At 41.3% G+C, this 57671-nt stretch carries 52 protein-coding genes and 1 riboswitch (1 of these 53 running past the window's edge); of the genes, 24 read left to right on the forward strand and 28 right to left on the reverse strand.

What is annotated here, in order from left to right:
• Positions 1–49: 49 nt before the first annotated feature.
• From ICL16_RS38260 to ICL16_RS38280, 5 genes are all read right to left on the reverse strand, one after another.
• Complete coding sequence (locus ICL16_RS38260; protein ID WP_190836804.1) at positions 50–2005, reverse strand: WD40 repeat domain-containing protein; 1956 nt, start codon at positions 2003–2005, stop codon at positions 50–52.
• Positions 1908–3638 (reverse strand): AAA-like domain-containing protein, encoded by a 1731-nt coding sequence (locus ICL16_RS38265; RefSeq protein WP_190836805.1) that lies wholly within the window; start codon positions 3636–3638, stop codon positions 1908–1910. The genes ICL16_RS38260 and ICL16_RS38265 overlap by 98 nt, the downstream gene beginning before the upstream one ends.
• Entirely contained in the window at positions 3635–5086 is a 1452-nt protein-coding gene (locus ICL16_RS38270; protein ID WP_238361133.1) for an AAA-like domain-containing protein, read from the reverse strand. The genes ICL16_RS38265 and ICL16_RS38270 overlap by 4 nt, the downstream gene beginning before the upstream one ends.
• Before the next feature lie 33 nt (positions 5087–5119).
• On the reverse strand, positions 5120–6121 hold the full coding sequence (locus ICL16_RS38275; RefSeq protein WP_337907202.1) for a mechanosensitive ion channel family protein: 1002 nt from the start codon (positions 6119–6121) through the stop codon (positions 5120–5122).
• A gap of 143 nt (positions 6122–6264) precedes the next feature.
• Entirely contained in the window at positions 6265–7440 is a 1176-nt protein-coding gene (locus ICL16_RS38280; protein ID WP_238361134.1) for a mechanosensitive ion channel family protein, read from the reverse strand.
• Between the two features lie 909 nt (positions 7441–8349).
• Between ICL16_RS38280 and ICL16_RS38285 the strand changes: the two genes are divergently transcribed.
• The 4 genes from ICL16_RS38285 (at position 8350) to ICL16_RS38300 (ending at position 17544) form a co-directional block, all read left to right on the forward strand.
• On the forward strand, positions 8350–9660 hold the full coding sequence (locus ICL16_RS38285) for an AAA-like domain-containing protein (protein ID WP_190836807.1): 1311 nt from the start codon (positions 8350–8352) through the stop codon (positions 9658–9660).
• A gap of 119 nt (positions 9661–9779) precedes the next feature.
• Entirely contained in the window at positions 9780–9998 is a 219-nt protein-coding gene (locus ICL16_RS38290) for a FitA-like ribbon-helix-helix domain-containing protein (protein WP_190836808.1), read from the forward strand.
• Between the two features lie 195 nt (positions 9999–10193).
• Complete coding sequence (locus tag ICL16_RS38295; RefSeq protein ID WP_190836809.1) at positions 10194–13826, forward strand: WD40 repeat domain-containing protein; 3633 nt, start codon at positions 10194–10196, stop codon at positions 13824–13826.
• A gap of 91 nt (positions 13827–13917) precedes the next feature.
• Positions 13918–17544 carry an AAA-like domain-containing protein gene (locus ICL16_RS38300; RefSeq protein ID WP_190836810.1) on the forward strand — a complete coding sequence of 1209 codons (3627 nt, stop codon included), beginning with the start codon at positions 13918–13920 and terminating at the stop codon, positions 17542–17544.
• Between the two features lie 16 nt (positions 17545–17560).
• Here the strand turns inward: ICL16_RS38300 and ICL16_RS38305 are convergent, their stop codons facing one another.
• The 3 genes from ICL16_RS38305 to ICL16_RS38315 form a co-directional block, all read right to left on the reverse strand.
• Entirely contained in the window at positions 17561–17998 is a 438-nt protein-coding gene (locus ICL16_RS38305; RefSeq protein WP_190836811.1) for a hypothetical protein, read from the reverse strand.
• A gap of 104 nt (positions 17999–18102) precedes the next feature.
• The gene (locus ICL16_RS38310) at positions 18103–18585 is read right to left on the reverse strand and encodes a TerB family tellurite resistance protein (RefSeq protein WP_190836812.1); all 483 of its coding nucleotides are present in this window, start codon (positions 18583–18585) and stop codon (positions 18103–18105) included.
• 245 nt (positions 18586–18830) lie between these two features.
• A complete protein-coding gene (locus ICL16_RS38315; protein ID WP_190836813.1) occupies positions 18831–19334 on the reverse strand; it encodes a hypothetical protein in 504 nt (167 codons plus the stop codon).
• Between the two features lie 422 nt (positions 19335–19756).
• Between ICL16_RS38315 and ICL16_RS38320 the strand changes: the two genes are divergently transcribed.
• Entirely contained in the window at positions 19757–20239 is a 483-nt protein-coding gene (locus ICL16_RS38320; protein WP_190836814.1) for a TerB family tellurite resistance protein, read from the forward strand.
• 203 nt (positions 20240–20442) lie between these two features.
• The gene (gene trpB / locus ICL16_RS38325; RefSeq protein ID WP_190837154.1) at positions 20443–21672 is read left to right on the forward strand and encodes a tryptophan synthase subunit beta; all 1230 of its coding nucleotides are present in this window, start codon (positions 20443–20445) and stop codon (positions 21670–21672) included.
• A gap of 73 nt (positions 21673–21745) precedes the next feature.
• Here the strand turns inward: trpB and ICL16_RS38330 are convergent, their stop codons facing one another.
• A complete protein-coding gene (locus tag ICL16_RS38330; protein ID WP_190836815.1) occupies positions 21746–22927 on the reverse strand; it encodes a ligand-gated ion channel in 1182 nt (393 codons plus the stop codon).
• Positions 22928–23483: 556 nt separating this feature from the next.
• Between ICL16_RS38330 and ICL16_RS46435 the strand changes: the two genes are divergently transcribed.
• The 7 genes from ICL16_RS46435 (at position 23484) to ICL16_RS38360 (ending at position 30168) form a co-directional block, all read left to right on the forward strand.
• Positions 23484–24737 (forward strand): AMP-binding protein, encoded by a 1254-nt coding sequence (locus ICL16_RS46435; RefSeq protein WP_238361135.1) that lies wholly within the window; start codon positions 23484–23486, stop codon positions 24735–24737.
• Between the two features lie 27 nt (positions 24738–24764).
• Complete coding sequence (locus tag ICL16_RS46440) at positions 24765–26630, forward strand: thioester reductase domain-containing protein (protein ID WP_238361136.1); 1866 nt, start codon at positions 24765–24767, stop codon at positions 26628–26630.
• Positions 26631–26690: 60 nt separating this feature from the next.
• Complete coding sequence (locus tag ICL16_RS38340; RefSeq protein WP_190836816.1) at positions 26691–27395, forward strand: FAD-dependent oxidoreductase; 705 nt, start codon at positions 26691–26693, stop codon at positions 27393–27395.
• A 249-nt stretch (positions 27396–27644) separates the two neighbouring features.
• The gene (locus ICL16_RS38345) at positions 27645–28388 is read left to right on the forward strand and encodes an FAD-dependent oxidoreductase (protein ID WP_190836817.1); all 744 of its coding nucleotides are present in this window, start codon (positions 27645–27647) and stop codon (positions 28386–28388) included.
• Between the two features lie 444 nt (positions 28389–28832).
• Positions 28833–28973, forward strand: a complete 141-nt coding sequence (locus tag ICL16_RS38350; RefSeq protein WP_190836818.1) for a tellurite resistance TerB family protein — start codon at positions 28833–28835, stop codon at positions 28971–28973.
• Positions 28974–29311: 338 nt separating this feature from the next.
• A complete protein-coding gene (locus ICL16_RS38355) occupies positions 29312–29893 on the forward strand; it encodes a hypothetical protein (protein WP_190836819.1) in 582 nt (193 codons plus the stop codon).
• Between the two features lie 2 nt (positions 29894–29895).
• Positions 29896–30168 (forward strand): hypothetical protein, encoded by a 273-nt coding sequence (locus ICL16_RS38360; protein WP_190836820.1) that lies wholly within the window; start codon positions 29896–29898, stop codon positions 30166–30168.
• A 169-nt stretch (positions 30169–30337) separates the two neighbouring features.
• Here ICL16_RS38360 and ICL16_RS38365 read toward each other — a convergent pair whose 3' ends face one another.
• From ICL16_RS38365 to ICL16_RS38375, 3 genes are all read right to left on the reverse strand, one after another.
• Positions 30338–31669 (reverse strand): aromatic ring-hydroxylating dioxygenase subunit alpha, encoded by a 1332-nt coding sequence (locus ICL16_RS38365; RefSeq protein WP_190836821.1) that lies wholly within the window; start codon positions 31667–31669, stop codon positions 30338–30340.
• A 197-nt stretch (positions 31670–31866) separates the two neighbouring features.
• On the reverse strand, positions 31867–32130 hold the full coding sequence (locus ICL16_RS38370) for a tellurite resistance TerB family protein (RefSeq protein WP_190836822.1): 264 nt from the start codon (positions 32128–32130) through the stop codon (positions 31867–31869).
• A complete protein-coding gene (locus tag ICL16_RS38375; RefSeq protein ID WP_190836823.1) occupies positions 32102–32359 on the reverse strand; it encodes a tellurite resistance TerB family protein in 258 nt (85 codons plus the stop codon). Before ICL16_RS38375 ends, ICL16_RS38370 begins: the two co-directional genes overlap by 29 nt.
• Positions 32360–32697: 338 nt before the next feature.
• Between ICL16_RS38375 and ICL16_RS38380 the strand changes: the two genes are divergently transcribed.
• Positions 32698–33009, forward strand: coding sequence for a hypothetical protein (locus ICL16_RS38380; protein WP_190836824.1), 312 nt, complete (start codon positions 32698–32700; stop codon positions 33007–33009).
• Between the two features lie 5 nt (positions 33010–33014).
• The gene (locus ICL16_RS38385) at positions 33015–33473 is read left to right on the forward strand and encodes a PIN domain-containing protein (RefSeq protein ID WP_190836825.1); all 459 of its coding nucleotides are present in this window, start codon (positions 33015–33017) and stop codon (positions 33471–33473) included.
• Between the two features lie 167 nt (positions 33474–33640).
• On the opposite strand, the gene ICL16_RS38390 is transcribed toward ICL16_RS38385, so the two are convergent.
• On the reverse strand, positions 33641–35224 hold the full coding sequence (locus ICL16_RS38390) for a mechanosensitive ion channel family protein (RefSeq protein WP_190836826.1): 1584 nt from the start codon (positions 35222–35224) through the stop codon (positions 33641–33643).
• A 689-nt stretch (positions 35225–35913) separates the two neighbouring features.
• On the opposite strand from ICL16_RS38390, the gene ICL16_RS38395 reads away from it, so the two are divergent.
• Positions 35914–37311, forward strand: coding sequence for an AAA-like domain-containing protein (locus tag ICL16_RS38395; protein ID WP_190836827.1), 1398 nt, complete (start codon positions 35914–35916; stop codon positions 37309–37311).
• Between the two features lie 29 nt (positions 37312–37340).
• On the opposite strand, the gene ICL16_RS38400 is transcribed toward ICL16_RS38395, so the two are convergent.
• Both ICL16_RS38400 and ICL16_RS38405 read right to left on the reverse strand, forming a co-directional pair.
• Positions 37341–37577, reverse strand: coding sequence for a hypothetical protein (locus tag ICL16_RS38400; RefSeq protein ID WP_190836828.1), 237 nt, complete (start codon positions 37575–37577; stop codon positions 37341–37343).
• Positions 37578–37883: 306 nt separating this feature from the next.
• Positions 37884–38834, reverse strand: coding sequence for a DMT family transporter (locus ICL16_RS38405; protein WP_190836829.1), 951 nt, complete (start codon positions 38832–38834; stop codon positions 37884–37886).
• Positions 38835–39273: 439 nt separating this feature from the next.
• Here ICL16_RS38405 and ICL16_RS38410 point away from each other — a divergent pair, with 439 nt between their 5' ends.
• Entirely contained in the window at positions 39274–40326 is a 1053-nt protein-coding gene (locus ICL16_RS38410; RefSeq protein WP_190836830.1) for a sensor histidine kinase, read from the forward strand.
• A 21-nt stretch (positions 40327–40347) separates the two neighbouring features.
• On the opposite strand, the gene ICL16_RS38415 is transcribed toward ICL16_RS38410, so the two are convergent.
• The gene (locus tag ICL16_RS38415; protein ID WP_190836831.1) at positions 40348–40764 is read right to left on the reverse strand and encodes a hypothetical protein; all 417 of its coding nucleotides are present in this window, start codon (positions 40762–40764) and stop codon (positions 40348–40350) included.
• A gap of 470 nt (positions 40765–41234) precedes the next feature.
• Here ICL16_RS38415 and ICL16_RS38420 point away from each other — a divergent pair, with 470 nt between their 5' ends.
• Positions 41235–41468, forward strand: a complete 234-nt coding sequence (locus ICL16_RS38420; RefSeq protein ID WP_238361137.1) for a hypothetical protein — start codon at positions 41235–41237, stop codon at positions 41466–41468.
• A gap of 98 nt (positions 41469–41566) precedes the next feature.
• Here the strand turns inward: ICL16_RS38420 and ICL16_RS38425 are convergent, their stop codons facing one another.
• The 3 genes from ICL16_RS38425 to cobG are packed head-to-tail and all read right to left on the reverse strand — an operon-like array spanning position 41567 to position 44372.
• A complete protein-coding gene (locus ICL16_RS38425) occupies positions 41567–42268 on the reverse strand; it encodes a precorrin-2 C(20)-methyltransferase (protein ID WP_190836833.1) in 702 nt (233 codons plus the stop codon).
• Positions 42265–42891, reverse strand: coding sequence for a precorrin-8X methylmutase (locus ICL16_RS38430; RefSeq protein WP_190836834.1), 627 nt, complete (start codon positions 42889–42891; stop codon positions 42265–42267). Before ICL16_RS38430 ends, ICL16_RS38425 begins: the two co-directional genes overlap by 4 nt.
• On the reverse strand, positions 42888–44372 hold the full coding sequence (gene cobG, locus ICL16_RS38435) for a precorrin-3B synthase (protein WP_238361138.1): 1485 nt from the start codon (positions 44370–44372) through the stop codon (positions 42888–42890). The genes ICL16_RS38430 and cobG overlap by 4 nt, the downstream gene beginning before the upstream one ends.
• Before the next feature lie 50 nt (positions 44373–44422).
• Positions 44423–44562, reverse strand: a riboswitch (cobalamin riboswitch).
• 644 nt (positions 44563–45206) lie between these two features.
• Here cobG and ICL16_RS38440 point away from each other — a divergent pair.
• The 3 genes from ICL16_RS38440 (at position 45207) to cbiE (ending at position 48588) form a co-directional block, all read left to right on the forward strand.
• Entirely contained in the window at positions 45207–45851 is a 645-nt protein-coding gene (locus tag ICL16_RS38440; protein WP_190836835.1) for a DUF4360 domain-containing protein, read from the forward strand.
• Between the two features lie 768 nt (positions 45852–46619).
• Positions 46620–47264, forward strand: a complete 645-nt coding sequence (locus ICL16_RS38450; protein ID WP_238361139.1) for a DUF4360 domain-containing protein — start codon at positions 46620–46622, stop codon at positions 47262–47264.
• 118 nt (positions 47265–47382) lie between these two features.
• Positions 47383–48588: a precorrin-6y C5,15-methyltransferase (decarboxylating) subunit CbiE gene (gene cbiE, locus ICL16_RS38455; RefSeq protein ID WP_190837158.1), complete on the forward strand. Its 1206-nt coding sequence runs from the start codon at positions 47383–47385 to the stop codon at positions 48586–48588.
• A 2-nt stretch (positions 48589–48590) separates the two neighbouring features.
• Here the strand turns inward: cbiE and ICL16_RS38460 are convergent, their stop codons facing one another.
• Entirely contained in the window at positions 48591–49238 is a 648-nt protein-coding gene (locus ICL16_RS38460; RefSeq protein ID WP_190837160.1) for a helix-turn-helix transcriptional regulator, read from the reverse strand.
• 94 nt (positions 49239–49332) lie between these two features.
• On the opposite strand from ICL16_RS38460, the gene ICL16_RS38465 reads away from it, so the two are divergent.
• The gene (locus ICL16_RS38465; RefSeq protein WP_190836838.1) at positions 49333–49761 is read left to right on the forward strand and encodes a DUF6220 domain-containing protein; all 429 of its coding nucleotides are present in this window, start codon (positions 49333–49335) and stop codon (positions 49759–49761) included.
• 148 nt (positions 49762–49909) lie between these two features.
• Entirely contained in the window at positions 49910–50122 is a 213-nt protein-coding gene (locus ICL16_RS38470) for a chlorophyll a/b-binding protein (protein ID WP_190836839.1), read from the forward strand.
• A 40-nt stretch (positions 50123–50162) separates the two neighbouring features.
• Here the strand turns inward: ICL16_RS38470 and ICL16_RS38475 are convergent, their stop codons facing one another.
• The 8 genes from ICL16_RS38475 to ICL16_RS38510 form a co-directional block, all read right to left on the reverse strand.
• Positions 50163–50927 (reverse strand): alpha/beta fold hydrolase, encoded by a 765-nt coding sequence (locus ICL16_RS38475; protein ID WP_190836840.1) that lies wholly within the window; start codon positions 50925–50927, stop codon positions 50163–50165.
• A 316-nt stretch (positions 50928–51243) separates the two neighbouring features.
• The gene (locus ICL16_RS38480) at positions 51244–51996 is read right to left on the reverse strand and encodes a DUF4058 family protein (protein ID WP_190836841.1); all 753 of its coding nucleotides are present in this window, start codon (positions 51994–51996) and stop codon (positions 51244–51246) included.
• A gap of 140 nt (positions 51997–52136) precedes the next feature.
• Complete coding sequence (locus ICL16_RS38485; RefSeq protein WP_190836842.1) at positions 52137–53195, reverse strand: alpha/beta hydrolase; 1059 nt, start codon at positions 53193–53195, stop codon at positions 52137–52139.
• Positions 53196–53315: 120 nt separating this feature from the next.
• Positions 53316–54209 (reverse strand): helix-turn-helix transcriptional regulator, encoded by an 894-nt coding sequence (locus ICL16_RS38490; protein WP_190836843.1) that lies wholly within the window; start codon positions 54207–54209, stop codon positions 53316–53318.
• Between the two features lie 81 nt (positions 54210–54290).
• A complete protein-coding gene (locus ICL16_RS38495) occupies positions 54291–54500 on the reverse strand; it encodes a hypothetical protein (protein WP_190836844.1) in 210 nt (69 codons plus the stop codon).
• A gap of 232 nt (positions 54501–54732) precedes the next feature.
• Positions 54733–55365, reverse strand: a complete 633-nt coding sequence (hxlA, locus tag ICL16_RS38500) for a 3-hexulose-6-phosphate synthase (RefSeq protein ID WP_190836845.1) — start codon at positions 55363–55365, stop codon at positions 54733–54735.
• Between the two features lie 32 nt (positions 55366–55397).
• Positions 55398–56000, reverse strand: coding sequence for a 6-phospho-3-hexuloisomerase (hxlB, locus tag ICL16_RS38505; protein ID WP_190836846.1), 603 nt, complete (start codon positions 55998–56000; stop codon positions 55398–55400).
• A 114-nt stretch (positions 56001–56114) separates the two neighbouring features.
• The gene (locus ICL16_RS38510) at positions 56115–56651 is read right to left on the reverse strand and encodes a hypothetical protein (RefSeq protein ID WP_190836847.1); all 537 of its coding nucleotides are present in this window, start codon (positions 56649–56651) and stop codon (positions 56115–56117) included.
• Between the two features lie 222 nt (positions 56652–56873).
• Here ICL16_RS38510 and ICL16_RS38515 point away from each other — a divergent pair, with 222 nt between their 5' ends.
• Positions 56874–57671: the beginning of a GAF domain-containing sensor histidine kinase gene (locus ICL16_RS38515; RefSeq protein WP_190836848.1), read on the forward strand. It continues 840 nt past the right edge of the window; the window shows 798 of its 1638 coding nt (coding positions 1–798); it begins with the start codon at positions 56874–56876; the stop codon falls past the right edge of the window.

Raw genomic sequence — 57671 nt, forward strand, 5'->3', positions numbered from 1 at the left:
TTTCTTTCATGTTAGATGAGTTTGAACCGATTAAAGCTGTCAACTCATCCTAATTTTCCAAATTTAGAATTGCTGATGCTAAGAAGTCTAGATTGACAATCTGCTGCAAATCCCATATAATTACCTTCTGGTCTTGGGTGGCCATGGCAAAGGTTTTACCATCAGGATTAAAGGCAATGTGCGAAAAAATTCCGGGGTATCCAGTGAGCCTGGTTAGTAGGGTGCCACTACTGCTCCACATATCAATGATCCCGTCACCACGGGCTACAGCAATGATTCGACCATTCGGGCTAAAATCAATCTGAGTAAAGGGAGTATCTCTCTGCAAGGTTTTTAGCAACCTGCCATCCTGCGTCCAGAGATGAGTGGAGTTATCCGAGCTGGCAGAGACGATTTTCTGACACTTCTGGCTTAATTGCACACCCCAAACCCCAGATATTTGCCGCTTGAGAATTTTGTAGGGGAAGGGTAAAAAATTACCAGTGCTACTTCGCTTCCAAAGGATGACAGTACTATCTGCACTGGCTGAGGCAAGGAGATTACCATCAGGGCTAAACGCCACAGCGAGAACCTGGGCAGTATGCCCAGTAAGGGTAGTCAACAAGGTGTCATCTAGCTTCCATAGTTTAATAGTGGTGTCATCACTGCCTGAAGCGAGTAACCCCCCTTCGCCCCCCTTCAAAAGGGGGGTTGGGGGGTTGGGGCTAAACGATATTGCCTTAATTCCAGCATCGTGTCCCTTCAAAGTAGTCAATAAAGTCCCATCTAGCTTCCAGAGTTTAATGGTAGCGTCGTCACTAGCCGAGGCAAGAATTTGTCCAACGTTTTCTTTGGCTTCGGTGCTTTTGTCGGCAGAGGATGCGGTGTGAGTAGCCCTAAAGGCAACCGTATTTACCACAGCAGTGTGTCCCTTAAGCGTCTTGAGCAAAATGCCGTCCCTGCTCCACAGCTGAACATCGTTGTTATCTGAACCTGCTGAGGCTATAGTACTACCATCTGGGCTTAACTCAACTCCCCAAACCCTGGCATCATCCCTGTCAAGGGTTTTCAGTAAAGCGACTTTTGGCTTCCAGAGTTTGACGGCTTTATCTGTGGCAGTGGCGATCGCACAACCATCTGGGCTAAAAGCTACGTCAAAAACTGTAGCACTATGCCCTCTAAGAGTAGTTAACAACTTCCCATCCCGCTGCCAGATTTTCACAGTCTTGTCTGCACTAGCTGAGACAATCAACCCCCCTTCGCCTTCCGGGATTCCGGGGGTTGGGGGGTTTGGGCTAAAAGTGACTTGGTTAACTACAGCTTCATGCCCGCTAAAGGTATGTAGCAATTTACCGTCTAGCTGCCAAAGCTTGACAGTTTTATCCTCACTTCCGGAGGCAAGGGTTTTACCATCGGGGCTAAACGCTACACTAACAACCGCTGCATTATGCCCCTGGAGGGTTCGCTCCAGTTTGATGGTATTTCCCTTGGTATTTCGCCGCCAAAGTTTGATAGTATTGTCAGAACTGGCAGTAGCAATCAACCCCCCTTCGCCCCCCGAATTTCGGGGGGTTGGGGGGTTCGGGCTAAAGGCAACATTCCAAACTTTAGCAGTATGCCCAGTGAGGGTGGTTAACAACGTTCCGTCCTGTTGCCAAATTTTAACTGTGTTGTCGGAACTGGCGGTGGCAATGGTTTTACCATCAGGACTAAACGCCACATCACAAACCTGAGCAGTATGCCCCTTCAGCGTCGTCAGCAATGTGCCGTCTAGCTGCCACAGTTTGGCAGTGTTATCCAAACTGGCTGAGGCAATTAACCCCCCTTCTGGGGGGTTGGGACTAAATGCAACGCTGTCAACTGCCGCACTATGCCCCTTAAGCGTTCTCAGCAATGTACCGTCTTGCCGCCACAGTTTGACGGTGTTATCACTGCTGCCAGTCGCTAGGATCTTTCCATCGGGGCTGAATGCAACTGCCAACCATACCACTATCACCGGATAAGCGGTTATACTCAACAGATCCATAAACTACCCGGCGCAGATTATTTTCAACTTGATTGTTGAGGTTAGTGTCTGCCACACCTAACTTTTGCAATTGCCGCTTGGCTTTGATGCCTGCGATGAGTGCATCTAGTCCGCGATTGTCGGCAAACAGGGCTTGACTGGAAGTAATCATCGCCTTAATCTCGCTCTTGGCTGCTATCCTGGTTTCCAAGAAAGTCCCCACTCCTAAGGCACTGGCAACAATCAAGGCGATACTAACTACGATCAGCAAGAACCTTTGTGTTCTGGCATTTTCTTTCTGTTCTGCCAGTCGTGCTTCAATTTCCTTGGTGCGTGAAGCCTCCAACGCCAGTTGCGCTTCGTGGCGATCGAATTCAACACTGGCTGCTAAAAACTGATAGTCCAGGTTACTCAAGCTTTTACCATTTGACCACAGTTGGGCATCAATCAACGCTTGTCCACGTAATAGCCGCGATTTATCTTGTTTTTTTGAAGCAATCCAGGCATCTAATAATTGGGAGTAAGGGCGCAGGTTTTGTAATTGTCTTTCTACCCATGCGAGATGAAAAACCTCTTGATAAATGCGGTTTTTCACCTGCAAAAAACCCTGCTGTTTCACTACTAAACCTGATAGCAGAAGTTCGATTTGTTCTGGAGAGTCGTCCGATTTAATCTCAACTCCCTGTAAGATTTGCTGATAAATGCCCAGTAATCTACCGACTTGCTGCTCCTTACGTAGAAGGCGATCCCTGACTGTCTTCAAATGCTCAGGCGAATCAAGCGATTCCCAGTGGTTGAGCAGGCGCGATCGCACCAGATTCTCTATCCAAAAGCCTTCTGTACCTGGGGGTGGCGGTAGCTGATAACTTTGCGTTTCTTGGGTTGCTATGGTTACTAACTGACAGAGCTTTTGCGTGAGAAACGGCTGTCCCCCAGTCCACGCCATGATTTCTCGAAAAACAGCTTGGGGGTTACTCACCTTGCCTTCTAATCCCTTGATCAACGGTTGTGCTTCGTGCAGTTGAAATCCCTCTAACTCTATGGCTGTGCCAATGTTAAAGGGTGTCCTTTTTTTATTGCTAATTAAATCGGCAGGTGTTGCTACCCCAAACAGCGCCCATGTGAGGCGATCGTAAGCTGAATTATGCGCTCTCTGGTTGTAGCAGAAGCGAATTAGGGCAAAAAAATCATCAACAGAAAAATTCAGGCTGAGAATGCTATCAATTTCATCTATGAAGATAAAAATCTGCTCGTTGGGGAAATTGACCAGCAACACCTCTTCGATAAACTGACTCAAGCGCTGCAGGAGTGAGATATCCTCATGCTCCTGCCACCAAGCTTTGAAATTCACTTTATCAAACAGCTTGAGTCCATGTAAAAGGCTCACCATTACACCCTTATACCACTGTTGCGGGGTGATATTCTCACCGCCGATTTGAGTCATGTCAACATAGGTACAGATAAATCCTTCAAGTTGCAGCCGATGCTTGATCCGAACTAACAGCGAAGACTTACCCATTTGCCGCGAATTGAAGACGTAACAAAATTCACCTGCTTTGAGGGCGCGATAGAGTTCAGAATCAGCGCGGCGCTCGACGTAGTTTGGATCGTCTGTTCTCAAGCAGCCGCCAACTTTGTAAGCGTGTGGGTTCATCTCTTAAATAAATATTTCTGAAAATATAAACGATACAACTCATGGCTAATAGTTACTCCATCCGAATTAAGTTTCACCAATCCCTGGCTTTCTAATTTATAAAGAAGTAAGGGTTCCAGGGAAATGCCGTTTTCTGCTACGATTACTGCATCAATTGCAGCTACCAATTCGGGGTTTTTTTGCAACGTGGTCAAGTGACGCCGCAAGTATGCGCCATAAATTCCCGCTTCTGTACTCGCCGCTTGCAATAGTTGCGGTAACGTCACCTCTTGAGTGCAAAGGTGATAGAGAGCAATACGCACCAACGCGGGATGTCCCCCAACCATCGCCATCAGTTGCTCGGCTTGATTACCAGTTCGCCAATCAAGTCCATGACGCAATGCCAAATCCTCTACTTGAGCGCGGGTAAACTCTGGTAACTGAAGCGGTAGCCCTACATTACAAGGGGAGTGGTTGATGTCTAGGGGAATATAAATTTCTGTGGAATAAATGACTACTAACCGCAGTTTTTGCCAAGCGAGTTCCTGTTGAGCAGACTCATGCCACGATCGCAGCAGGGGCAAAAATTCTTGGGCTAGTTCAGGATATTCAAAAATTCTGTTGACTTCATTCAACGCCAAAACTAGAGGACGATCGAGATGCTCCAGCAGATATTGGAAGTAGATGCTACAGCTTAACTTGCTGCCAATTTCTTCATCCCAATAGTCATCCAGGTTGAGTTCTAGGTTCAACTCCAAACAGACGCTTTTACAGAACCAGCGCAAGAATTTATCAACGTTGTTTAGAATCGAGGCATCAACTCGGTTCATGTCCAAATTTACAGTTTGATAGCCCAAAGACATCCCGTAAGCTAGAACCCTGTACATGAGCGAGCTTTTTCCCATTTCTTTAGGGGCTTTAATGCGAATGAAGCATCCCGGTTGGGTGATTTCTTGGTAGGCTAGTTCTTCGATGGGGGGGCGAGAAATGTAAAAAATCGAATTGAGTGGTTCTGGACCACTGGGATATTTGTACAATCGGGCTACCAATTGTGATTTGGGAAACCACTCAACCGCAATATCTGGATTGCGATTAGCACTGGCTGTGGTATAGTCTTCTGTTCTCAGTTCGAGATTAAAGGCGCTAAAGCAGAGTTTGAGAGTACGTTGATCTAATCCTACTGTGACAGACCAAAGTCTACTCAAAGTTTTGGTAGAAACTCTCATGCGATCGCTGAGTTCTTCTTGAGAGAAGCGTTGCCCTTTATTTTCCTGTAGTTCTGCCAAATGGATGGCGGCTTGCAATCGCTTAATTCCTAGCGTAGTCAGAACTACACCGCGACTACGTTTTGAACATAGCCGTGTTTCTGTAGTGTCCAGACTGGGGATCTCTGTAGATTGGCAAAATGAGCGCATCATTGAATGGCTTTTTTCATATGCTTGGCTTTGAGAGTATCGTGAAGTTGTCATGGAAACTTTACCCTGTATGTGAAAAAACCAAAATTAAATTGGTACAGGAGATTCTAGATAGAGCGTTGGTTCTTGCATCGTGAATTCTATGCCATGACTCTGAAGCTTTTTCAAAATAGAATCATTAGCTAACTCTAACAACCGCTTGCGGAATTCAAGTGAATTTTCATTTGATCCCAAGATAAAGAAACTTACCCTAGCCCGAACTCCAGGATAATTTTCCCTAGAAAATAAACTAATCTTTGTACTGTTTGGATCTATGCCAAACAAAGAGTTAGTACTTTCTTTAATCACTTTTTCCAGCAATGCCTGCTCTGATTTCTCCAAACTGCGAAGAAAATCAAGATAAAGTAATACCATTACCTTCTTTCCTCGCGTCACATTTTCAATATCTGCATCCGCCATAATTGAGTTGGGGACAACTACCAGAGTACTTTTAGCAGGTGTACGCAGCTTTGTTGAACGTAAACCAATCGCTTCGACACGGGCAAATAGAAGACCTTGAGAACTTAAATGAACGCGAATGTATTCTCCAGGAACATAAGGACGGTCTAAATATATGACAATTGTGCCAAAAATTTGTTCAAGAGTTTTTTGAGATGCAAAAGCAACTGCTATACCACCAATACCTAAACCAGCAACTAAACCAATCAAGTTTACGTTTTGGCTTTGCGCAAATGCTACAGCCACAATAAACCCGATAATAATGTTAGCAATGGTTTCAAAAACAAGCAGTAACTCATCTATTTCCAAACCCAGTTTGCGAATCAATTCAATTCCATATACCCGCAAGAAGTTACGGAATAAACCAGAAATGAATATTGCAAGACTGACAGCTATTGATAAATCGGAGAAAAATTTCAAGAATCGGTAGAAGCCTGTATATTCTTGAATAAAATTCAGACACACTGAAACAAGAATTAATGTGGCGACAATCCCCAGTGTCTTTGACAAAGGATCTACTAAATTTTCATAAATCTTTTGAAACGGTTGGGGTGAAAATCTCCGCACAATTCCCTTAAGAAAGCGGGGCACAGACTTTCCAACTAATAAAGCAACGAAAATGAATAATAAGAAAATGCCGAGTTTAATGCCAATTGAGATGAGTATATTTCGAGTTGATTCGTCAAGATAATACCAAGGTCTTATGTTAAGTAGAGTCTCCATTTTAGATTAAGTTAGATAGTAATAGGTGCATCAACGTCAACAGGTTTTTCTTCAAGATCGAAGGCAACACCAAACTCTTTTAATCGCAGAGTAATATTTTGTTTTGCCATATCTAGTAACTGGCGGCGTATCTCCATTGACATTTCACCAGAACCGAGAATAAAGAAGTTTATTTGCGCCTGAGTAATATTGGCTCTTCCATCTTGGATAATATCTTTAAATGCCACATCTGTATTACGAGAGTCAATACCAAAAATCTCAGTGGTACTTTCTAAAATGACTTGACGAATTAAAGCTTTTTCATCTTCCATTACTTCACGGTAGAAAGTTAAGTAAACTAGAGAAACTACTTTTCTGGCTCCTGTGAAGTTTTCGATACTCATGCCCGTTAGCGAACTATTGGGAACTATAGTGACTGTTCCTTTTCCAGAATTACGAATCTTAGTGGAACGCAAACCAATGGATTCAACTCTACCAAATGTACCATCAGGTAAACCAATATAATCATCAATGACGAAAGGTCGGTCAATATAAAGAACAATTCCACCCAGTATTTGCTGCAAAGTCTCTTGTGCTGCGAAAGCAATAGCTATTCCCCCAATTCCCAAACTTGCTGTCAAACCTACGACATTGATTTGGTGAGTTTGAGCAAAAATGAAGAAAATCACCAGAAAAATTGCTGCTTCGCCTACGAGATTACCGATCACAAGTAACTCACCGTTGACTTTGCGCTTCTGAGCAGTTTCTTGCAAGTAAACTTCGTAAAATTTCTTAAACAGCAAAGAACTTAACCAGCCTACTGCGATCGCCACCGACACTGCCAAACTAAATTCAACGTAGTTAAGCCAACTAGGTTTGGGAATTAGTAATAAAGTCAAGTCAATCAGAACTAAGACAATAGTTAAGCCCAATACGTTTTGATAGGAAGAAACAACTTTGTCATATATTCTTCTTCCCTCAGGAGATAAAAAGCGAGTTGTCATGAATTCACTCATTTTCTTAAATAAGAAAGCTAAAAGAAATAACAAAGCAAAAAAACTAACGCCAACCCCTATAGCACAGGCAATAATTACCGCAGGAAGCAGATTATCTCGAATTGTTTCTGAGAAGAGGGTGATATCCAAAATACAATCAACTCCTTTACATCTATTCTTGTTGCTCAAAGCTTGAGGACGATGAAAGAACATTTCTTAACCATAGATAATTATTTACTTGAACAATGATGATTTGCAAACAGGTTAAGAACCTCATTTTTGCCGTCAGACACCCTTTTGACCAACCCATAAGTAGCAAAAAAGTTACTTTCGTCCCTTGACATAGTTGCCAATTTTGGTAAAACTTGTATAAACTAATACTTTTTCATTGTTTTTTTTCTTTAATAACTTACGGAAACAACTCTTAAACCCTTTCAATTAGATATTTTCAACTGTTTTAACTTTTGTCAAGTACTGAAAATAATAACTTTTCAGCTAAAGTTTTTCGTACCGTGAGCAAAAAGTTGTTTTTATACAATACTATGAAACCACACTCTTGAGAAACCTGGTTTTTCCAAAAACCGGGTTTCTGTGTTATCGGTAACTAAAGAAATAAATTCTTGACTTAAAGCTCAAGATCTGCTAACTGCTGACTGGGTAACTCTTTGAGTCCGTTTTAACGAACTTGAGCTATTAGCCCTTACATAAGTCAAGGCTTACGAATGTGGACGTGCAAGATCTGAGCATTCTCAACATCTAGCGAACGGCTATTTGACAACTATCAAAGCTGCAAATTATATCAGAAGATACGCTTTTTTAAAAGGGCATAAGTGAGAAAAAAGTTACTGATTATCTAGCAAATTTTTGCTAATTTACTAATATTCTTGTCTAAAGAATTACCTGGCAAGAACGGTAGCGATCGCAAATCTCGCTGACAAAGACTCCTAAAAATTAATAGGGAGATTATACTACAAACGTTGTTCATTTTGTCAAGGAATTGAGTTAGTATTTATAATACTTTTTGTTGTTGATATAGAGAGAAAAAAGTAATTTTTACACAACGAGAAGATCAACATTGGTGAGATAATTTTTATACGCTAGTAAAATAAATAAATTGTTAAGATGACTGTTGACGAAGTGATAAACTTACTCAAAGTCAGTCTACCTGAGGGTTTAACGCCGCTTCAAGAGGTGGTGTTGCGTTCTACATGGGAGGGAAAAACTTATGCCGATATGGCAGCAGAAACTAACTATGTTAAGGAATACCTCAGTCGTACTGCTTCGGAGTTATGGTCTAGTTTGAGCGACTTTTGGGGAGAACCAATAGGTAAAAATAACTTTCGACGGGTGTTTGAGTCGCGCCCACTTAACAAGGAACAGCAGCAAACACTCCTTGAATTCCGCCGTCAGAGTACCACCTCTGGAGAATTTCCTGGTGGTCCGGTTTCTCTGGACTCTAAGTTTTACATCGAACGTCCTCCCATCGATGTCCTTGCTTACGAAGAAGTGACCAAACCAGGTAGCATCATCCGCATCAGAGCACCTTGGAAAATGGGTAAAACTTCTTTGATGCTGCGGATATTAGCTCATGCAGAGGCACAGAAATATCGGACTGTGACTATCGACTTTCAGCAGGCAGAAAAAACTGTATTCTCCGATATCGATAAATTTTTTCGTTGGTTTAGCACTAACATCACTAGAAAGTTACAGCTAGAACCAAAACTAGACGTCTATTGGGATGTCGATATGGGCAGTAAAGTTAGCTGTACTATTTATTTTGAAGCTTATATATTAGAGCAAATCAAGAGACCTTTAGTCTTAGGCTTAAACGAAGTTAATCGAGTTTTTGAGTATCCACAAATTGCTGAGGAGTTTTTCTCGCTGTTGCGTTCTTGGTACGAACAAGCAACAACTATAAAAATATGGCAAAAACTGCGTTTAGTCCTCACTTATTCTACAGATGTTTACATTCAACTTCAAATTAATCAATCTCCATTTAATGTGGGATTACCCTTAAAATTACCATTATTTACACCAGATGAAGTCATGACTTTAGCTAGCCGTCATGGACTTGAATGGACGAATGCCCAAAATAAGCAACTTATGGGAATGGTAGGTGGACATCCTTACTTGTTGCAACTCGCTTTCTATTATATGCACAGGCGAGAATTAATACTGAAGCAGCTTTTACAAGAAGCCGCTACCGAATCAGGAATTTATAACGATCACTTACGGAGATTACTAGCTTTCTTGCAAGCAGAACCAGCACTTGAAAATGCTTTCAAACAGGTAATTTCTGCCGAACAACCTCTCAAATTAGTATCTCCACTTGCCTACAAATTAGATAGTCTGGGACTAGTAAATATTAACGGTGATTTTGTTACCCATAGTTGTGAGCTTTACCGTTTGTATTTTAAAAATCAATTGTTGTAAATCTAAATCTTTCTAAGAAAGTGGTACATGCAGAAGTAGAAAACTGCCGCTAATGCCAGCAAAGTGCTAGCATAAAATAATGAGCTGCAAGTAGACTATCACTCTTTTAAGGAGGTAGAATGGCAACAATTACCATTCGCAATATATCTGATGAGTTAGTTGATCGAATTAAACGCTTAGCGGGACAAAAGGGGATTTCAATGGAGCAAGAAGTCCGCGATTTGTTGCAAAAACGCTATGGGCAACGTAATGAAATGCTTGCTCGTATTCGTCAACGGGCGGAGGCTTTACCGATGGAATCAGAAAGTCGAGTGCAGTCTTGGAAATCTGATACTTAGATGCTAACTTATGATCGCAAACTCGCAGCTAAGTTTGGCGATCGCATTGTATTGACGAAATAGGGATAAATGAAAATAACGCTTAGTCCAGTCTACTTCAGCCGACTTTAGCTTTAAACATAGAAATGAATTTATAGGCGGACTATCAAGGGTTTATAGTTTTAGTTAAACCTATCAGAAAGTTTAAATCTCCCCATGATTTCTAGCCAATTTAAAGTCGGTGGTAGCTTACAAAATGATGACCCAACTTATGTTGTGCGTCGTAGTGACTACCAACTATATACTTCCCTGAAAGCAGGGGAATTTTGTTACGTTTTCAATTCTCGACAGATGGGAAAATCTTCCATGCTGGTGCGGGCTAAACACCAACTAGAAAAAGAAGGATACCTCTGTACCCACGTTGACATGACTCGCATTGGCAGCAGACATATTACCCCTTTACAATGGTACAAGGGTGTGGTAGGAGATTTATGGCGAGGGATGGGGTGTGTAGGCAAAATTAATTTAAAAACTTGGTGGCAGGAAAAAGAAGAAATTTCTTTGCCGCAAAAATTGAGTGAGTTTATCGAAGAATTATTATTCAATCAATTTCCTGAGCAAAAACTGTGTATATTCATAGATGAAATCGATAGTATTCTCAGTTTAGAGTTTCCAGTAGATGATTTTTTTGCATTGATTCGCTACTGCTATAACCAGCGTTCTTTAAATCGAGAATATAACCGCATTAGTTTTGCCCTGTTTGGCGTGGCAACTCCAAGCGATTTAATTCGCGACAAAACCAGAACTCCATTTAATATTGGCACAGCTATCGACTTGTATGGCTTTAGCTCAGAAGAAGCATTGCCTTTGGCGCTTGGATTTGTCGGAAAATTTGAGCGTCCCCATAATATTCTTAAAGAAATACTAGCCTGGAGTGGGGGACAGCCATTTTTGACGCAAAAACTCTGTCAATTAGTGGATTGGGCAGTACAGGAAAAACACACGCTGACTATACCACCGGGAACAGAAGAATATTGGGTGGAAAGTATTGTACGTCAGCACGTGATCGAAAATTGGGAGTCGGTTGACGAACCGGAGCATTTAAAGACGATACGCGATCGCCTCCTGTATAATGAAAACCGTGCGGGAAGATTGCTGAGCATCTACCAGCAAATCTTACAGGGTGTGCAAGTTCCCGTCGATGACACAACAGAGCAAATTGAACTATTATTGTCTGGAATAGTTGAGAAGCACAACGGCTATCTGCGCATTAAAAATCCTATTTACCAAAATGTCTTTAATCCCGATTGGGTGCTCAAGCAGTTGGACAATCTGCGCCCCTATTCCCAGTCGTTAAATGCTTGGGTAGCGTCGGGTTATCTTGATGAGTCGCGCCTGCTACGGGGGCAAGCTTTACGAGAAGTCATAGAATGGACTTCAGGTAAAAACTTAGGCGATTTGGATTATCAATTTTTAACCGCAAGTCAGGAACTAGAGCATCGAGAAGTCGAGCAAAAATTAGAAGCTGAGCGGCTCAAAGAAATTGAAGCGCGATTGAAGATTGAACGACTGAGCGCTCGCCGTCAGCGACAATTACTAGTATGGGTAAGTCTGGCACTAGTTGCAGCCATTGTCTTAGGGATTGCAACACTCAGTGCTTACCAACAATCAGCAATCAGTGAGGTACGAGCACTAGTCAGTGCTTCAAATGGTAGCTTCAATTCCAATCAACATTTGGATTCTTTGGTGCAAGCAATTGAGGCGCGACAAAAATTTCAAAAACTCAATCTTCTCGCTCGGGCATCCCAAAGGGCATTAGATTCTCAAACCCGCGTGGTACTTGAACAAGCCGTTTACGGAGCTGATGAAGTTAATCGCCTATCAGGACATGAGGGGGGAGCTTTGGACGTTGATCTGAGCAAGAATGGACAGTGGATTGCTAGCTCTGGTACAGATCGAACCGTCCGGCTTTGGAAACGCGATGGCACTCTGGTTCGCACCTTACATCATGATGCCACTTTGTACAGCGTTAAATTCAGCCCGGATAGCCAACGGATTGTTGCCTCTGGGCTAGATGGCGTAGTACGGCTTTGGGCAACCGATGGTACCCCACTAGCAACGCTCAAAGGACACTCCGCAGCGGTTTGGGGAGTGGCGTTCAGCCCGGATGGACAAACAATTGCGTCTGCCAGTAGCGATCGCACCATCAAGCTCTGGCGCACCGATGGCACGTTAATCAAAACTCTGGAAGGACATAAGGCAGCAGTCTGGAGCGTAGCTTTTAGCCCCGATGGAGAGATTTTAGCATCTTGCAGTTTAGATAACACCATCAAACTCTGGAACCGAGATGGCACAGAGATCCGAACCATACAAAACGGCTCTGCAGCAGTCCGGACTTTGGCATTTAGTCCCGATGGGCAAACCCTAGTTTCTGGCGGTTCAGATAAACTCGTTAAATTGTGGAGTCGCAAAGGAGAATTGCTCCTCACCCTAGAGGGACACACCGGAGAAATTTCTCAGGTAGTATTCAGTAACGATGGACTTTTGATCGCCTCAGCAAGTGCTGATAAAACAGTGAAGCTCTGGCGGCGTGACGGTAGCTTGTTGAGAACCCTTCGCGGACATCGTGTCACAGTTCGATCGGTTGCCATCAGCCCTCAAGGTAGTACGATCGCCTCTGCTAGCGAAGATGGTATCATCAAGCTCTGGAAGATCTCGCCCTTCCAGCAGCCCCTGCACGGACATCGAGATGTCGTTTGGCGGGTGGCTTATGCAAAAGACATGCTGGATAGTCAATCTCTACTTGCCACAGTCGCAGGGCAGGAAATTAAGTTATGGCGATGGGACGGTTCTGCGATAAAAACAATTCCTATTAGTACCAACGAGCTTAACAGTGCTGCCTTCAGCCCCATTTACAGATCGTCTTCAAAGGAGAATCAGCAGATCCTTGCAGTAGCAGGTGCTTCCGGCAAAATTTATCTCCTCAACCTTGCTAATGGCAAAACTGATATTCTTAGTAGTCACAACGGGCCGATTTTTGGACTGGCTTTCAGTCCTGATGGACGGTTTCTCGTATCTGCAGCGGATGATCGCACCATCAAACTCTGGCAGCGTGATGCTTTTGGACAGTTTAAACTTATTCAAGATATCATAGCACATTCTACACGTATTTGGGATATCGCCTTTAGCCCAAACCCCCCAACCCCCCCAACCCAACGCCAGACGCCTACGGAGGGAAACCCTCCTGCAGCGCTGGCTCCCCTTAATAAGGGGGGCGAAGGGGGGTTCATTGCCTCCGCCAGTGTCGATAGTACGGTCAAGCTGTGGACTTGGAAAGATGCCAATCATCAAACTCTGCTGCCTTATAAAACCCTCAAAGGACACAAGAGTGCCGTTTGGGGTGTTGCCATCAGTCCTGATAGTCAACGCATCGTGTCTGCCGGACGAGATGGTCAACTGCTGCTGTGGAACCGAGATGGTAAACTTGTGCAAGTCATTAAGGGGGGAAAGATTGGTTTGACAAGAGTGGCATTCAGCCCCGGTGGAAAACTAATTGCTGCAGGTAGTTTGGACAACACAATCAAGATTTGGTCATTAGACGGCACGCTGCTCACAACCCTGAGTGGACACATCAGTAGCGTGGAATCTGTTGCCTTCAGCCCAGATGGCAAAACCTTGGCATCTGGTAGTGATGATCAAACGGCGATTCTGTGGAATTTAGAGCAAATTCTCGATCTCAACCTACTGAAATACGGTTGTGATTTGGTGCGGGATTATTTGAACACTAATTCTGAAGTCAATTCGGGTGAAACTCCTGGACTACTGCGCGATCGCCAGCTTTGCTCATAGATCCCCGACTTTTTTGAAAAGTCGGGGATCTAGGGATGGAAGATTGCTATATTCTGAATTTAGAATTCTCAATTTTTTAGTACATCTCCCAATGGTTTATAGCCAATTTAAAGTCGGTGGTAGCTTACAAAATGATGACCCAACTTATGTTGTGCGTCGTGCTGACTACCAACTATATACGGCACTCTTAGCAGGGGAATTTTGTTATGTCTTCAATTCACGACAGATGGGTAAATCTTCCATGCTTGTTCGGGCTAAACATCAACTAGAAAAAGAAGGATACCTCTGTACCCACGTTGACATGACTCGCATTGGCAGCAGGCATATTACCCCTTTACAATGGTACAAGGGTGTGGTAGGAGATTTATGGCGGGGTTTGGGATGTGTAGGCAAAATTAATTTAAAAACTTGGTGGCAGGAACGAGAAGAAATTTCCCTGCTGCAAAGATTAAGTGAATTTATCGAATTATTACTAAATCAGTTTCCCGAGCAAAAACTGTGTATATTCATAGATGAAATCGATAGTATTCTCAGTTTGGAATTTCCAGTAGATGATTTTTTTGCATTGATTCGCTACTGCTATAACCAGCGTTCTTTAAATCGAGAATATAACCGCATTAGTTTTGCCCTGTTTGGCGTGGCAACTCCAAGCGATTTAATTCGCGACAAAACCAGAACTCCATTTAATATTGGCACAGCTATCGATTTGTATGGCTTTAGCTCAGAAGAAGCATTGCCTTTGGCGCTTGGATTTGTCTCCAAATTGGAGCGTCCCCACACCATACTCAAAGAAATACTAGCCTGGAGTGGGGGACAACCATTTTTGACGCAAAAACTCTGTCAATTAGTGGATTGGGCAGTACAGGAAAAACATACGCTGACTATACCACCGGGAACAGAGGAATATTGGGTGGAAAGTATTGTGCGTCAGCACGTGATCGAAAATTGGGAATCTCTTGACGAACCAGAGCATCTCAGAACGATTCGCGATCGCCTCCTGCATAATGAAAATCGTGCCGGAAGATTGCTGGGGATATACCAGCAAATCTTACAGGGTGTGCAAGTTCCCGCCGATGATAGTAGAGAACAAATAGAACTTTTGCTATCGGGATTAGTCATCAAACAGCACTCTTTTTTACAAGTCAAAAACCGAATTTACGCAGAAGTCTTTAACATTGAATGGGTGGAGAAACAACTAGGACGACTGCGCCCCTACTCCCAAGCCTTCGATGCTTGGATTGCATCCGCTCAAAGAGATTCATCGCGACTACTACGGGGACAAGCTTTAATTGACGCTTTATCCTGGGCGCAGGGGAAAAGCTTGAGCGATTTGGACTATCGGTTTTTAGCTAATAGCACCGAAGTTGATAGACTTGAAGTCCAACTTACTTTAGAAGCACAACGCTCCAAAGAAGTTGAAGCAAGACTGGTTCAAGAGAAAAAAGCTGCTTCTCGACAAAAACTCTTATTATTGACAGTAAGTTTAGCATTGCTAGTTACAAGCTTATTGGGTGGAGCAACATATTTTCAATACAAGAAAGCAGTATCAAGCGAAAATCAAGCAAGAATCAGCGAAATAAAAGCTTTAGTGTCATCTTCTGAAGGATTGTTTGCTTCCCATCAGAGGTTGGATGCGCTTGTTGAAGCCATTAAGGCGACAAGAAGACTGCAAAAAATCAATTCTTTTGATGCAAATATTAAGGAACAGGTTAAAAATGCACTAGCGCAAGCGGTTTATGGAGCAGACGAATACAACCGCTTATCGGGACATCAGTCTGCTATTCTAGCAGTGGACATCAGTCCTGATAGTTCTGTAATTGCCTCAGCTAGCGCAGACAACACAATTAAACTTTGGCGGCGTGACGGTACTTTATTGAAAACTCTCACTGGTCATAATGCAGCTGTGAGGGCAGTAAATTTTAGCCGTGACGGTAAGAAGCTTGTTTCTGCTTCTGAAGATCGTACACTAAAAATTTGGCAATTAGATGGTGAGCCAGCGCTGTTCGCGAAGCGTCCCGAAGGGAAGGAGGGTTTCCCTCCGCAGGCGACTGGCGAACCCCGAAGGGGCAAGTTACTCAAAACTCTTACTGGTCATAATGCACCGATCTGGTCAGTCAAGTTTAGCCCAGATGGTCAGTTGATTGCTTCTGCTAGTACGGATAAAACTATCAAACTTTGGAGCTTTGACGGTACGTTAATTAAAACTCTGACCGGTCATATAGCAGGAGTATCCGGAGTGGCATTTAGTCCCGATAGTCAGATATTTGTCTCGGTGAGTCAGGATAATATGCTGAAATTTTGGCGACGAGATGGTCAGTTGTTAAAAACTATACTCACACCAAGTGAAAATACCAAAGTCGCCTTTGCCTCTCTTATCGGAACTCCGGGAACGCAACACTACGCGAACAGCCCAAACGGTCAAATTATCGCCACATCAAGTGGAGACAACACTGTCAAACTTTGGAATCGGGACGGGAAGTTGTTAAAAACTTTTCCAGGTCATACAGCAGTTGTCTCGCAAGTCGCGTTTAGTCGAGATGGTCAGATTGTTGCATCTTCCAGTTTGGACAAAACCATTAAACTAAGGCACATTAGCGGCGCAGAATTAGCTACGTTTCGAGGACACAGTGGACCTGTGTGGGCGCTAGCTTGGAGTCCAGATGGTAGCTTTATTGCCTCAGCTGGCACAGACAACGTTATCAAACTCTGGCAAAGTCAGAACCCATTACTTTCAACCATCACTGCTCACCAAAATGGAATATACGGAGTTGATATCAGTTCTGATAGTACCACAATTGCTACAGCAGGAATAGGTCAGGATAACACAGTTAAACTTTGGGATCAAAAAGGCAAATTGCTGGCAACATTTGTGGGACATAAAGCACCAGTAATCTATGTTAATATTAGCCCTGATGGCAAGTTGATTGCTTCTGCTAGTTTGGACAGTACTGTAAAACTTTGGCAGCGAGATGGGACTTTAGTCAGGACTTTAAGTGGTTTTAAAGCAATGGTGACATCAGTCGCTTTCAGTCCTGATGGTAAAATCCTTGCTGCATCAAGTCAAGATGATACAGTAAAGCTTTGGAAACTTGACGGTACGTTGATAAAAACTTTCACTGGCAGTGGCAAAGGCTTGTGGCGAGGAGCTTTTAGTCCAGACGGTACGAGATTTGCTGTTGGTAGTGGAGATGGTTCAGTTAAGATTTGGAAACTTGATGGCACTCTAGAGAGAAGTTTTCCAGCTCATAGTACTACCGTGTGGGTAGTTGCGTTTAGCCCCAATCCCCCAGGGGGGTTGATCGCCTCTGGCAGTGCAGATGGTACAATTAAGCTTTGGAAACTTGACGGTACTTTGTTGAGAACTTTTACAGGTCATCGTGCAGCAGTATGGGGAATTTCCTTTAGCCCAGACGGTAAAACGATCGCTTCGGCAAGTGTAGATAACCAGGTAAAATTGTGGAAGTTAGACGGCACAGAACTGGCAACACTTAGAGGACATACTTCTGCGGTGAGGGGGGTTAAAGTCAGCCACGACGGCACTTTTTTGGCTTCTGTGGCTGAGGACAACAAGTTAATTCTGTGGAATTTACCCCAAATTCTCAACTTAAATTTACTAGCTGAGGGTTGCTCCCGCGTGCGGGATTATTTGAGGACGAATGCGGCAGTGGAAGAAGGCGATCGCAATTTGTGCGCTCGTGTTGATAGAATTGCAAAGTAATAGATTGGTCGCAAAGCTACTCACACTTTTCGTACAACTTTACTATCTCTAATTCCGGTGGTAGTGGAAAGCCAAAACTGTCATGATAATGAGGAAATTTAATTGATAAAAGGCATAAAGGTTGATTGCGATAAAAAGCGGTTAAATGAAACACTCTAATCACACAATCCTCTGTTTCACTTTCCTCTGAACTAGAAAAATCACCAGGAAAAATCTCGTCAAAGTAAATTTCTAACTGTCTTGCCGTTGCCAAAAAATACTTTCCAATGATTTTAGCTGCATGATCGTAAGCTGGGTTAGGAATAGATTTTCTGTAGTGACTTTCGTCAAATCCTGCTTGTAAAAGAAATTCAAAAAAATCATAATATAACTTGTGTTCTTCGCTGCGATTAAAATCTGACCAACCTTTTATTAAACTTTCATATAGTTTTGGATATATCTCGACAACTAGCAATTCTCCTCCTAATATAACTTATACAAGAAGCTCTTATTTGGAAAAATTACGCCTGCTCAGAATCCCGACTTCGTAAAAGTTTTCGGGATTCTTAATTCAGATTATTAATAGGGGCTTTTCTCAGAATATAAAAGTTTAAAGCGCTTTTGCTGTATTGCTGATTCTTCTTTATATTGCTGCTCTAGCTGCTCTACTACTTCTTCTTTTACTCCTAAAATAGAAGCCATGTGCCGAATTTTTGCCTTTTCCTTTTCATGATATTCTCCATCAGCGGCACTAACCCAAATTGCATGGAGAAGTATATCTCTCTGTGCTATGGATACCTGAGGAGAGCGAGCAAGAACTTCTTCTAGTGGTTCATCCGCTGAATATGTTTTTAGCTCTTCAATTACCCAGTCTGCTACTCCCCAAGATGCACAGAATCCAATCGCCCAATCCCTTTCTTTTGGAGAGAGAACTCCATCTGCTTTAGCGCAACATAACACTGATTGCATATAAATGAGACTATCCTCATTTGTGGGAACTTGGTTAAAACCGAAGAACCAATTAAATATCCACGATTGCGCAAGTTTTTTGGTGTCATACATATATTTTTTTTCCTAGCTATTAAATTGTTGTAAGCTTTGGGTGCTGTTCTTGAATTGTCTTGTAATTGCTGAAAAAATGCAAGGACAGTTAAGACACTTAAGTAATTAATATCTACGGAACCTGTGCGAGCGCAATTAGCAATTAAAGATAATTCACCTCAAATGAGGGAACTGTACTAAGTGCAACGTTAATCTGGTTTTGTGTTGCGTAGTCCCCTCATTTGAGCGATTAAATCATTGAAAAACTATGGTTGCACTGTAACGTGAGAAACCTTTCCATCTAACCCATCTTTGCGAACATAACTAATTCTATAACCTGGTCTGATTACGCTTTGCTCAAAAGTGCCAACACAAGCGCCCTCAGGTGGCAGATCGGGTAGTATGTCTATAATTGCATAATCATCAGTGGTATCTGCACTAGGAGAATCATAAACTTTGACCCTGGTTCCAGGTTTTGCAAAACCTGTAATCAATAACGATCTAGCTTCATCGTTATCACCATAACACGCTGTTCCTGAGGTTTGACAATTGTCATCAGAAGCTTTTTCGGAATCGTAAGTAAAAACTATGTCTTGTGTACAATTGTTGCCTTCGTAGAATACTAAATCACCTACTTCAAAAGGTGAAGCTCCTTGTGCTAGTGCAACATCAGGTGCTGTAACGAATAAGGTTACTGAAATGAAGAAAATTACTAAGAAAGAAAATAACTTCCTTACTGGAGTCCAAATTGGTGCAGATGTGTTTGTCATGATTTGAACGAACTAAATGACTGAGGTTTACATACTTATTATTTCGCAATCGCCGTTAAAGATGCAAGGACAGTTAAGACAGTTAAGATAAATGGTAAAATTTTTTTTATTGGTCTTTTCAAGCCGTTAAAAGACAACTGAACTATTTCATGTTATTCTTTTCTTAACTGTTTTAACTGTTTTAACTGTCCCAAAAATTATTTACTAGTTTTCTTAACTGTCTTAACTGTCCTTGACTGACAAGTAAGAAATTTAGCTCAATCTATACTGTTATGAAACATTTATAAAGTGCAGATTAAATTTACGTTAAGAATTTAATAACTGTCTTAACTGTCTTATCTGTCCTTGATTTTTGAGTATGGTTTGAATAGTATAAACCAGTCAAACATTCAAAAAAAACACTAGATTTAGAGGTAAAACTCATGTCTAATATCAAAAAACTTGGTCAATCTTGGATATTTAATTGGTTCTTTGGTTTTAATGAGGTTCCTACAGATGAGGATTGTTGCATTTATATGAAATCAGTTTTATGTTGTGCTAAAGGAGATGGAACTTTATCACCAGAAGAAAAGAACTGGGTTATTGGATTTTGTGCATCTTGGGGAGTAGCAGACTGGGTAATTGAAGAGCTAAAAACATATGAAGCGAATGAACCACTAGAAGAAGTAATTGCTCGCTCTCCTCAGGTATCCATAGCACAGAGAGATTTACTTCTCACTGCAATTAGAGCTTGTGCTGCTGATGGAGAATTTCATGAACAAGAAAAGGCAAAAATTCGGCAAATGGCTTCTATTATCAAGGTTCCAGAGGAAACCGTAGAGCAGTTAGAGCAACTACACAAAGAAGAATTAGCATTAAATCAAAAACGGATTAACCTCTTATATCCTGAAAAAAGCCCCTATTAAGGGTTTGGCAAAAAATTCCCTAAAAGTCCAATTTATCATGGGCTAGGGACCTATAGCATTCCCACTTTTACAAGTTGGTTAGGCTGATATTGATCAATTCATTAACAATATCTAATGAAGGTGGCACGCGCCTGTTGTGGCGTGTGTCAAGCCTGACCAACTTATTTTTGCAGGAGTATTTTCAGGTAGTCACTATCTTGGATATGAAAAATAACAATTCCTTTGCTACTGCTCAACCTGATTCTTTGGGTAGGTTTGGACAGTTTGGTGGACAGTATGTTCCAGAAACGTTAATGTCGCCATTAAGTGAGTTGAAAACCGTATTTTATCAAAATTACAACGAGTCGAGTTTCCAAGCCGAATTGCAAGATTTGCTACAGGACTATGTGGGAAGACCCAGCCCCTTGTATTTCGCTGAACGCCTCACAAAACACTACCTTAAACCAGATGGCACAGGAGCGCAGATTTATTTAAAGCGTGAAGATTTAAACCATACAGGCACTCACAAAATTAATAACGCCTTAGCTCAGGTTTTACTAGCAAAACGTATGGGTAAACAGCGAATTATTGCAGAAACTGGTGCAGGGCTGCATGGAGTTGCTACTGCATCTGTGTGTGCGCGATTTGGTTTGCAGTGTGTTATTTACATTGGCATCAAAGATCTGGAACGACAGTCTCTAAACTTGTTTCAGATGAAGTTGTTAGGTACAGAAGTTCGTGTAGTAGAAGCAGGAGCAGGAACCTTCAAAGAAGCAACTTCTGAGGCAATTCGGGATTGTGTGACAAACATACAAACAACTCATTACATCCTGGGTTCTGTTATTGGACCTCATCCTTATCCCATGATAGTACGTAACTTCCAAGCGGTAATTGGTTCGGAAACTCGCACTCAATGTCAAGAAAAATGGGGAGGGTTACCAGATATTTTGCTGGCTTGTGTGGGTAGAGGTTCTAATGCAATTGGATTGTTCCATGAGTTTGTGAATGAACCTTTTGTGCGCTTAATTGGTGTAGAAGCCGCAGGTGAAGGTGTAGATACAGAAAAATACGCAGCAACTCTCACACGAGGAAAAATTGGCGTTCTGCATGGTGCGATGAGTTATTTACTCCAAGATGATGATGGGCAAGTAGTCGAAGCACATTCAATTAGTGGTGCACTAGCTTATCCTGGAGTAGGACCGGAGCATAGCTATTTGAAGGATATTGGTCGCGCTGAGTATTATGCTGTGACTGATAAGCAAGCACTAAAAGCATTTCAAATACTGTCGCAATTAGAAGGGATTATTCCAACTTTAGAAACCGCTCATGCAATTGCTTATTTAGAAACTCTTTGCCCTCAATTAGATAGTAGTCCTCGAATTGTCATTAACTGTTCCGGAAGAGGCGATAAAGATCTCCAAACCTTTAACACCCTCACCAAAAACAGAGACTGATGGCAAAAATCATCTACATCACAGAATATTTGCGTGATATTCAGGCAAAATACAGTAGAACAAAGTTATCTCATTACCCAGCCATAAAAGCATAAGCAATAAAAATGATATTCATTAGCACATACACTGCAAGAATCGTACCCAAGACGAGGCGTTCTATCCGCAGTATATTTTTCTTTTTTTCGCCTTTGTAAAGCATGTGAAAAAAGGTCTGAAGTGCACCTACAAAAAGAATAAAGAGCATCGTAGCAATATGAATTTGGTCTACCAAAGTTATCTCTTCGACTTGCCCAAACATCGACTGTGCTACCTGCAAATTGACAAAAACCGCAAACAAACAGCCCACTAGTAGACTAAGACTCGCTGTAAAAAGGTCGTTTTGCGACACATCAAAAAAGATGCATAACAGGCAAATAGCAAAGGTAACATAGACACCCGCAGTTAGCTTGAAGAAACTCATGTAACTATTTCGTTGGATGTCAAAAGTAATCATCAATTTTGGAAAATAAAAATCATCAGTTTTTATTCTTGGATCACCAAAGTTAGAGATATAGTGAGAGCTTCCAGATTTGACATTGAAACTGGTAATCTTCCAACCATCTTCCAGATTGATATCTGGATGTATTTTTGAATATTTCATATCACTCTCATATACCAGGCTGTTATCATTTACATTTTCACTGGGTTCAAAAAACAGTTGTAGTTTGTGCCGATCAAAAGGATAATTTCTCAAATCCCAGTTTTGCTCAAAGGTGCCCTGAAGATTAGCAATTACATACGTTCCCTCTTCCACTTTAGCCGTTGAAGTGTATGTAATTTTGTAGTCTTTAGCGTTAGGAAAATATACGGACTTGAAGTCAAGAGCATTCGGTTGATTACAGTTAGCATACAGCCAAGTATCGATAAAAAACGAGCCTTGTGCAAAGTTAAAATTATTCAGCCTCATGATATAGGCATTAATTTTACATTGAGTCTGTGCATTGGGGTTTTTAGTTGCTGGCTTGACGGCAGCGGTGGGAGCAGTAATTGGAGCAGGGGTTTGAGCTGCACCTGAATTCGGATACTTTATTAGGGCAACCAGAAAGATGAGAATGATGACGAGTCCACAGAAAACTGGATACAGCAGCGCCTGGAATACTGGTTGTGCAAGAAGCTGTTTACCAAGGAACCTTATCCTTTGCCAGAAGACTATCTTCTTTCGCTGGTTCGACAGCTTTGTGATATCTGGAGCGGTATTTTTGTTACGCTTAAACATCCTCTTAACTAGCAATAATGAGCAAAATAAATTCTAAATTTTTACGAAACACTCTACTACGCTCTTGCGGGTTGCGTCAGTAGTCATTGATTTTACCCCTTGTGGTTAGCATGTTTTTATACAAGGTATTGTACGACAAATATTGTTTTTCGCCCAATCATTATGAATATTTTCTCAATAGGTGCTCGCGCTCGTAGTTTGAAGTCTAGTATCTTAACTGTCCTAACAATTTTTTAACTGTCTGCTTAACTGTCTTATCTGTCCTTGCATCCTCTTGATTTTTCTCGTATAGTAATGTGTAAAAAATAGCCTGAGCAGGAGAAAGTAAATGGTATCGACAACTGACAACACTCGCAAGATTTTCGGGAATTGAGTATATAAATACACCTTAAATTTTAAGCAGCCACCTCAAGGTGCAATAGAAGCCTTTGCAAAGGCACTGCTCATTGCAGCTAAGGGAGATAAAGTAATCTCGCAAGCAGAGAGAGACTGGGTTGTTGGCTTAACGGCATCTAACAGAGCATCACAGAGCACTTCTGTTAAAGAAAGAAATTCCATGAAAAGCAGTCCATATCCTGATATTTCTATCCCAGAACAGTCACTAACAGAATTTGTATTGCAACGAGCAGTAGAATTAGCCCAGAAACCAGCTCTCATTGAAGGGTTAAGCGATTGCGCAGAGCGCAGCGGCAAAGCCGAACGCACAATAACTTATGGACAATTGGCAGATTCTATCCGTAAAGTTGCTTCCAGCTTAGCAGCGCGTGGCTTCTTAAAAGGTGATGTTTTGGCTATTTACAGCCCAAACCTTCCCGAATATGCGATCGCTTTCCATGCCGTCGCCACTTTGGGCGGGATTATCACTACAGTAAACCCATCCTATACCGCATCCGAGCTTGCATATCAACTCAATGATGCGGGTGCAAAATATCTCCTCACCATCTCCGCTCTTGTAGAGCAGGCATTAGAAGCGGTAGAGCAGTCAAAAGTAGAAGAAGTATTTGTGTTTGGTGAAGCGGCGGGAGCTACCCCATTTTCTGTGCTTTTAGAAGGTGATGGGGAAATACCACTTATACAGATCAATCCAAGAGAAGATTTGCTCGCGTTGCTGTACTCTAGTGGTACTACTGGGATGCCTAAAGGTGTGATGCATACCCACCATACATTTTTAGCAAACTTTTACCAATTCCAAAACTGCGAACCGATCAGCGAGGCTGATGCAGTCATCGGAGTCTTACCTTTTTTTCATTGCTACGGCATGATCATGCTGAATTACAGCTTGGCAAAGGGAGCAACTATTGTGACGATGCCGCGCTTCGATTTAGAGACCTTTGTGAGCCTGATTGAAAAGCACCTCATCACCCGTATCCACGTCGTGCCGCCAATTTTGCTGGCACTGGCAAAACAGCCCATAGTAGATAAATACAATCTTTCCAGCTTGCGGGTGCTGACTTCTGCGGCAGCACCCCTTAGTCATCAATTGATCTCTGAATGCGAACAACGTCTTGCTAATTGCATCGTCAAGCAAGCGTATGGAACGACAGAAACCTGTCTGAACACCCACACTCCAGATGAACGTGACAAAATCAAGCCAGGTTCAGTTGGTCAATGTCTACCTCATGTAGAATGTCAAATTGTCGATGTTGATACCCAAGAACCATTAGGTTTTAATCAACCAGGAGAGTTGTGGGTACGCGGTCCGCACATTATGAAAGGCTATTTGAATAAACCCGACGCAACTGCCAACGCAATTGATCGAGATGGTTGGTATCACACCGGCGATATTGTCTATGTTGATGAAGACGGCTAGTATTATATAGTTGATCGCATTAAAGAATTGATTAAGTGCAATGGCTATTCCATCGCCCCAGCCGAACTAGAAGCAGTATTGTTGAGTCATCCGGCTGTTGCTGATGCTTGTGTAGTCAAGAGTCCTCATCCCAGTAGTGGGGAAGTGCCTAAAGCTTTTGTTGTGCTTAAAGCTGTAGCTACACCAGAACAAATTATGGAGTTTGTCGCTGGGCAAGTTGCAACCCATAAAATGATCCGCCGACTTGAATTTGTGGACAAAATTCCCAAATCTGCTTCTGGCAAAATTTTACGCCGCATATTGGCACAACAAGAACTGATAAATATCAAAGAAGCATCCTTCAACGAGCAGCCATTGCAGCAACAACTGGAGTTTCTACAACAATTAGATGATGCTTCGGTTAGTCAACGTCAAGAACTATTAATTGCTTACGTTCGAGAGCAATTTGGCAAAGTTTTAGGCATCAATACATCTCAACATCTGGAAATAGAGAAGCCTTTGCATGAATTGAGGCTTGATTCTCTCATGAATATTGATTTGAAGAATCGTATTGATACTGAACTAGGAGTAGACATACCCATAGAAATGTTTCTGGGCGACTCTAATATTAAGCAATTAGTAAATTTATTGCTTCAGCAACTAGCAGCGAAGAATACAATTCTCTCAAAACATTCATCTGCTGAGTTAGCAACAGATTTAAATTCAGAGGTTTTTTTAGACTCTACAATATTACCTGAACATCCATCTGAGTCATTTGTAACTGAGCCTTCTGCTATTTTTTTGACTGGAGCTACAGGCTTTTTAGGTGCTTTTTTACTTCAAGAACTGCTGTTAAAAACCCAGGCAAATGTTTATTGCTTGGTACGTTCTGCTGATTATGAGTCTGGTAAGATAAGGATTCAAAATAACTTAGAATCTTATAGTATTTGGCATGATGACTTTGCTGATAGAATTATTCCTGTGTTGGGTGATTTATCTCAACCACTGTTAGGTTTGTCATCACAAGATTTTCAAAAAATGAGCAGCATCATCGATGTGATTTATCACAACGCTGCTTGGATTAACTATGTCTATCCTTACTCAGCATTAAAGCCCACCAATGTTTTGGGAACTCAGGAAATCTTAAGATTAGCGAGTCAAATAAAAATCAAACCGGTACATTACATTTCTACAATCGCGGTTTTTGAGTCAACTGCTTATGCGGGAAAAGTAGTAACTGAATCCGATCAACTCACTCATAGTGAGGGAATGAAACTTGCTTACTCCCAGAGTAAATGGGTGGCAGAAAAGTTAGTGATGTTAGCACGCGATCGCGGTATTCCAGTTTCGATTTATAGACCGCCATTTATTTCCGGTCATAGTCAAACAGGTGCTTGGTATAAAAATGATGTAATTTGTCGTACCATCAAAGGCTGTATACAAATGGGGAGCATGACAGATATCACTGACACTTTGGATTTAGCTCCTGTGGATTACCTCAGTCAAAGTATTGTGTATTTATCAAAGCAAAAATATTCTCTAGGTAAAGCTTTTCACTTAAATAATCCTCAACCTATTTCTTGGAGAGAACTAACTGATTTTATCTGCTCTCTTGGCTATCAAATTGAGCATATTGCTTATAAAGATTGGCAAATACAACTAAATAATTCCGTCCGATCTAAGGAAAATCCTTTGTATCATCTCTTGCCTTTTTATCACAAGCCATTGCCTCAAGAACAACTGGAACAACTTCAGCAGTATCAGCAATCAACTGACCCCAAAATTAGTTGTTTGGCGACACAGAATGCCCTAGTAGGTAGTTCTATAGTGTGTCCGCCTGTAAATGCCCAATTACTCAATACCTATTTCTCGTATTTCATTCGTAGTGGTTGGCTCGACTTAGTTTCAAAATAGCGAGACGGAAGTAAGCAATTCAAAATTCCAAATGTTACTTTCATAAAAGCAAAAGTAAAAATGAATCATATACTTCCTGATTTAGATTCTCCTGTTGCTGTGGTTGGAGGAGGAGTTGCAGGAATTTGGGCTGCTTATAAACTGATTAAGGCAGGAATACCTACAACTTTAATTACTTATTTGGATAAAGATAGAGGTGGCATACAAGGTTCAACTTATCGTTCTGTGGGTGCTATCAACACTTCCCCTTTAACAAACCATGACTTTGCCTCTTACATGGATGATTTGGGAAGAAAGTGCGCTCATCCTTTCGTAACTCAAGCTTTACAGCAATATTTAAAGGATGAAATTGATGAGCTTTCGTCTCTTGTTGCTTTAAAACCGATAAAAATTGGATTGGCATTAGAGTCTGAAAGTGGTAAATCTTTTTTGCAATATATGTATGAACTATTTGAATCCCTTGGAGGGCGCATAATAAATGCTTGGGTCACTCGATTAGTAATGGACAAAAATGTTTGCCAAGGATTGCAGTATGAGAAAAACGGCTACATCGGAAAATTGCGTTGCCGCGCAATCATCCTTGCCTCGGGAGGGTATGCAGGTTTATATTCCAATTCGATAAATACTAACTGTTTTGGAACAATATTAAGCCGTTTTATGGAGTGCGGAGGTAGTGCAACAAATTTAGAGTTTATCTTCCAACATGGATACGGGAATATTGATACTAATGACTTAACACCAACGGAAGAGATTGCTGGAGCATAAATTTATGACAAAAATAAAAGCCGAGTTGTCTGGTTAGAAAAAATGCTCTTTGATGGACAAGGAACTAATACACATCTTCAAGCTGTTAATTTATGGACTAGTAATAGTAATATGGATTATTCTATCGACCTTTCATACAGGGAGCTTTATCTAGCGATCTCCAAGTTTAATTCAGCGATTCAGAACAAATACACCAAGCAAAACGTTTGTAATAAGTCAACTTCATCAGAGAAAGATGCTTTGTAAAAATTGTTAACAATTTTTCCGGAAAATGCGCGGGAGGCTTTGCATAAAATTGTTTATAATGATTACCTTCAAGTAATAAAATACGAGAAATTTCAAGATTTAAAGAAATTATTTTTAGTTGAAAAAACTAGATTATTTCATGTTAAACCGATTACTTATTTTTCGATGGGTGGAATTGCACATATAAATTGCCGCACGAATCTGAAAAATGTCTATGTAACGGGTGAATGTATGCACGATTTTGGTGCAAATCGAGTTGGTGGATTACCTTGGGCGCTTTACTTAGCTAGCGGTCGTATTATATGCGAACATGTCGTAAAGCAGCTTAAAGAACATGAAAAGCAACTTGATTTTGAAATAGTCTTTCAAAAATCTCATTTCAATTGGGAGTTGTTAAAAGAAATTAGAGGAAGATTGTATGAATACCAAAATAAAAATAATAATGAAACTCAGGCTCTAGAGAATATTCAATGGTTCCGTGAAACTCGAAGTAAATTAATACAAAATAATGAAAAATTAAGTGATTCATTCGCCTGGTTAATTGTTGCCGAGGCTATAATGCAATCTTCTTTATCTAGGAGAGAAAGCCGTGGTTACTTCTTACGTTCCGACTTCCCATTTGAAGATGTAAACCTAGATAAATATTTTTCTTATGCCTGGTATGATCGACAAGCTAATATCGTAAAATCTCGATTTTTAGAAGCATCTTACTTTAGTCGTTCATTAAATAACTGTAATGTAAGTTAATTTTTGAAGATAATTGAGTTGGTTTTAACTCATTAATTTTTTGTCAAAAAATAATAAGTTTGCGTAAATTATGCGCGAACACTTCTTTTTTGTCCAAAGTCCAATTACGGTAAAGATGATTGTACCTCCATTTATGTAGTATATATTTCAATCGATCTAATATTAGCTTATTTTCTTAGCTATTCTTAGCTAAGAAAAATGCTTTTTAATGTGATTAAACAGCTTAAAAATAATTCCGAAAATAAGAATTTTTTAATGATTATTTAAGAGGAATAATATGTCATAATAAAATTGGTAATTTCCAAGTGAACAATTCAAGGAAATAAAATGGCTACTAATATTTCAGAAAAAAAGAGTGATTTAGGCACTTTATGGTTTTTGAAGCAACAGTAAGGTTTTAAAAAGCGTCCATTAGACATAGCTTATGAAGCTTACTTTAAATCGATGCTTATTTGTGCTAATGGTGATGGAACACTAGCAGATGAAGAAAGAGATTGGGTGATTGGACTTGCCTATGCCTGCGATTGCGAACCTGCAATTCTTGAAAAACCTCTGTTAATTAAGACTTTTGTATTGTATGCGTGATCGCCGTTAAAGATGCAAGGACAGTTAAGACAGTTAAGGTATTTAATAAATATTTAAAATTCAGTAGCTTCTTCAATGATTTTGTACACTAGAGCTTGTCTGCAACTCTTGAATATTACACCAAGGTAATATAGAATAGTATGACATGGAATGTAGAATATTTTTATAGTCGAAAGGCTGTTATCTATATATGACCAAATAACAATATACAAAAATATTGATGTAGAGAAGATCGGTGAGACAAAACTTTTAGCTTTTATTACAAAAATCTTAATACATAAATATTTAAAAACAGTAGAATTTATATTGATGTTATTTGATTGTTAACGTCAATACGTATGACTAAAAATAAATTTGATTATGTAAATTATGCAAATAATGTGGTGGCTGCTAATTTGTTGTATTGGCAAGATAAGATACAGGATTATTTGATTGAGTTTTATGGTGGTAATAGAAATAATGCTTTAGGGACTAAATTTGGGGATTGTGCGAATATATGCCTTGATTTATTGGAATTATCTGGAGATGACCCAACCAAATTTAGAGGGGTAGTGAATAATGATATGCTTCAAGCTGGTGCAATTATTGAATACAGAATTGGAGAAATTTATTTGTATGAAGGACGACAACAGCATGTACTGTTAGATATTGTCTGCGCAGCACCGTGGAATTGCTTACCAAGAAGCGTACCTGAAACTTGTAGGGGAGCGGCTGAGTGGTTGATAGCGGATATTATTCAGGAGATGACTTCTGCTCCTAATAGAGTAAGTGGAATATTTAAAGTAGCAGCCATACCTAGAAGTATTGAGTTTTATAAAAGGATTGGCTTCGAGGAAAACCCAGATGGTTCCAGGGAAATGATATTAACGGAGGAAAGGGCGCTACAATTTTTAGAGGAACATAAGAGACGTTGGAGGTAAAAGTGAGCACCGAACAAGTTAATAATCAAATTGAAGAAGTAGAAGAACTAGAAAGTAGTCCTTGTACTGGAAGAGAAATATCGGATGAAGATGCATTACAAGTGTTCAATTACTATTTAAGTGGTGAATACCTCATTAGGAACTTAGAAATAGTGCGACAAAGGAAACAGAAGACATTAGAAGAACTTGCTCATTTAGAAGCAGCAGAAAAAAGAATTATAGATAGAATACGAGAGCAAAAAATTAATCTTAAATCCGACCAGCATCATGATTAATTTCTCATAATAAAATATCTAACGAAGAGCGCAGTCGCTCCCGGCGCGAAAAACCCGCTTTCTGTGTCCGTTGTCTCACCGTGTCACTGTCGAACTCACCTTGTCATTTGCTTTTAACTGTTATCCTACCGACTCAATCACTTTGTACACCTGAGCTTGAAAGTTGCTTCTATCTGTGTGCATGGATGTAGTCCACAAAGTAAAATCTTGGACTCAGCCAGAATCTTAGCCAAGCGTAAGCTCCTAGAGCTAGTAATGCTGTCACAATTAAGGGTAAACCTAGAGTCAGTTTCAATCTATCGTCCAGGAGAGCAACAGCACAAACTGTAATAGCAAAGTAAATTAAAAGCACTGCTTGCAAGCGTTGCACAACTAAAAGTGCTTCTCGACAGCTACGACAATGCTGGGTGTGTTGTTTGTAGCGATCGAGGATTTGTTGGCGATCGCTATTGATATTCCATGTTGGTGAAACATCAATTCCAACTTCGCTCCAGGGTAGTTGTCCGTGACAGTAGCGATCGAACCAATTCCTAAACTCTATTACTAAACGGTCTGCACTTGTAGGTAGCTGATAGGCAGTTTTCCAGCTAGTGGTAGATTTTCTTTGTTGCAGAAAATACTCTTGCTGCATAAGAAGAACCATATCTCCATCGAGAACCAAATTACGTTCGCTGAGGTGATCCCACCAACGGGGTGTGAGATAATGGAGTGTTTTGGCAAAGTTACGGGTAAAATGAGCGACAATTCTCGACTTACCAGGAGACACAGGTATACAGTAGGTGACAAGTCCCAGCTGTTTGCCGTCATTGCCCAAACCGATCGCATACTCCAAGCGACAAGGTGGTTCAAAAGTGATTGTTCTTTGTAAACCTTCTTCTGTAATCACTTCTATCAAATTGGGTGTTGATTGGACAATTTTGAGCGCAATCGGTCTTGCTTGTTTGCGATCGCCTTGCACGCCATGATGAGAAAAAGGAACATGACTGGGATCTGCCACATTTTCCACAAGAGTTTGCCAGTCATACTCTAAATCTCGTACAAAAGAAGACCAAACAAAGCCTTTGCTTGCGTCTACTTGGGGTGACAAAGGTAATGGTGTATCGAGAGCTTGTTGGCTTGATTTTGCATCTGGCCAAACCCAGAGTAAATCCTGTTGCTGACGAACTGGTAGTGCTACAGCACACAGATTTTTTTGATTGTTGCTCACAAGTTCTGGATTTTCTGCTTGGGGAATATGAGTACAAATTCCTTGCCGATCAAATTGCCAACCATGATAGCTACACATTAAATTCCCTGTTTCCTCATCAATGCGACCCTCACTTAGGGGAGCCTTACGGTGGGGACATTGATCTAAAAACACTTGGAAAGTTTCAGATGATTTGGGTTTCCAGATGACTAAACGCAGTCCCAGAAGTGTCACCGCTGTTGGTTGCTTGGGATCTAAATCAACGAAAGGCGTTATAGGATACCAATGCTGAAAAAAATTGAATTCCGGATTCATTTTACAAAAAATTAGGGTATCGGAGATAGGGTGTAGGGCAATACGGTTCGGTTAAGGGTTAAAGGGTTAGGGGACAAGGTGGTTCTCTTTCCCTTTAACCCTTACCCTTTAACCTTTTGCCATTCGCGTTTGTGAATAACAAGCGCTGATCCGAACCGTCCACACCCTCTGAATCAACCTAATGGGGTTCTGCTCAATTAAGCTAAAACCTCTGTCTGTAGTAGTGCCTTGCGTAATGCAGTTACTGCTTCTTCTGTCTCTACCAACCTATGGATAGCAAGGGCAATATCATCTTCAACCTTCAACAGTTTAGCTGCTTTCTTCACAGCGTTTTGCTCTTCAAGTGAATAATTCTGATCGGCGCGAGCCATTTGAATTGCATGATATAACAACGTTCTTGATTTCGACCAAGTAGAAACATCAACTGTAATCTTAGTCAGTAAATTTTCGCGCGTCAGCATTTTTGTATTCAAATGTTTTGTATTTCTCTATTGCTTCTTCAGGAGCACCAGCCATGCGCTGATGATTTATTAACCAATTTAGTTCACCTTCTGGAACTTCTCCATCAGATCCTGCAATAGCAAGCAGTGCATATCCGTAGTTAAGAACTGCTTCAAAGGGAGCTGAGGAGACACCTAAGTTTTTTTTCAGATATTCTGACAAAGCTATTGCTTCTTGAGCATTACTCATATTATTCAAATACCTCTAATGACTCTGTTGATTAAGACTCTTGTATTGTAGGGGCGATCGCCGTTAAAGAGGCAAGGACAGTTAAGACAGTTAAGGTATTTAATAAATATTTAAGATTCAGGAGCTTCAACACGAGGGGGAATTGTAACTCCTTCCCGCAACAAAGCATCGGTAAAAATCTTCCTCAGAACGCGCTCTCATTTGAAGATGTTTTCCCGGCTTTACTTTGGTTGATGTCCCTCATAGTATATTGAGTAAAAAAATACATTAAAATAAAATAGGACTTTTGCTAGTATAGAATTGTTTTCATCAACTTGTCAATTAGCCCACAAACTCTTATGAAAGCAATCCAAGCTACAGGTAAAATTGATGCACAAGGTCAATTATCTTTAGATCACCCCATTGAAGGAACTTTACCCAGTTCAGTACGAGTGATTATTTTATTTGCAGAAACAGAAGCAGATACAGATGAATTTTGGGAAAGCATCGGTAAATATCAGCAGCGTACTCTAATGTCAGCGAAACAATTAGAAAAGGGATTAAAACAGGTTTTGGTTGAGGCTGGCTATGATTCTAAGGAGAAAATTATTGACCTTGTGCAAGAGGTTAAACGAGAAATAGCAGCAGAACGCCAACAACAACAAGATTAGATTAAATGACAACAATTCCTCAATTGATTTTTTTAGATACTAATGTTTATCTCATTGGTGCAGTTGATCTAGACAGTGCTGAAGGTCAGATTTTGCAAATGTTAGGGTGGGAATTTCAAGGCGATTATAGGTGTGAGGTGGTGATTTCCGAAGAGTTAATTGACCAAATTTCCCGAGTTGCTAAACGATTAAAGAATAAAGATTGGGGAGGTGAAATCATTGGACGGATTTGGCAGAAGTTGAAAGTTCGTTATATTCAAATTGATGATTCTGCCTTGGCTACTATAGAAGCACAAGGAATTATCCCTCGTGAAGATGTAGGAGTTTATTTGACGGCGAAACAAGGACAAGCACAATGTTTTGTTTCTGCTAACCATAAGTTAATACGCATTTTAGCTCAACAAACTGGCGAGTTTGAGTGTTTGACTCCATCAGAATTTGTAAGCAAGTACCTGAATTTCTAGCTGTGGATGGTATCTTTTTACTTTTTAACGAACAACTGCCTCTTTAGCATTACTCATATTACTCAAATACCTTCAATGACTCTGTTGATTAAGACTTTTGTATTGTATGCGCGAGCGCCGTTAAAGAGGCAAGGACAGTTAAGACAGTTAAGGTATTTAATAAATATTTAAGATTCTGGAGCTTCAACACGAGGGGGAATTGTAATTCCTTCCCGCAACAAAGCATCGGTAAAAATCTTCCTGAGAACGCGCTGGATTTGAAGATGTTTTCCCGGTTTTACCTTCGTTAATGTCCGGAGCAATAAATGAGTTTCTCCCAAGCTTTCTACTCCATCCACTTGTGTGGATTCGAGTACATCGGCGTTAGAAGCTTTTAACTGTTCTCCTACCTCTTCAATCATTTTGTACACCTGAGCTAAGTTAGAATTATAAGGTACGCTAAGTTCAACTACAGCAAAAGTATACTGTTTAGAGTAGTTGGTGATTGAGCCAATATCGCCATTACGAATAATCTGCAATTGCCCATTGGGATGCCTAATCCGAGTGGTTCTCAGTTCAATTGCTTCTACAGTCCCCTCGACAACCTTCTCTTCAGCTTTCCCCGCCTGGATATAGTCACCTACTAAGTAATAGTTTTCAAACAGAATAAAAAAGCCACAGACGATATCGTTGACTAGTGTCTGTGCCCCAAAACCCACAGCTACACCAACAATTCCTGCACCAGCGAGTATGGGTGTGGGATTGATGTCAAGAGTATAGAGGATGGAAACAGCTGCGCCAAAATAAACTAGATATTGTAATAAACTACGGATGAGAGGAACAAGAGTGAGCCGTCTGCTTGTTTGAATTTCACTCAGATTTTGGTCTTTGAACAACACCTCTTCAACCAGTAAGTAGGCTACCTCAAACAACACACGACTGATGAAGATGATACCAACAATTTGAACAATTTTAGCTCCGAAAACGGCAACGTTGGCGATTAACTGGATTTGCTGAATCACCAATGTTGCCACGCAAATATAAATCACAAATTCCAGACACCGCTTCAAAAAGGGGATGAGGTGTCGGAGGCGATCGTAATATCTGAGCAGGTTTTCCGGACTTGAGTATCTTACACTTAAAGCATCTAAGCTATCAATAATGGCAGTGATTGCTTTCGGGATGAGTAACCCAATGGCAACGATCAGATAAATCCGCAGTAGGATGTAGAGGTACTTAGAGATAGTTACTGGCAGTTGGAGAAAGTTGCTACATAAGATCACAGCCCATAGCCAAACTCCACTAGTAACGATGTTGTTGAGGTTACTAAAGAACGTGTCGATACTTTGATCGTCGGTAGTGCTTTGGTCAATTCTCTTTGCCCGAATATTAGCCACTTTCAGCCAATAGCGCACAATTTTGAGCGCGATCGCCGCTACAATCAAAGTACCAACGCTTTGCGCAATCCCAATTCCTAAAGTTAGCCAAAATCCTGATGGAATACGCTCAATCAACGAGAGTGTATATTTTTGCAGGTTTTCGCCTCGATAAAGTAGAAAACCATTAGCAGCCACAATTAAAATGCACAATACCAAACAAGTGAGTATCAACAACCCCTTAATGTTTCGACGCAGAGTTTTGATGTTTCTCTCCTGACCTCTGAAAATAGATATATTAATAAACATCCCAGAGAATTTGCCCACAAGCCAGTTCACTAACAAAAAAACAAAGATTGTTAGGCTGACCTCAGCTAAGATAATTAATAAAGCCATATATAAATACAGATGTTAATAAATAGTTAATTACCCCGAAGATTTTCGTAGGGGCACGGCAATGCCGTGCCCCTACTTGAAAACCTGTAATTTTCCGAATTATCTTCTCTTAGCATAGAAGAAAAATCAAGGGCAGATAAGACAGTTAAGGAATTGGGGAAGGCTATAGTTCTACAGTGAGGTGATTTTCTCACGGCTTTGCGTCTATGCCACCGATGTTAACTCAACATTGCACTGGCGAAAAGTTAACTTTCTTTTCAGAATACTGTCAACTTTAGCTCTAAAGAAGTTAATTTACGTAATTGACAAAATATGGTTTATATACCTCAATGCTAGATCGGGGACTTCAGCAGTTTTATTGTCTGGAGCTTGAAGCACTATGCGTAATTTTTCTGACTTAAGTTAAGACATAATTTATACTAGTTTTTTTATATTTATTTTAAAAAAATAACTTTTTTGGTAGTAGGTAGAATTATACAACAAGTTATTGTGTAAATCTAGTCACATATGTCAGTTTACAGATAGCAAGAAAAATAATATTCTGAAAACTAAGACCATAGGTATTACTTAGTGTAATAAAGAATGGGTGCAATCGGGCTTGATCTTATACCCAAGTCCTTGAAAAAGTTAACACTCGTAGTAAATAAGGTAATAAAAATTACATTAAATCAGAGTTAATGATTAGTAACATGAACTTATCTAAGAGTAGGAGAAAGCGGGGAGTTGTGCTGACTGCTTCAGGATTGAAGCGGCTTTTAAGCGCGATTGTGGCGCAGGAGATGGCACAGAACAACGGTAAAAGTTTTACTCTAGACGAGCTAGGTTTGCGCATTAATGTTTCTACCAAAACTCTAAGCCGACTTTGGTCGTTAAAGATAGGCGTAGACCAAAAAACTGTGAGATTGTGCTTTAGCGCCTTTAACCTAGAATTACGCTCAGAAGACTATACAATTTTGAATGAACACAACAATACTGATTCTGACTGCGATCGCGCTCTTGATACACAACGAGTAAATTCTTCTGGGTCAAAATTTGTCGATGAACAACGCCATCAACTTGAACATCTTTGGTCATATCCAGATGGTCCAGTACCGCTAGATTCCCCCTTCTATGTCGAACGTCCGCCAATTGAGGAACTAGTTTGCCGTGAGGTACTTCAACCTGGTTGCTTGATTCGTATCAAAGCACCCAGACAGATGGGTAAGAGTTCTCTGGTGCTGCGGCTGTGTGCCTTTGCACAAAAGCAAGGGTATCGCATTGTGAATTTGAATTGCTACCAAATCGATTCCAACTGTCTAACTGACTTAAATCAGCTTTTGCGTTGTCTGTGCTGGCGAGTTGCCAAAGAATTAGGCATTGACTCCAACCTCAATGACTATTGGGATGAGGAAATGGGTTGCAAGTTGAATTGCACTTTCTACGTCCAGAGCCATTTGCTCCAGCAAAGTCAAAGTCCAGTAGTTCTAGTATTGAATGAAGTTGACCGCTTGTTTGAATATCCTCATATTGCTTCTGAGTTCTTTGCCTTGTTGCGCTCTTGGTACGAGCAAGCACGATATGATGCTACCTGGCAGAAGTTAAGGCTTGTACTAGTTTATTCTACAGAAGAATATGTGACCCTGAACATCAACCGCTCCCCGTTTAATATTGGACTACCTATCCGTCTATGCGAATTTACCCAAGAACAGGTAGAAGATTTAGCCCAGCGACACGGGTTAGACTGGATCTCTGGTAAGGAATCCGTTCAACTAATGTCACTAGTGGGGGGTCATCCATATCTAATTCGGATGGCGCTGTATTATTTAGGCTGCCTGGATATTACTTTACCACAACTGCTACAGGAAGCGATCGCCGACGGCGGCATCTATCGCGATCATTTATGGCGCTACTGGTTAAAACTGCAAGATCAACCAAATCTGGCAAAGGCATATGCTGAAGTTGTCGCAGCACAAAGTGTTTCGCTTCATCCGATTGAAGCATATCAACTCGACAGCTTGGGATTGATCCGCACCCTCGCATCGCGTCCTCTTCCGCGTTGCGAACTTTACCGCCTTTATTTCGGAAAACAACTAACTACACTGGTGTAACATAAGGGGTGGTAACTCCACCTCAAAGGTTACTGTAGCAACGCTTTTTGCACAAGCGTTATCACTTCTTCATCTCCATGAGAAATGATTAACTTAGTACCATTTTGCTCAGATTTTACAGACCAATCAGACCCTGGTAAAAGCGGACGTATAGGAACAGATGTAATCACCCACTCTGTGTTTTCTAACTGAGAACTGGGTTTTGACTGACTTGATGAGTCTGGCAAATAAACTGAAGTTTGTGCAAAGCTTGAGTTCTGAAACATAAAACATAAGCTAAACACAACAAAAACAAACGCAATTACCTTTTTCATGAACTGTAAGCTCTTCATCGCCAAATTTTACCTTACATTACGGTTACTCAAACGTACTATATATTACTTAAAGTCACGCAATTCGTCAACTTTAACGACTGAAACTGTTACCGCTCCCGCATTACTTATATATTTTCACCTTCATAATCAAAATGCAAGGACAGATAAAACAGTTAAGCAGACAGTTAAAAAACTTATTGAAAAGAGCGGGAGACAGTTAAGACAGTTAACCAAAAATGATGGCGATGGTTGGTTGAATCAGGAATTAACATCCATTTGGCTAGATACAGCAAGGTATAGACCGATCAAAACAAAGGCAAAACCGATCCAATCAGAGAAACTCAACTTTTCTGCAAATATTGCTAATGCAAAAATTCCGCTCAAAACTGGCTCTAAAAGATGAAACAGGGAGATGACGACTGAGGAAAACCTCTTGAGGCTATATATTAACAGTCCGTGACCTAAAACTTGGCAGACAACAGAAAAGGATATCACTACCAACCACCCCCCAACCGTTGAGGGGAAAAATTTATCTCCACTCAACACAACTATAGGGAACATAACTACAGTAGCGCAGGCACAGATCCATAACTGGATTGTCATGGGAGTGAATTTGGTTCGCAGTTGTTCTACACACAGCAGGTAAGCTGCTAAAAAAACCGCAGATACTGTGGCAGCTACGTCTCCAAGTATACTAGTGTTGGCTCCGAGTAGCAGCGAATCTAGTTCAATGGCGATCGCTCCCCCAATCGCGACGATCATACCAATGAGGAATTGACTGTTAAAACCCACAGAGAATAACAACCACACTCCTAAGCTAGTAAATATCGGGGCAAGATTATGCAAAACCGTCGAGATTGCAACACTAGTTTGAGTCAGCGACCAAGCTACTAGGACTAAGGAAAAAGCGAAAAAAGTTCCAGCACCCAGCAAGAGCAAAATCTCCTTTTGGGTATATGGCTGCTGTTGGACAGGTTTACCACTCCACCAATGACGTATCGCCAAGCCACAATGCCACAACCCAAAAAAGAAACTACCCAGCCAAAAACGATTAAATACAGTGGCGATGGGGCTGAGTTCGTCTTCGCTCCATCTAATGAAGATAGCACCAAAAGATATAGCGATTAAGCCGCTCAATAATGCTGTGTTGACTATCCAAGCTGGTGTTGTGAACAACTGTTGCTCTGATAATTTCAGTTGGTTGGTCATTTAGTCAAGGGAAATGTTTCAGGATTTATCAGTCTAATTTTACACATATCCCTCGGATTGGATCATGATTTTGGTTAACTGGCAAAAAGTTAACCTACCTTCCACTCTTCTGTCAAATTTAGCTCGAAACAAGTAGCTAGCGGTAGTTGACAAAATACTTTTTATCTGAAAGGCTTGCACCGCAATAATTTCAACAGTTTGATTGTCAGAAAATTGAAGCGTGCGATCGTCAATATAAAGAGCTTAATTAAGACATAATTTGTACTTATTTTCCCAAATTCAGTTGAAAAAAATAACTTTTTTGACAGTAGGTTGAATAAAACAAATATGTTTCCGATCTAAAACTAGTCACATATAATAGTAGGCAGCCAGGAGAATTGCTGTATTCTTAAAATTAAAATAATAAGTTGACTCCGCTTGAAATGAGAATGGCAATACAATGATTTCTGGATACGAACTACTCTTGGTAGCGCTGTCTATCATCACGACCTTAGTCTGGCAGAAAGCACAGACAAGAAAGCAATTAATAGCACTGCAAAAGGAGATTCAAGAACGGTTGCAAGCAGAGGCTCAACTTCAGTTACAGAAACTAGAATTAGAACAAGCTTTAAGCAACCTTAAACAAGTACAAACTAAATTAATTCAAAATGAAAAAATGTTGGGATTAGAACAATTAGTGGCAGGTATTGCTCATGGGATAAACAACCCGCTCAATTTTATCTCTGGCAATCTCAAATATACCAATCAATATATACAAGACTTACTAAAATTGATTCAGGTTTATCACGAAAAATACCCCGATTCTATATCTATAGCCAAAGAAATTATTCAAGATGCCGATTTCGATTTTGTCAGCAAGGATCTGCAAAACAGCATAAGTGCTATGGAGCGAGGAGTTGAGCGCATTCAACAGCTTGTCCTTTCTCTACGCAATTTTTCTCGGCTAGATGAAGCAGAAATAAAGCGTGTAGATATTCATCAAGGCATTGAAAGTACCTTAATGATTTTGCTTCCCCGTCTGAAAGAAACAATGTCTCGTCCTGAAATTGTAGTGTTAAAAGAGTATGGGAAATTACCCCTTGTTACCTGCTATCCTAGTCAACTCAATCAAGTATTTATGCATTTGTTGAATAATGCTATAGATGCTTTAGAAAGACAGGATAGCAGAGAAAATTTTTCTCAGCCAAATCCCCAAATTCGCATTTCCACGGAACTAACAGATGTTGATACAGTTAGGATTCTGATTGCCGACAATGGTTGTGGTATTTCGGATTTAGTGCGCGAGCGTTTATTTGATCCATTTTTTACTACCAAACCTGTAGGTAGGACAGGTTTGGGATTGTCAATTAGCTATCAAATTGTCGTGCAGGAACACAAAGGAAAGCTGACGTATTGTTCCTCACCAGAACTTGGATCGGAGTTTGCAATTGAAATTCCAGTACATTGCGCAAAGGTGGAGCAACTACCTGTTGTACTCTCAATAGGTCTGTAATATTACCATATTACTATCACTTTAATTAAAGTCACGCAATTCGTCAACTTTAACCACTGAAACTGTCACATCCCCCGCGTTATCTTTAATTTCAGTATCGAAGAAGAAAGCACACAGTTTTGACGGTTTTGATACAGCTATAGTTAGGGTATCATCATATCCATTTAGGGTTGACCATCCCGCTGTAACTTGCTTGGACGTTTTTAAGTTCTTGAAGCCCCCATAAATCCAGAGCATAACTATGGCTTCGCTTTCTGCGTTTTCAGAATCTTTGATATAATCGAATGCACCTTCTTTAATGCGGACTACATAGATTCCCGGTGTTAGCTCTGCTGTCACTCCTTTGTTTTGGATACCCTCGATTTGCTCAGGAGTAAGCTGATAGCAGTTGTTGACGCTGTTTACGACTAAATTGGTGATAGAGGTTTGAGTTGCCATAATTTTTTGCTCCTGATAATAAGAAAATTGTGGGGTTACACCCGCCACAGCTAAAAACTACATTCTCAGCTTCAGCGCCGGGATGCAATAGCAGATAAGACAGTTAAGTAACTAATTGAAAAGATCATCAGACAGTTAAGACAGTTAAGACAGTTAAGAGGGTTAAGTTTAAATATGAAAAAGAGCTTGCTGGTAAAATAATGAATCCAGAAAGCTAAATTCAATTGATGGACATTTAACTACCACCAATTGCCCAAAACGAACCACGAATTTTGTTTCGATTTGCTGAATAATTAAACTTGCTATTTATTTATATTGTGTATTATTATAAAAACTGTAAATAATTGTCAATGTTTTAACGAAAATTGATCGCAAGTGGGGACAAATAACCCTGATTTGCTCAATACAATTCTTGGATAGTCGCTGTTCTCTAATATGACGCTAGGTTCACTTAACAGGAGTAAAAAGTATTGCTGTTGTATATTATCATGTCCACTTTTATTGATACGACACCACAACTTGACCCAAATAAAATCCTTGAAGAAGCCATTACCCAAACTAAATACCTTGCTCAAGAGGGCTTGAGTTTTCAAACAGATGACATTTTTCTCTGCCCCCTTGACTTTGTATCTTTTCTATACCCTGAACTCGCTGGATGCGCTCAAGTCGCCCTTGCAGAAATCATTGCCCAATATGGATTCTAGCTATTCCTATGCATTTTATCAAAATTTTTCAGATACGGAAACTACAGGGTCTTAACCCAAGATCCCCGACTTTTGAGAAAAGTCAGGGATCTGGTTTCTCACTCGCTCTCCCATTGACTTGGTATCATAATTAAAGAAAAATACGGCACTGTATCTGGAGCAACTTCACTCAACGGCACAATCCGCTGATTATGCATCGTTGCTCGTTCAATGAATTTTGCTCGTTCCGCCAAACCCAATTGTTTCAGCACCTCATAAACCTTAGTAAAGTGCTTACCCAGCTTAATAATCACAGCCGCATCAGCAACTGCCAACTTTTGAGATAACTCCTGTGCTGGGAGGATTGCCGACAATACCATAAAAGCATCGTTGCGATAAGTCAAGGGTACACCCAAGGCTGATGCACTTGCCATCACCGATGAAACTCCTGGCACAACCTCTGTCACAAACTGCTCTGATAACCTAGTAAAAAGATACATAAACGTTCCGTAGAAAAACGGATCTCCCTCACACAGCACAACCACATCTTGTCCCGCACTTAAATGCTTTGCCAATTCCTCAGCAGCCTTATCGTAAAAGGGTTGAGCCGATTCGTCAATTTTGAAAGGGAAGGGCATGGGAATCTCAATTTGATTCTCTGGCAGATAGTTAGCCACAATTGACCGAGCGAGACTTTTACCAAATGATACAGGATAGGCAACTACCGGGGCATTCTGCAACAGCCTGAGTGCCTTCAGTGTGATCAGTTCTGGATCTCCAGGACCTACTCCAATGCCATAAAGATGCCCAGCTTCAATCATAACTCCTCCTTTGCGATCGCGTTCACTGCTGCTGCTGCCATTGCACTTCCACCGCGCCGACCATGCAAAGTAATAAAAGATACTCCTCTATTATCTGCGGCAAGGGCAGCTTTAGACTCAGCAGCCCCAACAAAACCAACAGGAAACCCCAAAATAATCGCTGGTTTGGGCGCTCCAGCATCAAGCATTTCTAGTAGTCGAAAAAGAGCAGTTGGGGCATTACCAATAGCAACCACCGCACCTTCTAGGTAAGGTAGCCACAATTCTAAAGCTGCTGCCGAACGAGTATTGCCCACTTTTTTCGCCAAAGCAGGCACTTGTGGATCGTTTAAAGTACAAATTACCATGTTTTCTCTAGGCAACCGCCGACGAGTGATACCTTCTGCTACCATTTGAGAATCACACAGAATTGGTTTTCCGGCAAGCATCGCTGCTCTTCCGGCTGCGACTGCACCAACAGAAGCTGCTATATCTGCAACAATATCAGTCATCCCGCAAGTATGGATGAGACGTATAGCTACTGGCACTAAATCGGGAGACAGGCTTTTTAAATTTGCCTCTTTTTGAATAATCGAGAAAGAGTGACGATAAATTTCATCACCATCACGGATGTAGTCGATCATCTTGCCCTCCCGCGCTCATCAAACAACTGCCGCAACTGTTGTATCATATATCTGTTGCTAAATGCTCCAAAAGTCTCATGCGGTTGACGCTCTTGGTGATATACTTGCAGCATTCTCCGGATGCGATCGCCTAATTCAGTCCAAGGAACATTAGTATAAAGTTCTCTGCCAAATGGCTGCTCACCATCTCCCACATAAATGTGATAGCCTTCGGCAATGTCCTCAATTATAGTACCCAACAAAGTAATGTCACTTTTGCCATGATAAGCGCAAGACTTCGGGCAACCACTCAAGTGAATTCTCACAGGTACATCTAAGGTAATATGCTTCTGCAAATACTCAGCCAAAGCTAACCCATGTCCTTTAGTATCAGTAGCAGAACTGCGACAACCATTTTTACCTGTACAAGCGACCATTGTACCCTGAATGTGAGATGCCGACCAATGCAAGCCCAAACGTTCAATTTCAAGTTGGACTTTTGGAACATCTTGAGCAGGAATATCGGAAATTAGCAAATTTTGCCAAGGCGTCAATCTGAGTGTTCCACTACCATAAGTGTCCGCCAAACCAACCAAAGAGCGCAACTGGTTAGTTAAAAGTTGTCCTAAAGGCAAAACAACTCCTATATAATATAGTCCTGGCTGTCGCTGTTGATGGACACCAAGATGAAGATTTTTTGGTGTAAATACAGTTTTTGGAAAGGTTTTATCTAATATATAGCGCCAAGCAAAAGGTAGATAGCGTTGAGCTTGGTTTAAATACCATTGCACACCCCACTCTTGTAGTATATGTTTGATCCTCAGTTGGCGATCAGCTTTGAGTAAATTGCTCCTTGGGCGATGGCTTGTACCTGCCACTGATAAATAAACCCGTGCTAACGCCACTACCACAGGTAAACATTCTTCTGGTTTAACTATAATGTTCTGTTCCTCTCCTAGTTTCAGGCGAAAATAAGTACCTCGATACCCATCCACAGCAACAGCCAAAAAACCAATTTCATTTGGTTGCTCAGATATAGATACTGACCCACCGCCATTAAATCCTACGCTAAACTTAGGAGATAGTCCGGCAAGTTCTGAATCTAGGCAAATATATTCGTCTAATTCCTTTACTAAAGGACGAGTGTCAATTAACTCACCGAGATCAATTCCTGCTGTGGGACTTGCCATAATATTACGTAGGTGATCCACACAAGCAAGAGGTGCGGCAAGTCCTGATTGTTGTAAAATTGTCAGCAGTTCATCTGTAATTCCTTGATTGGCGCGGATTTGCAAATTCGCCCGGTTAGTAACGTGGACATATCCCCTACCGCAACTTGCCCATTCTACAACCACACGTCCCTGTTTACTATTAAGGATTCCCCCAGGAACTCTTAGACGAGAGATTATTCCGTCCCTTGCTCCGGTATCATAAAACAAACCAGGACAAGTAGGATACTTTTGTTGTAAGTTCGGCAGACAGTATGAGTGAGCAAACGACAAAACAATAACTCCTTCCCTGTGCAGCGCAGGGAATAGACGATATGAAGTGCCTGTTAGACACGAATCAAGTCGGCATTCTGACTCAGGTAAACCCATCACAGCTGCGGCACAGTCCCGGAATCGCACCGGAGTTTCCCTACTTGAAGCTTTAGAAATATAACATAAACTCACCCACCAAATCTTTAATCCCTCATTATTCTTAAAATAAGCAGCACTTAGACCCTAAAGATACCTAAATCCTACTAAACTTTAGGTATTTTGTTTTTCTCCTATATGGATAATTTATTTAGAACTCTACATTTCCTCTATATATCAAAAAACTATATCCCAAACAGATATAGTTTTAAGTAATAATACTGTAAAATTAGATTTAAATTTAACTATTATATACGTACATCTTTTTGATTCGCTCAGATTTATTTACTTTTGTTAATCTACTCAAATTTATGAAGAATATAGGCTACAAGTTCTTGGCTCAGATTAATTCTTAATTATTTGAAAAAATAAAAAATGTTTACATGAAGCATATTTTTATGTTACCAAAGTAAAAAACTTTTAATTGTGCTATTGAGTTTTTTGTCATACTCTCTAGGTAGAGAAATCTTTGAGGAAAGACAAACAATCTACATACCATTAGCTAAATTTTTTTGAAAGTGTTTCCATTTTTTTAGAGGTTACTAATGACAAAGGCTGTTTGAATCAGTCTATGGTATTAGATTGTTTTGATGATCCGAGAATTCTTGTTGAGTATAGGTACTGAGGGCGAATCGCACTTCAGTAGATATGACGCGGCAATTGACATCTTCTCAACGCTAAAAATCATTAGAGAGAACAATGAACGTGAAAACTAAAAGACTTTGGCAGATGAGCGTGCTAACTTCTGCTGCTTTGTTGGGCTTGAATCAACCATTGCCTAGTCTTGCACAGCAATCAGAAGCACCACCTGAAGGATCGGTAAGAATCGTCGGTTTTGCATACGGTGGCACAGGTTGCCCACAGGGAAGTGTTGGCTCTGTGATTTCTAGAGATCAGAGTACAATCGAACTCTTATACGATAGATTTGTAGCTGAACTAGGTACAGGAGCAAGTCGTTCATCTCAGTCTAACTGTACAGTTTCTTTCCAACTGGAGTACCCTGCCGGTTTTAGTGTAAGTTGGGATAGAGTTGAACACCGTGGTTTTGCCGATACAACCGGTGGCGCTCAAGCAGAGCTAAGAGCACGTTACTACATTCCTGGCGAAGGTGGGTTTGATACAGTTCGTGTTTATAGTTTCCCTGATAACTCAGCGGAAGATTATACAATTGTTCAAGACAACATTTCCACAGCATTCACACAGTGTGGTGCGACAATTCCTCTGTCGGTAAACACTCGGGTTCGCCTCTTTGGTACTCCCTCAAATTTCAATACACTAACAGTTGACTCCATGACTAATAAGGTAAGAACTCTTCTTAACCTAAGATGGAGACGCTGTAGCTAATCCTGAATAAAGGTTGATTATACTGTAGAGACGCCCCACCGGGGCGTCTCTACATTGTTTTGGGATGATTGAAGTTAGTGGGTACAAATACCAATTAGTAATTCGTAATTATAAAGGTAGGATTTGATCTACATTTTGGGGTCTAAATCTGTTTGCAACAAAAGAGAATTGGTATGAGGCGCAAAAATTCATTTAATCCTCAAAGGTATATAAATAATTTATTTAGCGCTCTAAGCTATATACCGAAATTAGATATTAGCCGAATTACAGTCATATACATCAGAAAAAACCACAGTATTTGATGTAAAAAATTACAATATATATACTTATTTTTTTTATTTTCTTCAAATTTATTTCTGTTTGTTAAACTACTTAACTGCTTGATAAATATGGGTTTCTAGTTATTAATTCAAATCAAATATTAATTCTTTTAAGGAATAAAAAATGTTTACATGAAGTTAATTTTTATTCGGCAAAAATAAAATTATTCTAATTGTGTTATTGAGTTTTTTGTAATACTCTCTAGTAAGCGAATTATTGAGGAAGAACAAACAGTTTAGATACCATTGGCTTAATTTTTTTATAGTGTTTTTACCTGTTTAAAGCAATTTAATGACAAAAGCTAGTGGAATCAGTTCATCGGTATCCAACTGATTTGATCATCATGAGATTTTTCGCTCTTGGCTACTATTGAACGCGATCGCGATTCGATAGACGTAAAAGTGCAACAATTGACATCTTTACAACAAGAAAAAATCAGAGAGAACAATGAACGTGAAAATTCGGAAACTTTGGCAGATGAGCCTGCTCACTTCTGCTGCTTTACTTGGCTTGAATCAACCATTGCCTAGTCTTGCACAACAATCAGAAGCACCGCCAGAGGGTTCGGTAAGGATTGTCGGTTTTGCATACGGCGGCACAGGTTGCCCACAGGGAACTGTTGGCTCAATTATCTCTGCAGATCAGAGTACCATCGAACTTCTGTTTGATAGATTCCTAGCTGAATTAGGTCAAGGAGCAACTCTCTCACCTCAGTCCAATTGTACAGTTTCCTTCCGACTCGAATATCCTGCTGGTTACTCAGTAAGTTGGAATAGAGTTGAACACCGTGGTTTTGCCGATACAACTGGCGGTGCGCAAGGAGAACTAAGAGCACGTTACTACATTCCCGGCACAGGTGGTTTTGACGTAGTTCGTGTTGCTAGTTTCCCGGATAACACAGCAGCAGACTATACAATTGTTCAAGACAATATTTCCAGTGCATTTACACAGTGCGGTGCATCTGTTCCTCTGTCAGTAAATACCCGAGTTCGCCTCTTTGGTACTCCCACAGCTTTCAACACACTAACTGTTGACTCTATTACTAACAAAGTTAAGACTATTCTTAACTTAAGATGGAGACGTTGTAGCTAAGTAGATAGGTGTAGGAGACGTCCCGTCGGGGCGTCTCTACAATTTTATCCACGATTATACCCCAGCACTCAATATGCGGTAACGTAGTGATTGCTGTCGTTGCGTGGTTGAAGATTTAATGTACAAATGGCTGTCTGTAGTAGGAATAGGTGAAGATGGATTACCTGGTTTAAGTGCGGTTGCTCGTACACTTGTCGAACAAGCACAAGTGTTAGTAGGAGGCGATCGCCACTTAGCAATGCTACCAGAAAAAGACTGTCGGGAACAACTAGTTTGGGCTTCACCTATTAATATTACTGTAGAAGAAATCATCCACCGCCGGGGGCAATCAGTTTGTGTTTTAGCAAGTGGGGATCCAATGTGTTTCGGCATCGGGGTGACACTTTGCCGAAAAATTCCGATAGCAGAAATGACAATTATCCCCGCACCTTCTGCTTTCAGTCTTGCCTGTGCGCGGTTGGGATGGTCACTTACACAAGTAGAGACTTTAACTTTAGCAGGTCGTGCGCCATCTTTACTACATCCCGTGATTTATCCGGGAGCGCGTCTGTTTATCCTTAGTGAGGGAAGAAACACTCCTACTATTGTAGCTCAAATGTTGGTGCAGCGAGGTTTTGGTAGTAGTCGCATCACAATTCTAGAACGTATGGGTGGACAACATGAAAGTATAGTAGAGGGTGTAGCTTCTACTTGGGATACTACTGTTGCCGACCTCAATACAATAGCTGTCGAATGTATCGCAGATAAAAATATTATACCACTTCCTCGCACTCCCGGTTTACCAGATACAGCTTACCATCACGATGGGCAACTGACGAAACGAGAAGTCAGGGCAGTTACGCTAGCTGCACTTGTTCCCATACCGGGGCAATTGCTCTGGGATGTAGGGGCAGGTTGTGGTTCTATCGGCATCGAATGGATGCGCAGCCATGCTTTGTGTCGGGCTTACGCCATAGAACAGCAACCCTCAAGACTACAGTATATTGCCAATAACGCCGCTGCTTTAGGCACACCAAATCTCTGTATTCTCCAGGGAGAAGCTCCTGCTGCTCTCCAAAATTTAGAACCTCCCGAAGCCATCTTTATCGGCGGTGGTGCCACATCTGAAGGAATATTTGATACCTGTTGGCAGGCACTTAAATCGGGAGGTCGTCTAGTTGCCAACGCCGTCACCGTGGAGAGCGAGCAAAAACTGCTACAATGGCACGAGCAAGTAGGTGGTACATTAACTCGCATTGCCATCCAAAGAGCAGAACCTGTAGGTAAATTTCTCGGTTGGCGTGCCTTGGCTCCCGTCACCCAGTGGACGGTGATAAAGTCCTGAGATTAACTATAAAGCCGTGCTACCATTTCAGCACGAGAGGAAATTTCTAGCTTGCGAAACATCCGCTTTAAAGCTTGCTTAACGGAATTTTCGGTAATCCAGAGGGCTTTACCAATCTCAGCATTTGTTAGTCCTTGTGCAACCAGTTGAGCGATTTGAATTTCACGCGGCGTTAACTTTTGAATATTTATAGAATTCGATTTTATGGCTGGGGATTTTGTTGTGACAAGCCAGGTTGATAAATGAAGGCACAAAGCACTCAAGTTAGCAAGATCGTGAGCATTAAAAGCTGGAGCATCGCGATCGCGAGTCAAACCAATTCCACCAACAAGCTGACTATTGTTAACAATTGGTCCTGCCATTACATGCCCGTGATCTTGTCGCGGACAAATCAGCCTCCATGCCCCAGGCGGTAACAACAATTCTTCGTGAATTGGGGCATGATGCTCTACCACATAACGCAACACCGGATTATGTTTTGTTGATAAAGCAATACTTTGAATATTTTGCGGAAATTCATCAAAGAAAAAAAGCCCCCAACGTTGAGCTGCAAAATATTCTCCAACTCTTGCCATAACGTGCAGTCGTAGTTCTTGTTCATTAGGAGTGTGAGCGATCGCCTCAAATAAAGACTGCAAAGAATACGCCATCATTAGTTTCTGCAAAGTGTACCCGATCGAGGACTAGCCCTAGTTAGTGGCTAAACCTAGTATAGATTCTGTTTCAACTTAGGAGTTTTCAGTTATGGCAACAAGTTTTAGTTCTGATCATATACAACCTACAAATTGGAGTCAGCGTGGTTTTCACGCGGTAGCGGTACTCTTTAACCTTTGCCTAATTGCCCAAGTGTTGACAGTTGGACTCGCGTACTTTTACAACCCCCAGTGGTGGAACATTCACGTTTGGCTAGTGCGTGGTTATGGTGGACTATCACTGATCCTACTCTTATGGGTGTACCTAAGTCCGTTTCCGCAACGAGTGCGGAGTCTTGCCACAAGTATGCCAGTGCTGCTTTTACTGCAATTTCTCACTATTCACCTGAATTCGCCTTTTCCCTTAGGAGTTTTCCACCCACTCATCGGATTCTCGCTGTTTTCTGTTTCCACAACCTTAGTTCATCACTCTTCCCGTTTAGTTTTTCCCAAACTAGATGCTGAGGGCGACGAAAGTTGATTCAGCATCTCTCATTGGCTGTAAAGTGCGGTTTACCGAATCTATTAGTACGGTTATTACAACTTAACTAAATTTGTTAAGCTATTGCAATATTTCGTTACATTCTGATACATTAGTTAACAAGAAAAAGAAATTAAGGGAAAAAACGATGACATCACGTAGCTATGTAACTGAAGAAGGCAACCGTCTTAACAACTACGCAATTGAACCTAAAGTTTACGTCGAAGAAACTCAACAGTTCGGCTTTACTGAGTATTCAGAATTACTCAATGGTCGTTTGGCAATGATTGGGTTTATAGCATTGATTGCGTTTGAAGTCTTCACCGGACAAGGTGTAATTTCTTGGCTCACCAACCTGTAGGCTCGTAGGTGTAGCGATCAACTAATATGAGTCGTAACAATTATTTCGACTCATCAAGAAACTCTTTGATCAGACGAGAAACCTCCAGAGAATGAGTCAGAGTGGGCATGTGATCTGCACCTTCAATGTGGGCAAAGCGAATTTCGGGAACTTGTTTGAATAAGTCTGCAATGCGGAAACAGTCCTGACTATCTTGAGTACCGATAATAAATAGGGTTTTTACTGCAAGCTCATTTAGTGGGGGAATGGCAGGTAATTCTCCCCAAACTTGCAAGTTCTTCCACAGATGCTCCCATTCAAGCCCTCGTCGTGTGTTGTGAGTTGTCATCTCTATCATGCGCGAGCGTTGCGGACTCGCCATCACCACTTGGTAAATAGGTAACTCCAAACTCAGTTGTGCCATTTTCTCGACATTTGGCGCTGTAGATTGAATCTGCTCAAACCTTTGAACCAATTCGGGTGAAAATTGGTATCCTTTCAACCCAGGCGCAATCAGAACTAGCTTCGATACTCGTTGCGGATATGCCAAAGCGAAATCGCAAGCAATTCTTCCACCAATTGAATGCCCCACCAAGACTGTGTTATCAATGTCTAGAAAATCAAGAAGATTTTTCAAATCCTCAACGTAATCAGGAACTTCAATCGGTGATGGCGATTTTCCTGTACCTCGTCCATCGTAGGTTATGCATCTGTAATGTTGAGCCAAACAAGGAACAATAAATTCCCAATCGCGTGAATCTGCTCCACCACAGTGAAGGAAGACAATCGGTTCGCCGTTTCCTTGAATTTCGTAATGTAAATCCATCTTCATTTCCTCTATCGAGTTACACAGGCGCATTCGACAAATAACAGCGTCAACGTTACTTGGTTACAGACCTGTTTTTGCCTTTATGTCATTGTCGCTACTATTATTATATTAATGACTGAACGTATAGTCAATATAAAAACCGAAAAAGTTTTTAGAAGCTCACTAACCTGTTTGTAGTAAGAGCTTTAGCCCTTTCTCACAAGCAACTTAAATGCTTATTAGTTGGCGTTGCATAGAGTGCGGGATGAATAAGTATTTCTTGTGGGATGGGCATCTCAGTAAAGATACCCGGCTTCTTGGAGAAGCCGGGTATCTAGTTTGCTCGATCTACCAGTGTTTGTATCCACTGAAAATTTTCTTCACACACAGGGGGAACAGGTTGTTGAGAATAGTCAATAGCCAGATGTAGTGCAGCTTCCTCATAAACCTCATTAAGGATCTCATACAAATCGACGATTGGCTCTTCATCTCCAGGTTGGAGGGGAAGTCGAAACACTGGTATGCGATCGCGCAAATTGAAGGGGTATTCTGCCTCTGGGCGATCGCTTGATCTGCTGACGAGAATGCGGTAATCTGAGCTAACAATGTTGGAAATGGGTTGAGGATCTCCAGTTCTAAGTAAATCAATTTCTACCAAGTGGCTGAGACTATCTAAAACCTTGGTACGTTTGGTGTTGTATTTGATTCTTCCTTCCCCAACACGTTTATTTTTCGGAGACAATACTTCAACAACTGTTACCACCTTTCCGGTTCCAACTTGGCGGATTTCGAGATAGTTTTCTCGAACTTCTTCTGTCATTGGTACGTTGACTTTTAAAGGTTGTGATAGCGTTGTGGTTGTTGCCGTCAGTCGAGACTCTTCCTTTTTGGAGCGAAAAACAGTAATATCTGGAATGCCAACAAGTAGAGAGTCTGAATACACTCGTTTTTCCACGGCTGCTCTATACTTTGGTGTCAATATAGGATTGAGCTTACGCGCCAGTAGAACAATCAGCCATGAGTGTACTTCAGACCACAATTCAGGGTTTTCAAGGTATGGGTTCATTCCCGGAAACGTTGGCTTCATCACTAACCCGAACGGTTTTAGCTAAACTATCTTAGTTTAACGCGATTAGCTTCAAGAGCGATCGCTTCACTGTTGCATTAGGAAACAGTCGCTTTTAATTAATCCAGTTTCCCAACGCAGTTTCTGCTGTGACTACACATTTAACGGTTAATTACTTGATTTTTACCGAGGGTTTGTTTGAGCCATGCTGTTGCCTTAAGAGATGCTTCCTCCACAACCTCTGGTTGGTCGTAAAACGCAATGTGATTTGCTGTGGTCATCCAGTGTAGATTTTTCTGATTGGTTGGTATACTCTTGAAGAAGCGACGTGCACCATCTGGAACTAAAGCTGTATCCGAGTGGATGACCAAAGTTGGAGCTTTGATCTCACGACCAGCATCAATTGCATTGAATTGTAAGAAAGGCTCAAAGAACATCACTGCCGAACGATTTACCCAACCAGAACTCGCACCACGATTCGTTCCGTAATAGTCATAAGCTTCCTGTCCCGGCATTGCCACGTTTTGGTTTTTCGGATCTACATTAGTCATGTAATCAACTTGACCCGTTTTTTCATACTTCATCCGGGCTTCTTTTCCCATTTTGAGACGTGCTTCATAGTTCTCACCCAGCCATTGACGCATCACTTGGGGATCGTGATAGAAACCTGCTATAGTCACAAGGGCATTAATCGATTTATCCATTGCAGCAGCTTTAGCTGAGTATCCACCACCCGAACAAACACCCAATAAACCTACCGCATCCTGCTTAACGAATGGTAATGCTCGCAAAAATGTAACTGCACTGTGAATGTCCTGAACTTTCATTTGAGGGTTTTCAAACTGGCGAGGTGCGCCACCGCTTTCACCATAGGTGCGGTGGTCGAAAGTCAAAGCAACAAATCCTTGCTCAGCTAATTTACGAGCATATACAGCAGGAACTTGTTCTTTTACGCTCGACTGAGGACCAACCACAACAACTGCTGGCTGTGCAAGAGTGCTTTTATTTGTGGGAAGATAGAGATTACCCACCACTAAAGTACCTTGGCTTTGGAATTGGACTTTGCGGATAGTAATATTATTAGCTGTATTTGTTTGGGCAACAGTAGGCATTGGGGATTCTCCAATTTTTTGGCGTTCGGCATTGCTTATTTGAGGTAGAGTTAGTAAACCAACAGAAGCCACTGTGAGTGTTGTTACGAAGTTTTTCAATGAAAGCATGGCTGTTTCTCAAGAGCGTTTTTTATTTTTTGGATTTGTGTCTCAAGTCGGCTTTGTTTGCCGATAGTCAAATAATCGCACCTAAGCGCCGAGAAAAACTTGGAAATTCTTGCTCAATTTTTAAAGTGTCTGAGCAAAAGCACGTGGAGTCATGCCAAAGGCGCGTTTAAAGACATTGCTAAAGTGTGACTGGTCGAAAAAACCACAGAAGACTGCCACTTCAGAAAGGGACATCTGACGTGTTAGTATCAATTTTTTTGCTCGTTCCAACCGCAAGTTCAGGATAAACTGATGTGGTGCCATACCTGTGGTGTTCTTGAATAAGCGGGAAAAATAAAATTCAGAAACTTGGGCAACACCTGCAAGTTGATTGAGGCTTAACTCTGCACCAAGTTGTGTTCTTGTATATTCAATGACTTCTTTGAGTTGTATTGAGGAGAGTTTCCCTTTTGGACTTAAAGGCTTTTTGACTTTGCGGCTATGGTTACTTAACAAATGTAACGTGAAGGCAACAGATAAGGTTTCTGCATACAAGGGTTCCCCAGGCGACGCTAACTCGAAGGATAGCGCTCTGGCATAGTTGTATGTCAATTCATCTATTATACAACGACGTTCAGCAAAGGTATCAATGGCAGTTGGAGTAAGATCTTCGAGAATGCTGGTAATGAAATCCGGCGTTAGGGCAATGGCTGCTACTGTTAGTTCATCTTGCCAGAAAGGAGCGTTAGTTTCACCATCAGACTGAAGACAAATCCCACCTGGTGGAAGAATGGCTTCATGGGTTTGTCCCCCACTACGCCAGCCAAAACGCACGGCTCCACCTAAATTTATAATCAGTCGATGCCCTTCAATGTAGTGTTCTGGAAGTTCCATCGGCTGGAGTCGGTGTACTTCTAGGGTTAAGTTCTGACGCCATCCTGCTTGAGAACTAGAAAGAATAACCGAACTATCTGGGGCAGATGGAAAACGCTGTCCTGTCTGCGGATTAATTAAATTGATACTGCTGTGTAACATCAGGGCATCCTTAATCTCCAGAAATCCCGGTTCTTATCATTATCTTTGATTTTCTATACGGAGCTACTATTCTCCTCGTCATCAATGGGAAAATTTACTTCCTCTGCAAGAGTTGCAAGCGCATCTTGCATTGTCGAAAATGTTTGCGATCCAGTCATCAATCTCGTCGGCGGTAATTGCAGAACGGTGTTCCAAATCAGTCAGGGCTGTATTGAGTGCATCAGCCATTTCGCGATCGTAGTCTGGGTGCGATCGCTCAATCAGTTCCAGTACCATGTCTTTGTAATCCATCAAGAGAGCCAACCTGGAATAGCCTTGCAGCCCAGTTGTAAGGGGAGTTTAAAATCTTGGACGATTCTATTGTAAGTTAAAAAAGTATATTTTGTTCAATTGCCGAACGATTTTTCTTCCGCCGATCAAAGCCCTTGATTGGCATTAATGCGCGCTCGCCTTCATCTTTGGACTATTAGGGCGATCGCGCACTAATTTGTTTTGGTAAGATTTTTTGTAGAGCGACTGAAAATCAGCTAGAGGTAATTTTTTCTCGTATACGACGGGCAGCTTCTTTTGGAGATTTAGCCGCGTAGATAGCAGCACCAACAGCTGCGATCTGTGCGCCTGCTGCTTCCACCTGTTGAATAGTGTCTTCTTTAATACCACCTGCTGCGGATAGCGGAATTTTCACCATTCCTCGAAGCGTCTGAAGTTCATCCAACCTAGATACACCGCCGTGTGCTTGTTCATCCAACCCAGTGTGCAATTCTAGGTAATTTACACCCAACTTCTCTAATTCAACCGCACGTTTGACTCGGTCATGTACGCCAATCATATCAGCCGTAACATACTTGTTGTATTTGCGAGCCGCAGCCACAGCCCCTTCAATCGTGGCGTCGTTAGATACGGCTAACACAGTAGTGAAATCTGCGTTTGCCTTGAATGCCATTTCTGCTTCCAATTCTCCTGCATCCATAGTTTTCATGTCAGCAAAAATTAGCTTATCGGGGAAGAATTTTTTAAAGGTTTCCACCACTTTTAACCCCTCTTGCTTAATTAAGGGAGTTCCAGCTTCAATTACATCCACGTAGGCTGCAACGTCTTGAAGTAAGTTCATTGCTTGCTCAAGTGATAAAAGATCTATAGAAACTTGTAACTTCATTGAAATACCTCATCGTGTAAGTGAAAACATATTTATTCCAGATTTGTATGCAAAGCCCACAGGGTATCGGCGTTTTTGTTCAAATTCTGGGATAAAACATGGAATAAAGCATCAAACAGCAGTAGCGTAGACTGTTCAAACAGGGAACCTGCAAACTGTTTAGAGTGTTGATTACTGCGATCTTGCTTTGCTGCTGCGTCAATCTCAATCACAAGCTCGGCAAGATGAGCTAAAGGTGAGTCTACTTGAGTTGTGACACTAACAACGTAAGCACCAATTTCTTTCGCTTTCTGGGCAATCTCCCAAACATGCTCGGTGCTACCCGAGCCAGAACAATCAATAAGTAAATCACCTTGTCTAATCGCTGGAGTAATTGTTTCACCTACCACATAAACTTGACTGCCCAAATGCATCAACCGCATCGCTACCATACGAATTACTAAGCCACTGCGCCCTTCTCCTGCGACAAAAATTCTTTGTGCATTGGTAATTATCTGTCCAAGTTGAGCAACTACAGAGTAGTTAACTTTTTCTAGAACTTGTTTGTTCTCAGTTAAAACCAATTCAATTACTTGACTAATAGTTCCCGCCTCCAGAGGCTCTGCACTAGAATCGCTTTGTTCAATATCAACCATAATCAACTCCCATACCCTGAAACTTAAACTAAATATTTAGCGTTCTTCTTTGCGCCTTTGCGCCTACCCTACGGGAAGCCGCTCCGCGTCTATGCGTGAGACAAAAAAATCTAGTTAGCTCAAATGTAACTCCAGTCGCAGTGACGCTTGAGGTAAAAATTTCATCGACAAAGTAACTTCCCCTGCTTCATCAAGTTTCAACAACTTGACTAAACGACAGCAATCAGAGGTAATCCGCTGTTTAAGTTGTGCCAGTTCTTCTTGAGGTAAAGGGGAGACGGCTTCCAGTTCCCTTTGCGCCTTGACTTTTTTTTCTGGCTTTGGTATGGTATAATCCACTGATTCCAATTCCAAATTAAAGGAATTAAAGAAAGTTTTTAGAGTCCGTCTATCGACACCAACCTCACAACCAATGATGCGGCAGATGGTGCGGGGATCTAGCTGAGTCAATTCGCTTAGGTACTCGTAAGAATAGCGATCGCCAACTTCATTGCACAACACCTGAGCTTGGCTAAGCTTGGAAAATCCCTGTTCGGTCAACACAATACCTCGTCTACGAGTCTTTTGGGACGAACATTCTTTTCGAGCTACTGCCGAATTGTGAGTTGATCTGCGATACAGATCGAGCGAGATAGGGAGTGAGCTTGGCATAGGCGAAACCTCAATATTTAAGGGAGCAAGAGAGAAATTTCCACTTTTTTCCTTTTTACTTGACTAAAATTGATTGATTTGGTCACTCATGGAGTATTATCTCCAGATTGTGTTGATTAATGTCACTAAGTTGTGGCTATGTTTTAAAATCAGAGCTAGGGCTAGTTAAAACCTAGACTAAAGTCAGGGTTAGCTTGATCGACTTTCAATTAGCTTGTGCCAATGATTCAAAACGAGTCAACTAACAATCCCGCCGAGCAAGAACGTGCCGCTCTTCTAGAAAAGGCGAATCAATTGCTACAAGCAGAAGTCGCGATGCGTCGGCTCTTGGAGTTGGTGCGCTCAAGCGAACAGCGGTTCCGTACCATGTTTGAGCAGGCAGCCGTTGGTATGGTACTTGCCAATTTGGAGGGGCAGTGGCTCCAGGTAAACCAACGTTTTTGTGATATCACTGGTTATACTAAGTCAGAAATGCTACAAATGAGCTTTGGTGATATTACTCATCCAGATACGCTATCAACAGATCTTGAAGCCACTCATCAACTAAGAGAGGGTGCGATCACTCAGTACCAAACCCAGAAGCGCTACATCCGCAAAGACGGCTCTCTAATCTGGGTTCACCTGACGGTTTCCCTGTGTCGAGACGACTTAGGCAAGCCATCGTGTTTCATCGGCATCATCCAGGATATCAGCCAAGGTAAAGAGGCAGAGCTAGTCGCTCAAGGGCAGCAGGCAGCACTTGGGCATACCTTAAACCTGCTTGCCACCCAGCCAGAGTTAGACAAATTCCTAGAGCAAGTCCTCATCACTTGTACCGAGCAACTTCGTGAAAGAGCGTCCACGCTATGGCTCTACGATGCGGCAACTCTTTGTAATTCTTTACACATGACCTGCTATGATGGAAAAGTACAGCGTAAACCATTCCCTTGGATTGGTGAGGGAGAGACTCTAACTTTATCAGTGCAGAATTGGGCAGCTTGGCAGCAATTAATACATACACGTCGTCCTGTGATCGTCACC

Origin of the sequence: Iningainema tapete BLCC-T55, from assembly GCF_014698965.1 — a bacterium.
In the GTDB taxonomy this organism is placed as follows: domain Bacteria; phylum Cyanobacteriota; class Cyanobacteriia; order Cyanobacteriales; family Nostocaceae; genus Iningainema; species Iningainema tapete.

Excerpts from the sequence above, each read along its gene's own strand:
- ICL16_RS38260 (WP_190836804.1), bottom strand. The coding sequence starts at position 2,005 with ATGGATCTGTTGAGTATAACCGCTTATCCGGTGATAGTGGTATGGTTG.
- ICL16_RS38265 (WP_190836805.1), bottom strand. The coding sequence starts at position 3,638 with ATGAACCCACACGCTTACAAAGTTGGCGGCTGCTTGAGAACAGACGAT.
- ICL16_RS38270 (WP_238361133.1), bottom strand. The coding sequence starts at position 5,086 with ATGACAACTTCACGATACTCTCAAAGCCAAGCATATGAAAAAAGCCAT.
- ICL16_RS38280 (WP_238361134.1), bottom strand. The coding sequence starts at position 7,440 with ATGTTCTTTCATCGTCCTCAAGCTTTGAGCAACAAGAATAGATGTAAA.
- ICL16_RS38285 (WP_190836807.1), top strand. The coding sequence starts at position 8,350 with ATGACTGTTGACGAAGTGATAAACTTACTCAAAGTCAGTCTACCTGAG.
- ICL16_RS38290 (WP_190836808.1), top strand. The coding sequence starts at position 9,780 with ATGGCAACAATTACCATTCGCAATATATCTGATGAGTTAGTTGATCGA.
- ICL16_RS38295 (WP_190836809.1), top strand. The coding sequence starts at position 10,194 with ATGATTTCTAGCCAATTTAAAGTCGGTGGTAGCTTACAAAATGATGAC.
- ICL16_RS38300 (WP_190836810.1), top strand. The coding sequence starts at position 13,918 with ATGGTTTATAGCCAATTTAAAGTCGGTGGTAGCTTACAAAATGATGAC.
- ICL16_RS38310 (WP_190836812.1), bottom strand. The coding sequence starts at position 18,585 with ATGTATGACACCAAAAAACTTGCGCAATCGTGGATATTTAATTGGTTC.
- ICL16_RS38315 (WP_190836813.1), bottom strand. The coding sequence starts at position 19,334 with ATGACAAACACATCTGCACCAATTTGGACTCCAGTAAGGAAGTTATTT.
- ICL16_RS38320 (WP_190836814.1), top strand. The coding sequence starts at position 19,757 with ATGTCTAATATCAAAAAACTTGGTCAATCTTGGATATTTAATTGGTTC.
- trpB (WP_190837154.1), top strand. The coding sequence starts at position 20,443 with ATGAAAAATAACAATTCCTTTGCTACTGCTCAACCTGATTCTTTGGGT.
- ICL16_RS38330 (WP_190836815.1), bottom strand. The coding sequence starts at position 22,927 with ATGTTTAAGCGTAACAAAAATACCGCTCCAGATATCACAAAGCTGTCG.
- ICL16_RS46435 (WP_238361135.1), top strand. The coding sequence starts at position 23,484 with ATGAAAAGCAGTCCATATCCTGATATTTCTATCCCAGAACAGTCACTA.
- ICL16_RS38340 (WP_190836816.1), top strand. The coding sequence starts at position 26,691 with ATGAATCATATACTTCCTGATTTAGATTCTCCTGTTGCTGTGGTTGGA.
- ICL16_RS38350 (WP_190836818.1), top strand. The coding sequence starts at position 28,833 with ATGCTTATTTGTGCTAATGGTGATGGAACACTAGCAGATGAAGAAAGA.
- ICL16_RS38355 (WP_190836819.1), top strand. The coding sequence starts at position 29,312 with ATGACTAAAAATAAATTTGATTATGTAAATTATGCAAATAATGTGGTG.
- ICL16_RS38365 (WP_190836821.1), bottom strand. The coding sequence starts at position 31,669 with ATGAATCCGGAATTCAATTTTTTTCAGCATTGGTATCCTATAACGCCT.
- ICL16_RS38370 (WP_190836822.1), bottom strand. The coding sequence starts at position 32,130 with ATGCTGACGCGCGAAAATTTACTGACTAAGATTACAGTTGATGTTTCT.
- ICL16_RS38375 (WP_190836823.1), bottom strand. The coding sequence starts at position 32,359 with ATGAGTAATGCTCAAGAAGCAATAGCTTTGTCAGAATATCTGAAAAAA.
- ICL16_RS38380 (WP_190836824.1), top strand. The coding sequence starts at position 32,698 with ATGAAAGCAATCCAAGCTACAGGTAAAATTGATGCACAAGGTCAATTA.
- ICL16_RS38385 (WP_190836825.1), top strand. The coding sequence starts at position 33,015 with ATGACAACAATTCCTCAATTGATTTTTTTAGATACTAATGTTTATCTC.
- ICL16_RS38390 (WP_190836826.1), bottom strand. The coding sequence starts at position 35,224 with ATGGCTTTATTAATTATCTTAGCTGAGGTCAGCCTAACAATCTTTGTT.
- ICL16_RS38395 (WP_190836827.1), top strand. The coding sequence starts at position 35,914 with ATGAACTTATCTAAGAGTAGGAGAAAGCGGGGAGTTGTGCTGACTGCT.
- ICL16_RS38400 (WP_190836828.1), bottom strand. The coding sequence starts at position 37,577 with ATGTTTCAGAACTCAAGCTTTGCACAAACTTCAGTTTATTTGCCAGAC.
- ICL16_RS38405 (WP_190836829.1), bottom strand. The coding sequence starts at position 38,834 with ATGACCAACCAACTGAAATTATCAGAGCAACAGTTGTTCACAACACCA.
- ICL16_RS38410 (WP_190836830.1), top strand. The coding sequence starts at position 39,274 with ATGATTTCTGGATACGAACTACTCTTGGTAGCGCTGTCTATCATCACG.
- ICL16_RS38415 (WP_190836831.1), bottom strand. The coding sequence starts at position 40,764 with ATGGCAACTCAAACCTCTATCACCAATTTAGTCGTAAACAGCGTCAAC.
- ICL16_RS38425 (WP_190836833.1), bottom strand. The coding sequence starts at position 42,268 with ATGATTGAAGCTGGGCATCTTTATGGCATTGGAGTAGGTCCTGGAGAT.
- ICL16_RS38430 (WP_190836834.1), bottom strand. The coding sequence starts at position 42,891 with ATGATCGACTACATCCGTGATGGTGATGAAATTTATCGTCACTCTTTC.
- ICL16_RS38440 (WP_190836835.1), top strand. The coding sequence starts at position 45,207 with ATGAACGTGAAAACTAAAAGACTTTGGCAGATGAGCGTGCTAACTTCT.
- ICL16_RS38450 (WP_238361139.1), top strand. The coding sequence starts at position 46,620 with ATGAACGTGAAAATTCGGAAACTTTGGCAGATGAGCCTGCTCACTTCT.
- cbiE (WP_190837158.1), top strand. The coding sequence starts at position 47,383 with ATGTACAAATGGCTGTCTGTAGTAGGAATAGGTGAAGATGGATTACCT.
- ICL16_RS38460 (WP_190837160.1), bottom strand. The coding sequence starts at position 49,238 with ATGGCGTATTCTTTGCAGTCTTTATTTGAGGCGATCGCTCACACTCCT.
- ICL16_RS38465 (WP_190836838.1), top strand. The coding sequence starts at position 49,333 with ATGGCAACAAGTTTTAGTTCTGATCATATACAACCTACAAATTGGAGT.
- ICL16_RS38470 (WP_190836839.1), top strand. The coding sequence starts at position 49,910 with ATGACATCACGTAGCTATGTAACTGAAGAAGGCAACCGTCTTAACAAC.
- ICL16_RS38475 (WP_190836840.1), bottom strand. The coding sequence starts at position 50,927 with ATGGATTTACATTACGAAATTCAAGGAAACGGCGAACCGATTGTCTTC.
- ICL16_RS38480 (WP_190836841.1), bottom strand. The coding sequence starts at position 51,996 with ATGAAGCCAACGTTTCCGGGAATGAACCCATACCTTGAAAACCCTGAA.
- ICL16_RS38485 (WP_190836842.1), bottom strand. The coding sequence starts at position 53,195 with ATGCTTTCATTGAAAAACTTCGTAACAACACTCACAGTGGCTTCTGTT.
- ICL16_RS38490 (WP_190836843.1), bottom strand. The coding sequence starts at position 54,209 with ATGTTACACAGCAGTATCAATTTAATTAATCCGCAGACAGGACAGCGT.
- ICL16_RS38495 (WP_190836844.1), bottom strand. The coding sequence starts at position 54,500 with ATGGATTACAAAGACATGGTACTGGAACTGATTGAGCGATCGCACCCA.
- hxlA (WP_190836845.1), bottom strand. The coding sequence starts at position 55,365 with ATGAAGTTACAAGTTTCTATAGATCTTTTATCACTTGAGCAAGCAATG.
- hxlB (WP_190836846.1), bottom strand. The coding sequence starts at position 56,000 with ATGGTTGATATTGAACAAAGCGATTCTAGTGCAGAGCCTCTGGAGGCG.
- ICL16_RS38510 (WP_190836847.1), bottom strand. The coding sequence starts at position 56,651 with ATGCCAAGCTCACTCCCTATCTCGCTCGATCTGTATCGCAGATCAACT.